45 protein-coding genes (1 of these 45 cut by a window edge) are annotated in these 57,671 nt (G+C 41.9%); 23 read left to right on the top strand and 22 right to left on the bottom strand.

Translation table 11 applies throughout. From position 1 onward, the window contains the following. Positions 1–88 precede the first annotated feature (88 nt). Positions 89–3,376: a S41 family peptidase gene (locus tag CXF81_RS08770; RefSeq protein ID WP_101180989.1), complete on the top strand. Its 3,288-nt coding sequence runs from the start codon at positions 89–91 to the stop codon at positions 3,374–3,376. Positions 3,377–3,611: 235 nt separating this feature from the next. Here CXF81_RS08770 and iaaH read toward each other — a convergent pair whose 3' ends face one another. The 6 genes from iaaH to paaK form a co-directional block, all read right to left on the bottom strand. Further along, entirely contained in the window at positions 3,612–5,072 is a 1,461-nt protein-coding gene (gene iaaH / locus CXF81_RS08765) for an indoleacetamide hydrolase (RefSeq protein WP_157825532.1), read from the bottom strand. Between the two features lie 53 nt (positions 5,073–5,125). After that, a complete protein-coding gene (locus tag CXF81_RS08760) occupies positions 5,126–7,540 on the bottom strand; it encodes a penicillin acylase family protein (protein ID WP_101180987.1) in 2,415 nt (804 codons plus the stop codon). Between the two features lie 84 nt (positions 7,541–7,624). Then, complete coding sequence (locus CXF81_RS08755; protein WP_101180986.1) at positions 7,625–9,907, bottom strand: TonB-dependent receptor; 2,283 nt, start codon at positions 9,905–9,907, stop codon at positions 7,625–7,627. Between the two features lie 60 nt (positions 9,908–9,967). Further along, positions 9,968–11,593, bottom strand: coding sequence for a sodium/solute symporter (locus CXF81_RS08750; RefSeq protein WP_101180985.1), 1,626 nt, complete (start codon positions 11,591–11,593; stop codon positions 9,968–9,970). Beyond that, a complete protein-coding gene (locus CXF81_RS08745; protein WP_101180984.1) occupies positions 11,590–11,898 on the bottom strand; it encodes a DUF485 domain-containing protein in 309 nt (102 codons plus the stop codon). The genes CXF81_RS08750 and CXF81_RS08745 overlap by 4 nt, the downstream gene beginning before the upstream one ends. A 1-nt stretch (position 11,899) precedes the next feature. After that, a complete protein-coding gene (paaK, locus tag CXF81_RS08740; protein WP_101180983.1) occupies positions 11,900–13,201 on the bottom strand; it encodes a phenylacetate--CoA ligase PaaK in 1,302 nt (433 codons plus the stop codon). A 203-nt stretch (positions 13,202–13,404) separates the two neighbouring features. Here paaK and paaZ point away from each other — a divergent pair, with 203 nt between their 5' ends. Then, positions 13,405–15,453, top strand: coding sequence for a phenylacetic acid degradation bifunctional protein PaaZ (gene paaZ, locus CXF81_RS08735; protein WP_101180982.1), 2,049 nt, complete (start codon positions 13,405–13,407; stop codon positions 15,451–15,453). 3 nt (positions 15,454–15,456) lie between these two features. On the opposite strand, the gene CXF81_RS08730 is transcribed toward paaZ, so the two are convergent. Then, positions 15,457–16,050 (bottom strand): transferase hexapeptide repeat family protein, encoded by a 594-nt coding sequence (locus CXF81_RS08730; RefSeq protein WP_101180981.1) that lies wholly within the window; start codon positions 16,048–16,050, stop codon positions 15,457–15,459. Between the two features lie 61 nt (positions 16,051–16,111). Here CXF81_RS08730 and paaG point away from each other — a divergent pair, with 61 nt between their 5' ends. The 11 genes from paaG (at position 16,112) to CXF81_RS08680 (ending at position 25,542) form a co-directional block, all read left to right on the top strand. Next, positions 16,112–16,903, top strand: coding sequence for a 2-(1,2-epoxy-1,2-dihydrophenyl)acetyl-CoA isomerase PaaG (gene paaG / locus CXF81_RS08725; protein ID WP_101180980.1), 792 nt, complete (start codon positions 16,112–16,114; stop codon positions 16,901–16,903). Beyond that, entirely contained in the window at positions 16,904–17,350 is a 447-nt protein-coding gene (gene paaI, locus CXF81_RS08720; protein WP_198556360.1) for a hydroxyphenylacetyl-CoA thioesterase PaaI, read from the top strand. It abuts the gene before it with no gap. Further along, positions 17,347–18,549 (top strand): 3-oxoadipyl-CoA thiolase, encoded by a 1,203-nt coding sequence (gene pcaF, locus CXF81_RS08715; protein ID WP_101180979.1) that lies wholly within the window; start codon positions 17,347–17,349, stop codon positions 18,547–18,549. The genes paaI and pcaF overlap by 4 nt, the downstream gene beginning before the upstream one ends. A 139-nt stretch (positions 18,550–18,688) precedes the next feature. Continuing rightward, on the top strand, positions 18,689–19,639 hold the full coding sequence (gene paaA / locus CXF81_RS08710; RefSeq protein WP_101180978.1) for a 1,2-phenylacetyl-CoA epoxidase subunit PaaA: 951 nt from the start codon (positions 18,689–18,691) through the stop codon (positions 19,637–19,639). Between the two features lie 9 nt (positions 19,640–19,648). Continuing rightward, positions 19,649–19,936 carry a 1,2-phenylacetyl-CoA epoxidase subunit PaaB gene (gene paaB, locus CXF81_RS08705; protein ID WP_101180977.1) on the top strand — a complete coding sequence of 96 codons (288 nt, stop codon included), beginning with the start codon at positions 19,649–19,651 and terminating at the stop codon, positions 19,934–19,936. Positions 19,937–19,951: 15 nt separating this feature from the next. After that, complete coding sequence (gene paaC / locus CXF81_RS08700; RefSeq protein ID WP_101180976.1) at positions 19,952–20,713, top strand: 1,2-phenylacetyl-CoA epoxidase subunit PaaC; 762 nt, start codon at positions 19,952–19,954, stop codon at positions 20,711–20,713. Between the two features lie 2 nt (positions 20,714–20,715). Continuing rightward, positions 20,716–21,258, top strand: a complete 543-nt coding sequence (paaD, locus tag CXF81_RS08695; RefSeq protein ID WP_101180975.1) for a 1,2-phenylacetyl-CoA epoxidase subunit PaaD — start codon at positions 20,716–20,718, stop codon at positions 21,256–21,258. Between the two features lie 19 nt (positions 21,259–21,277). After that, the gene (locus CXF81_RS08690; protein WP_101180974.1) at positions 21,278–22,375 is read left to right on the top strand and encodes a 2Fe-2S iron-sulfur cluster-binding protein; all 1,098 of its coding nucleotides are present in this window, start codon (positions 21,278–21,280) and stop codon (positions 22,373–22,375) included. 16 nt (positions 22,376–22,391) lie between these two features. Continuing rightward, positions 22,392–23,336 (top strand): PaaX family transcriptional regulator C-terminal domain-containing protein, encoded by a 945-nt coding sequence (locus CXF81_RS08685; RefSeq protein WP_101180973.1) that lies wholly within the window; start codon positions 22,392–22,394, stop codon positions 23,334–23,336. After that, on the top strand, positions 23,333–23,458 hold the full coding sequence (locus tag CXF81_RS20480) for a hypothetical protein (RefSeq protein WP_255409429.1): 126 nt from the start codon (positions 23,333–23,335) through the stop codon (positions 23,456–23,458). The genes CXF81_RS08685 and CXF81_RS20480 overlap by 4 nt, the downstream gene beginning before the upstream one ends. Before the next feature lie 14 nt (positions 23,459–23,472). After that, a complete protein-coding gene (locus CXF81_RS08680) occupies positions 23,473–25,542 on the top strand; it encodes a 3-hydroxyacyl-CoA dehydrogenase NAD-binding domain-containing protein (RefSeq protein ID WP_101180972.1) in 2,070 nt (689 codons plus the stop codon). A 19-nt stretch (positions 25,543–25,561) separates the two neighbouring features. Here CXF81_RS08680 and CXF81_RS08675 read toward each other — a convergent pair whose 3' ends face one another. Together CXF81_RS08675 and CXF81_RS08670 are read right to left on the bottom strand one after the other, a co-directional pair. Then, positions 25,562–26,497 (bottom strand): alpha/beta hydrolase, encoded by a 936-nt coding sequence (locus tag CXF81_RS08675; protein ID WP_101180971.1) that lies wholly within the window; start codon positions 26,495–26,497, stop codon positions 25,562–25,564. 654 nt (positions 26,498–27,151) lie between these two features. Continuing rightward, positions 27,152–29,395 carry a TonB-dependent hemoglobin/transferrin/lactoferrin family receptor gene (locus tag CXF81_RS08670; protein WP_101180970.1) on the bottom strand — a complete coding sequence of 748 codons (2,244 nt, stop codon included), beginning with the start codon at positions 29,393–29,395 and terminating at the stop codon, positions 27,152–27,154. 85 nt (positions 29,396–29,480) lie between these two features. Here CXF81_RS08670 and CXF81_RS08665 point away from each other — a divergent pair, with 85 nt between their 5' ends. The 5 genes from CXF81_RS08665 to CXF81_RS08645 all read left to right on the top strand — a co-directional run bounded on the left by CXF81_RS08665 (position 29,481) and on the right by CXF81_RS08645 (position 33,568). After that, the gene (locus CXF81_RS08665; RefSeq protein WP_101180969.1) at positions 29,481–30,344 is read left to right on the top strand and encodes a hemin ABC transporter substrate-binding protein; all 864 of its coding nucleotides are present in this window, start codon (positions 29,481–29,483) and stop codon (positions 30,342–30,344) included. A 104-nt stretch (positions 30,345–30,448) separates the two neighbouring features. Then, positions 30,449–31,510 carry an iron ABC transporter permease gene (locus CXF81_RS08660; protein WP_101180968.1) on the top strand — a complete coding sequence of 354 codons (1,062 nt, stop codon included), beginning with the start codon at positions 30,449–30,451 and terminating at the stop codon, positions 31,508–31,510. Beyond that, the gene (locus CXF81_RS08655; protein WP_101180967.1) at positions 31,503–32,282 is read left to right on the top strand and encodes an ABC transporter ATP-binding protein; all 780 of its coding nucleotides are present in this window, start codon (positions 31,503–31,505) and stop codon (positions 32,280–32,282) included. Before CXF81_RS08660 ends, CXF81_RS08655 begins: the two co-directional genes overlap by 8 nt. Before the next feature lie 62 nt (positions 32,283–32,344). Further along, positions 32,345–33,136 (top strand): HugZ family protein, encoded by a 792-nt coding sequence (locus CXF81_RS08650; protein WP_101180966.1) that lies wholly within the window; start codon positions 32,345–32,347, stop codon positions 33,134–33,136. 36 nt (positions 33,137–33,172) lie between these two features. Then, the gene (locus tag CXF81_RS08645; protein ID WP_101180965.1) at positions 33,173–33,568 is read left to right on the top strand and encodes a hypothetical protein; all 396 of its coding nucleotides are present in this window, start codon (positions 33,173–33,175) and stop codon (positions 33,566–33,568) included. A 45-nt stretch (positions 33,569–33,613) separates the two neighbouring features. On the opposite strand, the gene CXF81_RS08640 is transcribed toward CXF81_RS08645, so the two are convergent. The 3 genes from CXF81_RS08640 to azu form a co-directional block, all read right to left on the bottom strand. Continuing rightward, on the bottom strand, positions 33,614–33,868 hold the full coding sequence (locus tag CXF81_RS08640; RefSeq protein WP_232771855.1) for a superoxide dismutase [Ni]: 255 nt from the start codon (positions 33,866–33,868) through the stop codon (positions 33,614–33,616). Further along, the gene (locus CXF81_RS08635) at positions 33,865–34,368 is read right to left on the bottom strand and encodes a hypothetical protein (protein ID WP_101180964.1); all 504 of its coding nucleotides are present in this window, start codon (positions 34,366–34,368) and stop codon (positions 33,865–33,867) included. Before CXF81_RS08635 ends, CXF81_RS08640 begins: the two co-directional genes overlap by 4 nt. Before the next feature lie 351 nt (positions 34,369–34,719). Further along, a complete protein-coding gene (azu, locus tag CXF81_RS08630; protein ID WP_101180963.1) occupies positions 34,720–35,172 on the bottom strand; it encodes an azurin in 453 nt (150 codons plus the stop codon). Between the two features lie 250 nt (positions 35,173–35,422). On the opposite strand from azu, the gene CXF81_RS08625 reads away from it, so the two are divergent. The 4 genes from CXF81_RS08625 to CXF81_RS08610 all read left to right on the top strand — a co-directional run bounded on the left by CXF81_RS08625 (position 35,423) and on the right by CXF81_RS08610 (position 41,430). Further along, positions 35,423–36,112: an RNA polymerase sigma factor gene (locus CXF81_RS08625; protein ID WP_101180962.1), complete on the top strand. Its 690-nt coding sequence runs from the start codon at positions 35,423–35,425 to the stop codon at positions 36,110–36,112. Further along, on the top strand, positions 36,109–37,188 hold the full coding sequence (locus CXF81_RS08620; protein ID WP_101180961.1) for a FecR family protein: 1,080 nt from the start codon (positions 36,109–36,111) through the stop codon (positions 37,186–37,188). Before CXF81_RS08625 ends, CXF81_RS08620 begins: the two co-directional genes overlap by 4 nt. A gap of 143 nt (positions 37,189–37,331) precedes the next feature. After that, entirely contained in the window at positions 37,332–39,818 is a 2,487-nt protein-coding gene (locus CXF81_RS08615) for a TonB-dependent receptor (protein ID WP_101180960.1), read from the top strand. Positions 39,819–39,936: 118 nt separating this feature from the next. After that, positions 39,937–41,430, top strand: coding sequence for a metallophosphoesterase family protein (locus CXF81_RS08610; protein WP_101180959.1), 1,494 nt, complete (start codon positions 39,937–39,939; stop codon positions 41,428–41,430). 136 nt (positions 41,431–41,566) lie between these two features. Here the strand turns inward: CXF81_RS08610 and CXF81_RS08605 are convergent, their stop codons facing one another. The 4 genes from CXF81_RS08605 to CXF81_RS08585 all read right to left on the bottom strand — a co-directional run bounded on the left by CXF81_RS08605 (position 41,567) and on the right by CXF81_RS08585 (position 48,905). Further along, complete coding sequence (locus CXF81_RS08605) at positions 41,567–42,730, bottom strand: cytochrome-c peroxidase (protein WP_101180958.1); 1,164 nt, start codon at positions 42,728–42,730, stop codon at positions 41,567–41,569. Next, complete coding sequence (locus CXF81_RS08600) at positions 42,720–45,422, bottom strand: Plug domain-containing protein (RefSeq protein ID WP_101180957.1); 2,703 nt, start codon at positions 45,420–45,422, stop codon at positions 42,720–42,722. The genes CXF81_RS08605 and CXF81_RS08600 overlap by 11 nt, the downstream gene beginning before the upstream one ends. Then, the gene (locus tag CXF81_RS08595; protein ID WP_101180956.1) at positions 45,422–48,154 is read right to left on the bottom strand and encodes an Ig-like domain-containing protein; all 2,733 of its coding nucleotides are present in this window, start codon (positions 48,152–48,154) and stop codon (positions 45,422–45,424) included. The genes CXF81_RS08600 and CXF81_RS08595 overlap by 1 nt, the downstream gene beginning before the upstream one ends. Positions 48,155–48,551: 397 nt before the next feature. Next, complete coding sequence (locus CXF81_RS08585) at positions 48,552–48,905, bottom strand: hypothetical protein (protein ID WP_101180954.1); 354 nt, start codon at positions 48,903–48,905, stop codon at positions 48,552–48,554. 203 nt (positions 48,906–49,108) lie between these two features. Here CXF81_RS08585 and CXF81_RS08580 point away from each other — a divergent pair, with 203 nt between their 5' ends. Further along, positions 49,109–49,726, top strand: coding sequence for a 3'-5' exonuclease (locus CXF81_RS08580; RefSeq protein ID WP_101180953.1), 618 nt, complete (start codon positions 49,109–49,111; stop codon positions 49,724–49,726). Between the two features lie 303 nt (positions 49,727–50,029). Here CXF81_RS08580 and CXF81_RS08575 read toward each other — a convergent pair whose 3' ends face one another. The 6 genes from CXF81_RS08575 to CXF81_RS08550 all read right to left on the bottom strand — a co-directional run. Further along, complete coding sequence (locus tag CXF81_RS08575) at positions 50,030–51,361, bottom strand: sugar MFS transporter (RefSeq protein WP_101180952.1); 1,332 nt, start codon at positions 51,359–51,361, stop codon at positions 50,030–50,032. A 35-nt stretch (positions 51,362–51,396) separates the two neighbouring features. Next, positions 51,397–52,554 (bottom strand): N-acetylglucosamine-6-phosphate deacetylase, encoded by a 1,158-nt coding sequence (nagA, locus tag CXF81_RS08570; RefSeq protein WP_101180951.1) that lies wholly within the window; start codon positions 52,552–52,554, stop codon positions 51,397–51,399. Then, positions 52,551–53,549 (bottom strand): glucosamine-6-phosphate deaminase NagB-II, encoded by a 999-nt coding sequence (gene nagB-II / locus CXF81_RS08565; protein WP_101180950.1) that lies wholly within the window; start codon positions 53,547–53,549, stop codon positions 52,551–52,553. The genes nagA and nagB-II overlap by 4 nt, the downstream gene beginning before the upstream one ends. Positions 53,550–53,582: 33 nt before the next feature. Continuing rightward, positions 53,583–54,530, bottom strand: coding sequence for an N-acetylglucosamine kinase (nagK, locus tag CXF81_RS08560; protein WP_232771854.1), 948 nt, complete (start codon positions 54,528–54,530; stop codon positions 53,583–53,585). Between the two features lie 2 nt (positions 54,531–54,532). Beyond that, the gene (locus CXF81_RS08555) at positions 54,533–55,858 is read right to left on the bottom strand and encodes a phosphodiester glycosidase family protein (RefSeq protein WP_157825531.1); all 1,326 of its coding nucleotides are present in this window, start codon (positions 55,856–55,858) and stop codon (positions 54,533–54,535) included. A gap of 142 nt (positions 55,859–56,000) precedes the next feature. Next, a protein-coding gene (locus CXF81_RS08550; protein WP_101180948.1) for a TonB-dependent receptor crosses the window boundary here: on the bottom strand, positions 56,001–57,671 show its 3' portion. The gene runs 1,050 nt beyond the window's last position; the window shows 1,671 of its 2,721 coding nt (coding positions 1,051–2,721); its start codon lies beyond the right edge, outside the window; its stop codon occupies positions 56,001–56,003.

The raw sequence follows: 57,671 nt of genomic DNA, 5'->3' as shown, positions 1-57,671 counted from the left end.
CACGTTAATGTTGCGCATTGCAGGCGTTCAAATAATGCCTATTCGAATAATCGCTATTTAAAAACACGTAAATCAAAAGGATGTTGAGATGAAGCTGCTAACGATCTTACTACTGGGAATGATTGCTCAATCTGTCCTCGCGCAATCCCTCATTTTACAACCTAATATTAGTCCGGATGGCGACAAAATTGCCTTCTCGTATCAAGGAGATATTTGGACCGTTGCTACGTCTGGTGGACGTGCTGACAGAATAACTATCCATGAAGGTTATGAAAAAAATCCTGTTTGGAACGATAACAGTGAACTGATTGCGTTTAGCAGCGACCGATTTGGCAACGACGATGTGTTTGTTATTCCTGCTTCTGGTGGTTCTGCTCTGCGCTTAACTTATCATTCGGCGAACGATAGTGTGATTGGGTTTACAGCTAATAATGAGGTGTTATTTAATAGCCGACGCTTGTATGCCCAAGTTGAGAGAGAACCTGAAGTGCTTACTGTGAGCGCAGAAGGTAAGGGCACTGAATCGCGCTTTATGGATGCATTGGGGTTTGACGCGAGCATATCGCCAGACGGTAATAAAGTGGCTTTCGTGCGCGGAACTGCGCGTACTTCAAGAGAAGATTATCGTGGACCTGCCAATCGCAATATTTGGATTTACGACATAAAAGCCAATTCATATGAGCAGCTCACTGACCATGCTGGCGCTGATTTTATGCCGAAATGGATTGATAATGAAACGATTTATTTCGTGTCACCTCGCAGCGGCAAATACAATGTGCACAGCAGCACCCTAAAAGGGCGTATACAGCAAATAACATCCGAAACTGAATTTGGTATAAACACATTTAGCAGCACTGTAAAGGGTGATGTTATCGTTTATCAAGCCGGCGATAAGGTTGTTAGCTTAAATGTACAAACAGGCAACGCCACTACCATTAATATTGATGTGAAAAGCGATGTTCGATTTGATCCAGTAGTTGCTAAAAAAGTCAGTAACGACATTGATCAATACGCGGTGTCTCCTAACGCAAAATTATCCGCCTATGTGGTGCGCGGTGATATTTATGTGACTCGCAACGATAAAGAGGATAGTCGAAGTGTTCGCCTAAGTCAGGGCGCTGCGCGCGATGAAGACGTTATTTGGTTAAACGACAACGCATTGATATTTGTATCAGATCGCGCTGGCAACAAAGATCTGTATCTGCTTAGTTCAGATGATCCTGAGCAACCGAGCCTATTTGAAAGCTTAAAACACAACATCAGTCAAATTAGCCTGTCGACAGAAGATGAACTTGGCCCTAAAATTTCACACAACGGCAAACGCATTACATACCAACAAGGACGCGGAAAATTAATTAGCGCTGACATCGACAAGCATGGCCAACTGAGTAATAGCAAGGTGCTGTTAGATGGCTGGGATTCGCCCTCCGGCGTTTCTTGGTCACCTGACGATCGTTGGTTAGCTTACTCGTTATCCGATCTTAACTTCAATCAAGAAATATACATCCACGCCGCTGACAATAGTCAAGCGCCGGTGAATGTCAGCATGCATCCGCGCGGCGATATTAGCCCAGTATGGAGTCCTGATGGCAGTAAGTTAGGCTTTAGCTCAATGCGCAATAACGGTGATTACGATATTTGGTTTGCATGGTTAACTAAAAAGGATTGGCAGCGTTCAAAAGAAGAATGGCGACGCAGCGAAAAACGCGATAACAAGAAAGACCCTCTAAAAAAGAAGGGTAAAAAGGACAACGACAAAGAAGAGTCGGATGGCAAAGTAGAGTCTGACGACAACGACAATGAAAAAGAGGCTGAAGCCGAAGTAGCGATTATGAAAATCGACTTTGATGGCATGTATAAACGACTCCAACAGGTTACTCGATATACTGGCAACGAAGTTGGTCTGGTGTTTAATCAAGAAGGCGATCATGTTTATTACAGCATTGGTGGTTCGGGTAGGCAGAATTTTGAAATTGAGCGCAATCTCTACAAAATAAAGTGGAACGGCGAGGACAAAAAAACGGTGCTTAAGGGTGACGTTGAGCCAAGCAATCTATTATTGGCTGATAAAGGTAAGTCTATTTTTGCGCTTACTAAAGGCGGCAAGATGGTAAGAATTTCTACTAAGGATGACAAATCGGAAAATTTAAGCGTGTCGGCACTGACTATTATCGATCATATTGGTGAACGTGAACAGATATTTGATGACGCTTGGCGGGCCCTTGATGCTGGCTTTTACGATCCCCAATTTCACGGTAATGATTGGACTGCCTTACGTCAAAAATACAGACCGATAGCACTTAAGGCCTCAACCAAAGAAGATTTTCAATACATATTTAATTTGATGCTGGGTCAGCTTAATGCCAGTCACATGGGACTGTCGAGAGGAGAGGATCAGAAGCAAACACAATCTCAGCGCACCGGTTTGCTTGGCGTTGAAGGAATTCACACGAAAAATGGTTTTGAAATAACCTCGGTCCTACAAGGCAGCCCTGCAAGCAGAGAAGAAAGCACACTCAATGTGGGAGACGTCATCACGCAGGTAAATCAGCAAGCGATTGGGGAGCATAATTTTTATTCTCTTTTGATTGATCAAGCCGACAGTCCAGTGTTGTTAAGCGTACAAGCTTCTGCAGCAGGCAGACAGGATGGCGGGTTGTCAACGTCAAGTGAGGTGGTCATATGGCCCACCTCAAGCCTCAGTGCAGAACTCTACGATGATTGGGTTGAAACACGACGTAGTCTAACGGATAAATACGCTAAGGGTCGCTTGGGGTATTTGCATATTCGCGGTATGAATTGGAGCAGTTTTGAACGCTTCGAGCGTGAGTTAATGGCAGCGGGTCATGGTAAAGAAGGCATTGTTATTGACGTTCGATACAACGGCGGTGGCTGGACAACGGACTATTTAATTGCGGTGCTTAGCGTCAAACAACATTCCTATACTATTCCGCGTGGTGCGGCAGATGATCTCGACAAAGAGCATAGTAAGTTCAAAAACAGCTACCCTTTTGCTGAACGTTTGCCCTTATCGGCATGGACAAAACCCTCTATTGCCATCAGTAACGAAAACAGTTACTCCAACGCAGAAATATTTTCCCATGCTTACAAGGCACTCAACTTAGGCAAATTGGTTGGTCGCCCAACGTTTGGTGCGGTTATTAGTACCGGCTCTTATCGTCTGGTGGACGGCTCAACAGTGCGCATGCCGTTTAGAGGTTGGTGGGAAAAAGAGTCGGGTGAAAACATGGAGTTGGTGCCGGCTAAACCCGACATTGAAGTATTCAATCCGCCTGCTTATAAAGCAAGTGGTATTGATCCCCAATTGAAAAGATCGGTGGAAGAACTGCTCAAGCAAGTTAAGCGGAAAGGATAAATACTGACATGTAAATAGTGGGTGTTATATTCACACTCGCTATTGATAAACGCTGCATACTTAAAATTATAAGCACATTGGCCCGCGCGGTTGCCCATGATGCAAGATCACGAATTCAAGAGGAAGGTATATGAGACCTACTTACTGATCAAAAGTATCATAATGTGAGCGTCGAAATGAGCTCACATCAATTGATACACAAATTCAAATTATTGAGAAAGTGTAGCGTTTTATTTCATTCTCCTTTTGTTTCAATAGATCTGCGCATAGCCTTTTGGATTATGTTTTCTATTTGTAAACCGATTGCCAAGAGTCGTCTATCACTGTTGATTGGACCATTAATCTCAACGCCGAATGGAAGGCCCTCTGCTGTAGAACTTAGTGGAATACTCAAACCGGGAATACCGACATTGCTTGCCGGATCTGTGTTGTGAATATATGTTGGAAAAGTGGGGGTTTGAATACCATTTAGCTCAACTGTTTCTTCACTGCCTTTGATCGGTCTGGCGGAAAGTAGGGTGGTTGGAAAAATTATCGCATCGACCTTGTTTGTAGTAAAATACGTACTATACAATTGCTGCATGTCAGGCCTAATTCGTTCAATTACATCATCATATACTTGCTTTGTGATGTTTCCATTTATTGCCATCTGCATAATGCCTTTCACATTAGGATCTGCGATTTTCTCTAATAAACTGTCTAAAGTCTCAGTAGGCAAATTAAGTTTAAGATAAGCACTTAGTAGTTTTTTCGTTTCGCATAGAACGATAGGAAAACCTACCTGTGCATTGAGTTCACCAATGTTCTCCAGATCCGTATAAACAAGTTCGACACCCGCGTCTTGCAGTTGTGCTAATAGTAATTCAGTTTTCTGCGCTATTATCGGTTCTATATTATCGTAAAAATATTCGCGAGGAACCCCAAGTCGAAGACCCCTTAGCGATATTTCTTCGGTTTTGTCAGGTTCACCACTTAATACGGTGTCGAGTAATTGTGCGTCTCTTACACAAGATACAATCGGACCCACTGTATCTCGAGTATGCGAAATACTAGTCAACCCTTCTGAGGGATAACGACCTACAGAAGGTCGAAAGCCAACTAAGCCATTGAGGGAGGCTGGGATCCGCACTGAACCACCAGTATCAGTTCCTAATCCCGCCACAGCCATACCTAATGCCACGGCTGTAGCCGTGCCGCCGCTACTCCCACCAGCAATGTAATTACCCAAAATAGCATTACCAACTGAACCAAATGCCTTGTTATCACTGGTAATGCCGTAAGCCAATTCATGCATGTTTGTTTTCCCAATGATGATGGCTCCGGCTTTTTTTAGGCGACCTATTACAGGCGAATCTTCACTGGGAATAAAATTAGAAAACGCTGGGGTACCCGCAGTATTTGGAAGTCCAGCCACATGAATATTATCTTTTATGGCAATAATGATGCCGTGCAGTGGACCTATATACTCGCTTTTAGTCCGCAAACTATCGCAATGTGTTGCTTGCTTTAAAGCACCTTCACGATCCACAGTGATAAAAGCATGGCGATCACTATTTTGGTCGATGCGAATTAATGCTTGTTTGAGCATTTTCTCGCTCGTGAGACTACCAATCGACATCTGCGTTAATGCTTCATTAATAGACAATTTATTCATAGATATTTCAGTGTTTTTAGTTTTCTCACTATCTATTTTCATTTTTATATAATCCTCATTGGCGGACAATTTATTAGTAACCATATATTTTCTTATTAAAACTGCACCGGTTTTACAACCTTCAGTGACTCTGAAGACTGTGCTTGGCGCTCGACATCCTCAGGATAAAACCACATTCGCTTCTTCCCAAAGCTCTGATATAAATCAACTTGGTCATACATATGCGGCGACTTTGTCCCATCGGGCGCAATAAAACCACTTTGCCCGGGGGGGGCAACCTCGAAAGCTTCAATCCGCTCTGAATAGAAAACCGTCATATTGTTCTCTGTCCCTCGATTTTGTTCAATCGGCAATAAAGGCCCTGTATCGACATAGTTTTGTGGAATACCCATAAAGTTAGTATGTGCAAAAGCACGTGGATAGAGTGCTAGCTGCCATTGCGTATAATCTTCCCCATACTCTTGGGTTAGCTCGGCTAATGTTTCATTGAGCGTACGCTGAATGATCACATTACTGGTCTCACCATTTAGCAAATCTACTTGTGTTTTGCCCCGTAATGCTTCATAGCTCACTTTTAACCCGCTTGATAAATTCATTCCCGCAGAAGTTGGCTTAGCAGCTGTTGGATAACCGCTTTCTTTAAAGAAAACGAAACTGTCACCTAAATCATCACTGAGTACTGCTTCAATAATATTTACAGCAAACTGGTGCATAAACAAATACTGGGCTTGATCATAATAACCATCATCATTGATGTCTGTCGCCCGTCTTTCCCATGACTGCAACCAATTATTGAGCTGTTGGATTGGGGCAGTTCGGTTTTGCTTTGCCGCTTCATCAATTAGAGGTAATAAAAATTTAGCAACCACGTCACCATAAGCGCTTTTTTCTATTAAGTCCCAAGCTTCTTGTGGTGTGAATTTAGTTTTTTTAGTCAAGGTGTCGTTTAAAATATCGACACGATCAGCGCCAGACCATGAGTACCAAAAGAGGTCTGGGTTTAAAACACCATGTGCTGGTTTGTTATTCCAGTTAGCGATAAAGTCAGCTTCCGGATTCAATGCTGTTGGATTCTGCGAAAAATCTTGAATACCTAACCAATCCATTGAGCCATCTCCTTTTGCTGGGAACCTATTATCGTGCCCAGCTTGACGCATGGGGTAATGTCCTGTGTATGTATAGGCGATGTTTCCTTTTCTATCAGCGTAATACCAGTTTATATTCAAGGCCTGATCATCTGCATAATCTATCCACTCATTATAAGTTGTCGCTGTCCCCTGGTATAGCCACGATAAAAGCGATTTGATTTCACTACCGTCCCAACTGCGCTTTTTACTAACAGCAACTAAATTTTCTTTATCATAAGCGACAACCTGACCATGCACAGAACGGTAAATTACTTGTTTGTAAGACTCTCCATCTTTTACTTTTATATTTTCTACACGTTTTTCAAGTGAGCGTAATTCCCCTTTGTATTGATACATACTGGGATCTTTTTTATCTAGCTCTAATGTGTACAGATCAACAATATCTCCTGCTCCCCAAGTTGCTCCCCAGCCGATATCTGCGTTATGACCAAATAAAATAACGGGATAAGCGAATGGAGTGTTACCTACAATATTAAATCCAGCACCATGCAAACCCACTGAATAAGTATAAGCAGGATCGAACCACCCAAACTGTGGGCCATTTACTAAAATTGCGTTAGCCCCCTCCGTTTTATCTTTACCAATGACATAACAATTACTAAACCCTGAGATTGGTTTTGATTCTGCACTGCTTTCAACAATAGAAGCCGGCAGGCGAGAAGCGAACTCTGTGTATTTTTTAATAACTATAGGCGAGGCCTGCCAGTCATTTTGACTTATTGACGTTGAGGTATTAAAAGTAAATCTCGGATTTATGTCATCAAAGATAGCCTTACCTTTTGCTTCTCCAACTTGTTTAATGAGCTGCTGGAGAATTTTTGTATTGTCGATTTCTGAATTGAAATCGCCAAAACGATTAGCCATAGTACCCACAAATATCATCACCACATCATAGGAATCCCATTGACTTGGCAAAAATTCCAAATCAATAAATTGCTTCGGCATATATCGTTTAGGCTGTTGATTTATCTTGGCTATCCAAGCATTTATGCCACTTGCATAACCTTCAAAAATTTCTCGGTCTTTTTGTTCGAGCTTTTCTAACTGAGCAATTATCGACGCGGGGGAATATAGGGTTCGTGCATTTATATCAAAGTCTAAGTACTCAGCACCTAATACTTCGGCAACTGAACCTTGAGTACTGCGTTTTGCCATTTCCATTTGAAACAATCTGTCTTGCGCCACCGCATAGCCATATCCATAAAAAAGATCGTAAACTTCATCAGCATAAATATGTGGCGTACCATATTCATCACGTAATATTTCGACTTGAGAGATTCTATTCTCTTGTTGCTCAGATTGCGTGGAAGGGCAGCCCTGTAATAATATCGCGGATCCCATGAGTAGAAAAATTCGATTCATAACATTCTCTTTAAATTAAAAAGAGGTTCCCTCTCTCTAATTTAAAGAGAGGTTTTCACCTCTTTTGAATTACCTAAGTATCACCTACCATAAAGACCATGTCGCCGTCACGCCCGCCGTGCGAGGCGCGCCCCAAATTCCGATAACGCCCGGACCAATTACATAAGAATGTGAAATATAATCTTCATCGGTTACGTTTTTCACCCAAAATGCGATATCTAAGTTTTCATCTGCTGAGACCCAACCTATGCGTAGGTCAACCAAAGCATGTTGATCAATGATGACTCTGTCATCTAAGTAATCGCGAGTTTGCTCTCCAACATGAGCATATTGAACTCTGAAATCAAACTCGCCGACAGAGGAAGGATAAATATAATTAGCGACTAAGTTGTAAGAATTCTCAGGAGCTGAGGTTAAAGATTTTCCAGAAATATCAACGGGCCCGCTTGTAGCTTCTATTATTAGGTCATTTACTTCAGTATCAAGATAAGCATAACTGCCGCTAAAGTTGAAATTATCAGTCAACACCCACATAAAATCGAGTTCCAGTCCTTGAATATCCGCTGTACCCAAATTAGCCGTAATAAAAGTGCCAAATTCAGAACCAGCAACTGGGCCAAAGCGCGTTACCTGTAAGTCTTTATAATCAGTTTTAAATACCGTGGTGTTTATTCGTAATGTGTTGTCAAGTAAATCGCCTTTAAAACCGAGTTCAAAATTGGTCGCCTCTTCTGGATTTACCGGCACTGATGCTGCAGATTCAACTCCTTGAGAACCGCCAAACCCGCCGCTTTTAAAACCCCGAGAAATAGTGGCAAAAACCATACGGTCGCTGTCAACCTTGTATTGCAGCGAAGCCATTGGCGAAAAGTCACTCCAAGATGCCTCAGGCGTAACCGTAAACGATTCAGAAACAATATTAACACTTCCCCCTATACCGCCTGCACAGGCAAAGAAATTTTCAAATTCTGTACCAACGCGATCACCGCCGCAGTCTACCGCTGTGGCTAAGTAGTCTTTTTTGTCTTTAGTGTAACGCGCTCCAACGGTAATGGTTGTGCTGTCACTAATTGTATAATTACCTTGTCCATAAACCGCATAACTAGTGGTCGAGTTATCTGACAATGTGTATTCATTGCCAATCCTATCTTGTGGACCCACATCGATTATTTTGAAGCCGTCATAAGTTCCTGCGCGGGTAATCCAAAACTCTTCTGAACGAGTTGTGTCTTCAGTAAAATAGAAGGCGCCTAGTGTATAATTAAAGTTACTGCCAAGGTTTGAAACCCAACGTAGTTCCTGCGAAAAGCTGTCAATATCTTCATGAATTTCATCAACCAGTTCATCCCATGGAAAACCGATTGCACCTAACCCTGTGCCAATTGCAGCCATAGCCCAATCAGTTTCGGCCTGTCGTGAAGCGGTTATAGTAGTGAAATTACCGGTATCGAAACGGAACGCACCTGTTAAGCTTATTCCTGACGCCTCGCGGCTTGAAAATCCATCGATGGTCGCTGCACTTTGCCGCGGCCCTGTAACGCCATTAGCAGCGGCAATATCAATCACCGGTGCATTATTGGCTATCGGTGTCCTGCCCATATCTGCACGCTCGTCTTCCATCCAATCAGCTGATAAGGTCCAGTCACCTCTATCTGTATAATAGACCAGCTGCCCGCGGACAGAAGAGGTATCCTCATCCTGTAATTTGGTTCCAAGTACGACGTTATCAACAAAACCATCATTTTCGCGATGAGTATACGAAAGCTTACCTGAAAGGTTATCAGTAAGAGGGCCACTAACAAATCCTGCATAACGCAGGATCCCTTCAGTGCCCACGGTTGCGCTAACTTTCGCTGTTACATCGTCAGTGGGTTTTTTAGTAATAACACTAATGACACCGCCAATTGAGTTACGACCAAATAATGTGCCTTGAGGACCTTTAAGTACTTCGATTCTTTCTAAGTCGAACATATCGAAATTTATAGAGGCGCCGCGACCAATATAAACACCATCTAAAAACAGTCCGACTGAATTGTCAATTCCGGCTCCATCGTCAGCAGAATTGATGCCGCGCATAGACATAATTGCTTGGCCGGGGGCAAATTCTGAATATGCCAAACCTGGTACCGCAAGCGCTATTTCAGATGCATCATTAATATCTGCTTTTTCAAGCTCTTTGCCGCTGATGGCGGTCACTGTTAAAGGCACTTCTTGAATACTTTGTGTTCTATGTTGTGCGGTTATTTGAATAACTTCAAGTTTACCGTCTTTTCGTTCTTTTACCTCCTCTTCCTGACCTAAAACCATTGAAGAGTTAAAGAATACCGGCGAGAGCAAGCATGCATAGGCGATTTTGTTTAATTTCATTTGTGTTACCTTTCATTATTATTGTATTACATTATAAAAACGCAGTTGAGCGATGCTCAGTTAATGGCCTACAGAACCACTTACATCGGTTGCAAGCTCAGAGGCAATAAGTTGTTTATCGAATTTAGTTCGGTCTTCTTTTGCACCATCACTATGATCGAGCATCGATACCAAATACATGGTTATAAAGGCTGCAGTCATCGTGAATAAAGCGGGGTAGTCGTATGGAAAAATAGCTGATTCGGCGCCTACAATACTGATCCACACTTTAGGGCCTAAAACAATTAGAGTGACTGAGCTGATGAATCCCACAATTCCTCCAGCGACAGCACCCTTGGTAGTAAAGTTACGCCAAAACATGGCCAGGATAAGAATAGGAAAGTTGACGGATGCCGCAATGACTAGCGGCATGACGGCTATAAATGCGACATTTTGTTTTTGAAATAAAATACTTATGCCCATACCAATAAAGCAAAAGGCTACCGCAGCAATGCGGGTCAACTTAAGCTCTTTCTTGGGATCTGGGCTTCCTTTACAGATTAGTTCTGCATATATGTCATGCGATACTGCAGCAGAGCCAGCCACAATTAGACCCGCAACCACAGCCAATATAGTTGCAAAGGCGACAGCAGACATAAAGCCCATTAGGATGTCACCACCTAGTACTTTTGATAGGTGAATGGCCACCATATTGGTGCCACCAACAAGCTCACCATCAACAAAGAAATCAGGGTTAGTTGAAACAAAAATAATTGATGCAAAACCAATTAGTATCGTCATTACATAGAAGTAGCCCATGATGCCTGAGGCGTAAAATACTGACTTCCTAGCAGTCGCCATATCAGGCACTGTAAAAATACGCATAAGAATATGGGGAAGCCCGAGTAACCCACACATCATCGTGATTGCTATCGTAATCGCTTGTATTGGGTCGGTGAACAAACTACCCGGTTGTAAAACTAGTGCTCCCTTTGGATGAACCAGCGCCGCGTCACCAAACAATCTGTTAAAATCAAACTCCAAAGCAGCCATTAACAAAATACACATTAAGGTGGCACCTAAAATTAGTAATATGGCTTTCACGATCTGGACCCAGGTTGTCGCTAACATGCCGCCAACAGTGACATACACCATTACAAGAAGACTTATAATTAGCACCGCTAATTCATAAGATAGGCCAAACAGCAACTCAATTAATTTGCCAGCTCCGACTAGTTGAGCGACCAAGTAAAAAATAATGACAGTAATAGACCCAAGGGTTGCGATACCTTTAATAGGGCGTTGCTGGAGTCGATATGAAACAACATCCGTAAAAGTGAAGCGTCCTAAGTTTCTAACGCGCTCAGAAATAACAAACAACATTAAAGGCCAGCCTGCTAGTGCGCCAACAGCCAAAATGAGGCCGTCAAAACCAGCGCTGTAGATGAGTCCGGTAATTCCTAAGAAAGAAGCTGCTGACATAAAGTCCCCAGCAATCGCGGTTCCATTTTGTGCTGCCGTAATTTGGCCGCCGGCCGTATAAAATGCAGTACTTGAGGTTGTGCGTTTTGATGCCCAATAGCTGATGCCTAAGGTAAATAGTACAAATAACAAAAATGTTGTTACCGATGCTGGATTAAGTCTATCGCTTGCTGCAAGCACATCATTTGAGTAAAGCAAAGCAAGTAATATAATTAGATATTTCATAGAGAGAGCTCCTTCTTTACCTTAGCTTGCAGGACATCTAAATAGTCGTCGCTAATCTTGGTATATATATATTGCAGTGTGACCATAAAAATAATTACTAAGATAGTTGCTGGAATGCCTACCGGTATTGAACTTCCATCGACAATAGGCGATGCAAACCAATCTTTATACAACACGATCCCTCCAACAAAAAAGGCATAGCTCGAGAGTGACAAGAGCGTCATCGTAATGCGTACATTTCTTCTTGCTTTCAGTAAAGCCAAAAAACTGGGCGACTGTAAAATTTCTTGCGTTGAATAAGACATATCAGCCCTGCCTATCTCGGTTGTCTAGAACTCGCTTTGCTTTGCCTTCTGAGCGGTCAATGCTGCACGGAGGCGTGATTACTGCAGCGCATGAAATACCTACATACGTTTTTATCTTTCCTAAAAGGGTTTTTTCCAGCGCTTGTTGTGCGTCATGGGAAATCGGCTTAACACTTTCGACATAAACAGTGACACTGTCCAAATTACCTCGTTTAGTTAGCTCAATTTGATAGTGAGGTGCGAGTCCCTCGGTCTGACAAATTAGCTCCTCTATCTGACTTGGGAATACGTTAACGCCACGAATGATCATCATGTCGTCGCTACGGCCGGTAATTCTGTCCATCCGACGCATAGTCCGAGCTGAGCTAGGTAACAATCTAGTCAAGTCACGAGTGCGATATCTGATTACCGGCATAGCTTCCTTTGTTAAGCTGGTAAATACCAATTCACCCTCTTCACCATCTTCAAGTACTTCACCTGTCACTGGGTTAATAATTTCTGGATAAAAGTGGTCTTCCCAAATAGTTAGTCCGTCTTTGGTTTCAATGCATTCTTGTGCTACGCCGGGACCCATTACTTCAGATAAACCATAAATATCAATGGCATCGATACCTAACGAAGTTTCCATTTCGTTGCGCATTGCTTCCGTCCAAGGTTCCGCGCCAAATATTCCGGTGCGCAGATTTAACTTGCTCAGATCAACATTTTGACGTTTGAATTCGTCTGCAATATTCAGCATGTAAGAGGGCGTAACCATGATGATGTCAGGATTGAAATCTTGAATTAGCTGCACCTGTTTGGCAGTTTGCCCACCACTCATAGGTATAACTGTGCAGCCTAATCGTTCTGCACCATAATGCGCGCCCATGCCACCAGTGAATAACCCATAACCGTACGAAATATGGACAATATCTTTAGGGCGACCACCCGCTGCGTATATCGAACGAGCAACAACGTCCGCCCATACATTAATATCATTTTGCGAATAACCTACAACAGTTGGCTTGCCCGTCGTGCCACTTGAGGCATGAACACGAACAACGTCATCCATTGGCATTGAAAACATACCAAAAGGGTAGTTATCTCTTAAATCATCTTTAGTCGTGAATGGAAATTTGCTGATATCTGATAACGTTTTTAAATCGTCAGGATGTACACCTGCGTCATCAAATTTACGCTTATATACGGGAGAATTATTGTAAACATGATGTAAAGTTGTAGCGAGTCGAGATAATTGTAAAGCAACCAATTCGTCTTTACTCGCACTCTCTATTGGATGTAAACCGATTTGACTTGCTGTCATCAATTAAAACTCCGTGTTTATGTATCATTTAAAATTAAATTAAAACTATATATTTCAATCACTAGGAAATATCGCCTGGTTAATATAATACAGTTTGTTGATATATATCAACAATTGTGTATTATATTTATAACGATTATTTAACAACAGGTTGAATTTACAAGATATTTACATTGTAAATTTATTATCACGAAGGTGAATTCATGAAAACAAACAGTTATGTATATGGTCAGTGGATTGATGGAGTGGGCACTCCTGCTCAAGTAAAGCATGCTTTGAGTGGCGAAGTCATTAGTCACGTCGACAGCACCGGTATTGACTTTGCAAAAGTAGTAGAGCACAGCAAGCAAGTTGCTGGACCGATACTACGGAATATGACATTGCATGAGAGAGCTGATGCACTTAAAGCATTGGGTCTTTATCTGCTTGAAAGAAAGGCGCATTATTATGAAATTTCACACAAGTCAGGCGCAACAAAAGTAGACGGCTGGGTAGATATAGAGGGAGGGATTGGTACCATGTTGAGTTATTCAAGCATGGTGCGCCGAGAGTTACCAAATGAAACTTTCATCGTAGAAGGTGATGTTGAAGCCTTATCAAAAAATGGGACGTTTGTTGGTCAACATATTCTTACTGCAAAACCGGGCCTATCTTTACACATTAATGCGTTTAATTTTCCTTGCTGGGGGATGCTTGAGAAAATCGCGCCCAGTATACTCGCTGGAGTACCTGTCATTGTTAAGCCAGCCACAGTTACAGCCTATCTTACTCATGCGATGGTTCAAGATATAATCGCATCAGGTCTTCTGCCGGAAGGTTCGCTACAACTAATATGTGGTGCCACGGGGAACCTATTAGAACAGCTAGATGAACAAGATGTAGTTACATTTACAGGTTCCGCAGTAACTGGAAAAATGCTCAAGCAGCACCCTAATATTGTCGAAAAAAATATCCCATTTAATATGGAGGCCGATTCTCTTAACTGCTCTATTTTAGGCGAAACGGTTACTGAAGACTCTCCGGAGTTTGATTTATTTATCAAAGAAGTAGCTAGAGAAATGACCATGAAAGCAGGTCAAAAATGCACGGCTATTCGACGTACTATTGTTCCATCAAGTAAAATTGAAGCGGTGCAGGCTGCACTCATAGCGCGATTACAAAAAGTTACCATTGGAGACCCAAGTGCAGAGGGAGTGAAAATGGGCGCTTTAGTTGGCTTAAAGCAACGAGACGATGTTAGGAGTCAGGTAGCAAAACTGGCTCAAACATGCGACGTGGTCTTTGGCGGTAATGATGCTAAATTCGACGTTATTGGCGCTGATGCCAGCGTTGGTGCATTTTATCCACCAACGCTGTTGAGGTGTAACTCACCGCTTACCCAGGCCGGACCTCATGAAATTGAAGCCTTTGGTCCGGTAACAACATTAATGCCTTATGCGTCAATAGACGAGGCTATTACGATTGCAAAGTTAGGTAAGGGAAGCTTAGTTGCTTCCGTCGTGAGTTTTGACCCCGTTGAAATAAAAAATCTCGTGCTCAATGCAGCTGCATTTCATGGGCGTGTGCTGGTACTAAACAGGGATTGTGCAAAAGAATCGACGGGACATGGTTCTCCGCTTGCTTCGCTAGTTCACGGTGGTCCAGGTAGAGCAGGAGGGGGAGAGGAACTAGGGGGCTTGCGTGCAATTAAACATTATATGCAACGAACTGCAATTCAAGGTTCTCCGTCTACTCTAATGGCAATTACAAATGAATATGTCAAGGGCGCCAAGACCGTTTCCTACGATAAACATCCGTTTAGAAAGTATTTTGAAGATCTATCCATCGGCGAGAGTTTAACGACTCATAAACGCACTGTGACTGAGGCCGACATCGTTAACTTTGGCTGCTTATCTGGAGACCACTTCTACGCTCATTTTGATGAAACAGCAGTTAAAGATTCTTTCTTTGGTAAGCGCGTAGCGCATGGATATTTTATTATTTCAGCGGCGGCAGGCATGTTTGTTGATCCTGCAAAAGGACCTGTCATTGCTAATTATGGCTTGGAAAACCTGCGTTTTATTGAACCCGTTGGGATTGGTGACACAATTCAAGTAACCATCACCGTTAAACGCAAAATCAAAAAAGCGAAACGTCCGGACGATATAAAAGCAACAGGTGTCGTTGTTTGGAATGTAGAAGTCTGTAATCAACACGAAGAATTGGTTGCATTATACGATATCTTGACGCTCGTTGAGCGCCAAGAACCATAGTCGCTAGTCTTGAGATTTTGGCTGATGCGTACTTTGATTAAAACGCGGGCGCTGGTCTTGCTCTCTTTGCAAGGCCTTTACCTCCCGAAAACTTGCGTGGCAACGGGTAACCAAGAGTTGATACTCTGCCGTTCCTTTACTTTTCCACGCAATTTCTTTATCGCTCAACGTGCGCATTATACTGGCGGGTACGCCTGCTACAAGGCTCTTGGGTGGGCAATTAAAGCCTCCTTTTACAAACGAGCAAGCTGCCACCAAACTATCTGCTTCGATTATAGCTTTGTCCATGATGACACTGTTCATGCCAATCAGTGTATTGCGCCCTATTGTGCAACCATGCAAAACCGCACCATGACCGATATGCCCATCTTCTTCAACGATGCAATCTTGGTTAGGAAAGCTATGAGCAACGCAGTTATCTTGTATATTCGAGCCTTTTTTCAAAATAATGCGGCCAAAGTCGCCTCGCAAAGAAGCACCAGGCCCGACATAGCAGTTAGCACCAATAATTACGTCGCCTATCAAGGTTGCCGTTGGATGAACAAATGCAGTGGGATCGACCACTGGATGAAGGTCTTCGATAGCATATATGGGCATACATTCCTCTATTTAACGAGATTACCTGCTTATTAATCGGCAGCTGAGCTTAAGGATTCCTATGAATTATTCAACTATTCAATTTAATAAGCAAGACGGATATGCTGTTTTAACACTAAGCCGTCCTGAATCTTTAAATAGTTTTAATCAACAAATGCATCAAGAAGTTAAAGATGTTTTTAGGCTAGTACGCAACGATGAGGAAATACGTTGCCTCCTAATAACAGGGGCCGGCCGAGCCTTTTGCGCAGGGCAAGATTTGGGTGACCGAACTGTTACAAGCTCTGAGCAGGCACCGGATCTTGGTGAGTCTGTTGAAAATAACTATAACCCATTAATACGTGCCATTATGACTTTAGAAAAGCCAATAGTATGCGCCGTTAACGGCGTTGCCGCCGGTGCAGGTGCCAGCATAGCTTTGGCTTGCGATATCGTATTAGCCGCGAAATCAGCGAGTTTTGTTCAAGCTTTTAGTAAAATTGGCTTAGTACCTGATTCAGGCGGTACTTTCAACTTACCCAGAGCACTTGGGCTGCCGCGCGCTAAGGCATTGGCCTTACTAGGCAGTAAAATTTCTGCTGAACAGGCTGAAAATTGGGGGCTAATTTGGCAATCGGTTAAAGACGAAGAGTTACAAACAGAAGCGCTTGCATTGGTCACTCATTTAGCCTGTCAGCCAACATTGGCGCTGGGGAAAATAAAGGTCTTACTTAATCAATCTTTCAACAACCCGCTGCACCATCAACTCGAGCTAGAAAAAGACGCTATGCGATTACTTGGTCAGACACAAGATTACAAGGAAGGAGTCAGTGCGTTTATGGAAAAGCGCTTGCCCTCATTTAGGGGTAAGTAAATGATGAAATCATCAGAGCTAGCAAGCGCTTGCGCGCAGCATATGTTCAGCACAGATTCTTTGTCACAGTCTTTAGGAATGCAGATTCAAACGGTTGATGAAGGTAAAGCGGTTGTCTCCATGCAGGTTAAACAAGATATGTTAAACGGACATCAAACGTGTCACGGAGGCATCATTTTCAGTCTTGCTGATTCGGCGTTTGCGTTTGCATGTAATTCACAGGACCAGGTGGCTGTAGCCTCAAATTGTAGCATCGATTTTTTACGACCCGCACTAATTGGTGACAAACTTACTGCGATTTCAGAAGTTCAGTATCAAGGTAATAAAACCGGTGTTTATCAGACAATGGTGACTAACCAAAACAAGCAGCTCATCGCAATATTCAAAGGTAAATCAGCACGTCTAGGAATGAATGTACTAAATAGAACCTCAGGGGAATCGATATGAAAGATGCATTTATTTGTGATGCGATTAGAACACCTTTTGGCAAATATGCGGGCGCTTTAGCCTCGTTACGTGCAGACGATCTTGGTGCAATTCCGATGCGTGAGCTAATGCAGCGCAATCCTAATGTTAAATGGGACGCCGTTGACGATGTATATTACGGATGTGCCAATCAAGCAGGTGAGGACAATAGAAATGTCGCGCGCATGAGCGCGCTACTAGCTGGTTTACCAGTGAGTGTTCCAGGAACGACTATTAATAGATTATGTGGTTCAGGGATGGATGCGATAGGCAGTGCGGCCAGAGCCATAATAAGCGGACAAAATGATCTCGCCATAGCTGGTGGCGTTGAATCTATGTCAAGAGCTCCATTTGTAATGGGCAAAGCAGAATCTGCCTTTTCAAGACAGGCGGAGATTTATGACACCACGATGGGGTGGAGATTTGTAAATAAACTGATGAAATCTCAGTTTGGTATTGAATCAATGCCTGAAACCGCTGAAAACGTCGCTGAGGATTTTAATATTAGCCGTGAAGATCAGGATCTATTTGCGCTGCGTAGTCAGCAAAAAGCGCAGCTTGCGCAAGAAAGCGGGCGTTTTAGCCGAGAGATTGTTGCGGTAACGATTAAACAACGCAAAAAAGAAGATATTACTTTTTCCCATGATGAACATCCTCGCAGCACAACAATTGATGCTCTTGCAAAATTATCGACCCCGTTTCGAGAAAACGGATCTGTGACTGCGGGCAATGCCTCCGGCTTAAATGATGGTGCTGTAGCGCTATTGTTAGCGAGTGAAACGGCAGCTGTAAATAATAAGCTAATACCAAAAGCACGAATTGTTGGAATGGCCTGTGTTGGTTTATCTCCAAGGATTATGGGTTTTGGCCCAGCACCAGCTGTAAGAAAAGTATTAGCACAGACGGGTTTGAGTCTCGCACAGATGGATGTAATTGAGCTTAATGAGGCTTTCGCCTCTCAAAGCCTAGCTGTACTGAGAGACTTGGGACTGCATGATGATGCAAAGCATGTTAATCCAAATGGTGGTGCCATTGCTCTGGGTCATCCGTTGGGCGCCAGCGGCGCTCGATTAGTTATGAGTGCTATGCATGAATTGCATATTAAAAAAGGACGATTTGCGCTTTGCACAATGTGTATTGGAGTGGGTCAAGGCATCGCAATGATTATTGAACGAGTCTAATTCGTCAACGAGACATTACATGCTTAGTTAATTAAACAACAAATATGTAACATTTTAATTGATTTATCTAAAGTGATACATTATATTAAATCTAGATTAATAAAGCGTAACATTTAATGAAAGACAAACGAGGTTCCTTATGAATAGTTTACCAAGTGACTTAGAACGAGCATTTCAGGCCAAAATCGATAATGAATACAAGATAGAACCCAAAGATTGGATGCCAGCAGGATATCGTAAAAATCTGATACGCCAAATATCACAGCATGCACACTCTGAAGTTATTGGAATGCAGCCGGAAGGTCATTGGATAACACGAGCGCCAAGCCTTCGCAGAAAAGCAGTACTGCTGGCAAAAGTTCAAGATGAGGCTGGGCATGGTCTTTACTTATATTCAGCAACTGAAACGATGGGTATTACTCGTGCTGAATTAATTGACGCATTGCAAACCGGTCAAGCTAAGTATGCATCTATTTTTAATTACCCTACTCAGACTTGGGGTGACATCGGCACTGTAGGTTGGCTGGTGGATGGCGCGGCTATTTGCAACCAAGTCTCCTTACAGAGAACGTCTTACGGTCCATATGCACGAAGCATGATCAGAATTTGTAAAGAAGAGAGTTTTCACCAGCGTCAAGGTTATCAAATTATGATGGAGCTTGCTAAAGGTACCCCTGAGCAAAAAAGCATGGCTCAGGATTCACTTAATCGATTTTATTGGCCGTCATTGATGATGTTTGGACCTCATGATTCAGAGTCTGCACATTCAGCAAAGTCTATGAAGTGGAAAATAAAACGTGAAACAAATGATGATTTACGTCAAAAGTTTATTGATCAAACGGTGCCGCAGATCGAATTTTTAGGACTAGAGCATCCAGATAAAGACCTAAAGTGGAATGAAGAGCGAGGTCACTACGATGCCGGCGAAATTGATTGGGAAGAGTTCCATAATGTTATTAATGGAAATGGTCATTGTAACCGCCAACGCATTAGCCACCACGTTGCCGCGCATGAAGAAGGCGCATGGGTAAGAGATGCTCAAAATGCCTACAACGCTAAAATGAAAGCGCGTCGTGCAGAAGCAGCGTAGGATAATAAAATGAGTCTTGAAAATTTAGAATTATTCGAAGTATTTGTCCGTTCCAGTCGTGGTTTAGACCATAAGCATGTGGGTAGTTTACATGCAGAAGATGCCGAGCATGCGTTAGATTATGCTCGGGATTGCTACACACGCCGGAGTGAAGGTATCAGTATATGGGTCGTAAAATCAGCTGATATCTGTTCTTCACAAGAAGATGATGCGCCAGAGTTTTTTGACCCATCGGATGACAAGCCCTATCGGCACGCAACTTATTATCCGCTTCCTAAAGAAGTCGGTAATATGTAAATAATGAGTGTACATATGTTAGATTTAAAAGAGAAAACTAAACAATATTCAACCCGTTTAGGTGATGACAGCTTAATTTTGGGGCATCGAATTTCAGAGTGGACTAGTAATGGACCATTTCTCGAGGAAGATATCGCATTAGGCAATGTTGCTCTGGATTATATTGGTCGAGCTAGAATGTTCTATACATATGCTGCTGATTTAGCCGGTAACGGTAAAACTGAAGATGACTTAGCTTACTTGCGAAGCGAACGAGAGTTTCAAAATTATCTAATTAACGAACTGCCTCGCGGTGATTTTGCTTTTACTATGGTAAGGCAATTATTCGTTGATGTATTCTTTAGTTACTATCTCAAAGCGCTCACAAATTCTAATGATACTGAACTTGCCGCTATTGCAACTAAGTCTTTGAAAGAAACCCGCTACCATCTTCGTAGAAGCCGTGACTGGACTCTCCGTTTAGGTCTAGGCACCGACGAAAGTAAGGCTCGAATGACGAAGGCACTTGCAGAAATTTGGGGATATGTTCATGAGTTGTTTGAGCCGGACGAGCTCGAACTTGAGCTCATCGCATGTGGAATTGCAGTAGATACCCGCGAGATCAAAGACAATTGGTTTGCTGATATCGGCGCAATATTAAGTGAGGCCGATCTGGCAATACCAGATGCTGAATGGGCGGTTCGAGGTGGGCGAAAGGGCTATCATACCGAGCACCTAAGTATGTTGCTATCGGTCATGCAAAGCGTACACAGAGCTCACCCGGGAGCAAATTGGTAATCATGACAATTATCCCAACTATATCAACCGTACTATACGACAAAATACAGCTTCGTGAACGCTCGGAATATACAAATATTTGGTCATTATTAGATAATGTATATGACCCTGAAATACCGGTCTTATCGGTTTGGGACATTGGGATTTTGCAGAATATTGAATTCGATGGTGATGATTACCTCATTATTATTACACCAACATATTCAGGCTGCCCTGCGGTAGATGCAATAAAAGAGGATATTGCGAAAGAACTGCAAGATAACCAAATTTTTAATTATCAAATTAAAACGCGCCTATCTCCAGCTTGGACGACCGACAGTATGACATTGGAGGGGATCAATAAATTGCGCGCTTATGGGATTGCGCCACCTACCGATGTACTTGACGGTTGTGCGTTACATATTACGCCCACAGAAAATATACTCTGTCCACAATGCAATTCAAGAAACACCCATATTATTAGTGAATTTGGTTCCACTGCTTGCAAGGCATTATTTAAGTGCCACGACTGTCAAGAACCCTTCGACTTCTTCAAGTGTATATAAATTATCACCAGGAATCCTTATGTCAGAAAACCATTTCTATCCATTGACGATCAAGCATGTTAAACCTGAAACTGATAATGCTATATGTGTGAGTTTTGATATTCCAGAGAGCCTTACCGATACATTTGCTTTTAAACAAGGTCAGTTTTTAACCTTAAGTACTAAAATTGACGGCGAAGAGGTACGTCGCTCATATTCAATTTGCTCAGGCGTAGACGACGGTTCGTTAAGAGTAGGAATAAAACGTGTAGAGGGTGGTGTATTTTCTAATCACGCAAATGATTATTTTAAACCCGGTGTTGTAGTCAATATATTGCCTCCACAAGGTTCGTTTTTTACCGAGCTGAATGCCGACAATCAGAAGCGTTATATGTGTTTAGCTGTTGGTAGCGGGATCACGCCTGTTTTATCAATTACTAAGTCAATCCTTTCTCGCGAACCAGGTAGTTTTGTAACAATCCTTTATGGTAATCGACAGACATCACAAATGATGTTCAAAGAAGAATTATGCTTTCTGAAAAATCGATATTTGGAACGTCTTCAAATCGTACATATTATGAGTGCAGAAGACCAAGGATCGGATTTACTGGATGGTCGGATAGATAACAATAGAGGCTACGCTTTACAAAAATCGGGTTTAATTGATATTAAAAATACGGACGATGTCTTTATTTGTGGACCAGAATCGATGATGTCAGAGGTATCTCACGGTTTTCGCGCAGAGGGATTATCAGAAGAAAAGATACACTATGAATTGTTTGGCAGTTCAGCGAACTATGCACAAACCAGTCTTAAAAAAGCTAAAGCTCGGTTAGATAAATTTGGCGATGACAAAGACAGTAAAGTGGTACTTCGAGCTGACGGTCGAACTATTAACTTCGTACTTTCAACTGTTGGTGAGAACATCTTAGATGCAGGACTGCGAAATGGGATGGAGCTGCCATATTCGTGTAAAGCGGGTGTTTGCTCCACATGCAAAGCTAAATTAGTCAAAGGTACAGTAGAGATGGACATTAACCATGGGCTTGCACCCAGTGAAGTAGAGGCAGGATATATTTTAACGTGTCAATCACATCCTACCTCTGATGAAGTCACGGTAGATTTCGACCAAAGATAGGGAATTGGAAATAACCATGAATATTAACGCTCCATCGATTTTGCAAGAGGAACTGACGGCGATGCTGTTGCAGCAAAATGTCAGTTGTACCTCTATAATTGTCACCTTATTTGGTGATGTAGTCTCTCAACATGGCGAATGGATTTGGCTTGGGAGCATTATTGATGCGCTTAGTCCTTTAGGTTTTAATGAACGTTCAGTGCGTACATCAGTATTTAGGCTTGTGCAGAATGATTGGTTAGTGACCAAAAAAATCGGTCGAAAAAGTTATTATTGTTTTACTGAACGGGCCCGTAGTCATTATGAGCGCGCAGAAAGGCGGATTTATCACACGTCTCACTCTGACTGGGACACCCACTGGATTTTGGTATTAAATATTTCGATACCAGAGGAGAAGTTGGAAGATTTTCGAAAAAGTATACGATGGTTGGGCTTCAATATTCTATCACCTGGGCTTTTTGCTCATCCGTCGCCCGATCGTCGTTCACTTGATGAAATGCTGATTGAAAACAAGTTGACGTCGAGCGTTGCTGTATTCAAGGCGCAATCTAACGATGTTTGTTCTAAAGCCGTTCTCAAAGAGTTGATTACTGACAAGTGGCAAGTGGATACTCTTGCAGATTTATATCAAAACTTTCTAGATACTTTCAGAGAAGTTGCAAAATACACCGATATTGCTGAACTGAATGACACAGATAGTTTTGCCTTCAGATTGACTGTTTTACATGAATTTAGGCGGATACAATTGAAAGATCCTGATCTGCCACCCGAATTGCTGCCTATTGGATGGGTTGGGTTTGAATCACAAGATTTGCTCCAAAGAGTTTATAAAAATTTGACCCCTGGGTCATTGTTCTTTATTCAAAATAAACTATTTAATGCTCATGGTGAGCTTCCCTCACCGTCATTGAGTTTTTATAATCGATTTAGTGACCCTATAAATTCAATGGATACTGTATGATTCGAATAGCAGTTATGTACGCTAATATGCCTGAAAAATATTTCGAGGAAGTGTCTGATGATATTAACAACGTCACTAATATAAAGCCCACTATACAAGTCAGCCCTTCTATTACCTGCTAAAATCGGAGTTTATTATGCCATCATTGGTCTCGGTTGCACTGCAACAACAAGTTGCCATCATCACAGTCAATAACCCGCCAGTAAATGCGCTTTCAACCGAAGTACGTGCTGGCTTGTTAAATGCGATTAACGATGCTCAGCTTAATCAGCAAGTAGCGTCTATTATCATTATCTGTGAGGGGCGTACTTTTATTGCTGGGGCTGATATTAAAGAGTTCGGGCATCCGCCAAAAGCACCTCACCTGCCAGATTTAGTGCTAGCTATTGCGTACTCGGTAAAGCCGATTATTGCCGCATTACATGGCACTGTGTTGGGTGGTGGATGTGAAATAGCGTTAGCTTGTCACTACCGAGTGGCTCTAGAGGGCACAAAAATAGGGCTGCCAGAGGTTAATTTGGGCTTAATTCCAGGAGCCGGAGGTACACAATTACTGCCACGGCTAGTTGGGGTAGCTAAAGCGATTGAAATGATTGTTAGTGCGAAACCGATCATACTTCCTAGCACACCAGACAACATATTAGTCCACGAAGTTACAGATATTGACTTATTACACAGTACCCTGAAATTTGCAAAAAACATCAAGCCAGCCGCTGTGCTGGTAAAACGAATTTTTACGCCAGTTTTAGAGGATGATTTAACTGCTATAGAAGAATATGCGCACCAGCATCTCATCGCGAAACGTAAAGGGGAGATTGCGCCCTTAAAAGCACTATCTGCTATTTTACTTTGTACCCAACTATCATTAGATGAAGGTATGCGTAAGGAACGAGAAATATTTATTGAATGTCGAAATTCAGCTCAATCCGCAGCATTGCGGTACGCTTTTTTTGCTGAAAAAAAAGCAGAAAAGCCCATGATAAAAAATCATTCAGAGTCACTAAAGTCTATTAATAAGGTTGCAATTATAGGCGCTGGAACCATGGGGGCTAGTATCGCTATGTGTCTAATTGCTTCTGGATTAAATGTGTATTTAGTAGAAATTAATGCTGAAAATTTAGAAAGAGGAACTGCTTACATAAGCAATGCACTATCATCATCAGTAAAAAAAGGGCGGATTAGCGAGCAGGAAAAAACAGCTCAATTATCTCGTTTAACGCCGACAACAGAATTTAATGACATTGCAGACGCCGACTTAGTTGTCGAGGCCGCATTTGAAAGTATGTCAGTTAAAAAAGAAATTTTCGCCAAACTAGATCGCACTGTCACAGTCGACTGCATTCTAGCAAGTAACACGTCATATCTCGATATTAATGAAATCGCATCTGTGGTTAATCGTAAGGACCGCGTTATCGGTCTGCACTTTTTTAGCCCAGCACATATTATGAAGTTACTAGAAATTGTGGAAACGAAATATACAGCTCCTTATGTTATTGCCAGCGCAATGGCTTTTGCTAAAAAAATCAATAAGCAGGCAGCACTGGTTGGTGTGTGCTATGGATTTGTAGGTAATCGAATGTATGCTAGCTATGGTCGCGAGGCCAACATGTTATTACTTGAAGGTTGCTCACCTGAACAAATAGATAGAGCAATGACAACTTTTGGCATGGCTATGGGACCCTTAGCGGTGAATGACATGTCTGGAATAGATATTGGTTATAAAGCGCGCAAAGAGAATCCCCAATTAACAACTGACCCCACCTATTTCTTACCCGCAAATTTAATGGTTGAATCTGATCGACTGGGTCAGAAAACAGGGGCAGGATTTTACTTATATGATGATAAAAAACGTCGAATTACGGATGATCATGTACTCAAAATATTTAAAACGGCAGCTCAGAGCCTAAAAATAAAACAGCGAACTTATACTGATCAACAAATCAGTGAAAGGTTGATTTTAGCGATAATCAATGAAGGAGTCACTATTCTATTAGAAGGAATTGTTGATAGCGCAGAAACTATCGATACCATCTGGCTAAATGGCTACGGCTTTCCTAGATATAAAGGAGGCCCAATGTTCTATGCCAAGAAATTAGGTTGGGATCAGGTAAGGGAACGCCTTATTGCACTGCATAAAGAAACTGAAAAAGACTGGTGGTTACCTCCTTATTATATCGACAGCTTTATGGAGCGTAAGGGATTTTAAAATGTTAACAATGGCCCCATTAACCCCTTCTACCAATAAACTCACCTATTAGTTGATACGTTTTTTCACATTCTTCAATTATTAAGTTATGTAGCAACAAATAGGCGTGGATCATACCGTCAAATGAGTGCTGCTCTACTTTTACCCCAAACTTACTCAATGCTTGACCATAGGCAAAACCTTCATCTCTTAGTGGATCACAGCCTGCTGTAAATATGATGGTTTCTGGCATATTCGTATCCATTGGCATAAACAACGGTGAAACCAGTTGATAAGGCTCGTTACGTTGAAAGTAATTATCGAAATACCAAACTATTTTCTCTTTTTCTAATAAAAAGCCACTGCCATTTTCTTCAATAGAATTACTGCTCATCGAATAATCAACACTGGGATAAATAAGTACTTGTTTATCAATTTTGATATTGACGTTACCTATATTTTTACTTGCTAACGTAGCACAAATAGCGCCGCCACAACTATCACCAGCAATAACCAGATGATCTGTAAATTTTACGTCGGTTAACAACTTTTTGTAATGAGCTAGCACATACTGACAATCATCAATAGCGCTAGGGTAAGGAAATTCGGGTGCTAAACGATACTCCACTGCAATCACAATACAATGACCAGACTTGGCAATTCTGCGACTAACGGGGTCATATAGAGCAATATTTCCACACATATGGCCGCCACCATGGTAGTAAAGCACAACAGGTAATGCTTGCTCTGGATTTGGGCTGTAAATTCTAAGCCCAATACGGTGAGTTAAGGTCTCAAAGGCACTATCTTTTGCATAAGGGAGTGGTGGCCCTTCACCAATAAAAACAGATAATTTTGCAATGTTTTTACGCACTAGTGATGGTGTCAATCGCACACCGTCAGCTTTCGCTAGTTGACCCGCTATATTTGCTTGCTTAATGAAGTCATGAAGTTTCTCTGAAATTATGCCTCGCATTTTTTCTCCATTTTCCAAAATTCATTAGTTTATGATGATAAGCCGCAGCGGTAGCTCCAGCTCGTAATGAGTCAACACCCGCTGCCATATGTTTTTATTAATCATGCTACGACAGCATAAAGGCCGGCAACTTGAAAAACATTTCTTGGTTTCAATTCAGCTAAAATATTGATCGGTATATTCTTTTCCGTCCTGGGCATAACGAGAATAAACCACAACCCTGGTCTATTCAATAAGCCCATTTTTGTTGCGTTCCAGAGTGACAGTGTAGTAGTTGACATTGGCTTAGTTAACGTAAAATAATGTTTTTAGTTTTAAATATGACGAAATTTTGGATTTTTTTGTGCTCACAATAGAACGGACATAGAGCCACATAGCGTTTCAAACGTTAATTCAAACGTTAATTCAAACGTTAATTCAAACGTTAATTACAACGCTAATTCAAACGCACTCGTCTACACTAACTGTATTGTTTAGGTAGAAAAGAATTGGAACCTTGTCTTAAAGTCGATGTAATAATGCGGTCATAATCCGATGTACGTTTGAAAAGAATCCGAAGTAGCGCTCAGCAATTGGTGCTTGTTCATCGCGCTAGTTACCAATACTTAAACACCAGCGAATTTATACACACTGTGTCGCACAGAGTTTATTACCCTAAAACTGCACCACCACATTGACCGAGTAATTACGCTCAGGTGAAGTAAATGGCAGTAAATTATCCTCAGCAGATTGTCCTCTCACTTCTGACGCTAGCCAATATTGCTTGTTTGTAACATTGAATATACCCGCGTTAATTTTTATGTGAGGCGTTATTTTAAGATGGCCAAGTATATCAATAGTGGTGTAACTGGGTGCTACAAAAAACGGGGTTTCACCAGCGCTGGTTAATGCTTGCGCTTCTTCTGTGTAGCTAGCAGCGACTTCGATGCGCCATGGGTCACTATAGTCTTTATACTGCACCCCAAATACGGCTTGATTTGGTGGAATAGACTCAATATCGTTGCCGGTGGCTTTGTTTTCAGAGCCTTGAATACTGTAACTGGCCCTTATTTGCCAATCTAGGGCGCGGTTAAAAGTGTCGCCTAATGACCACACAACTTGTCCCTCAATACCTTTAATTTCAACCTCGTCTACATTAACGGCTTGAAATTGAATAAAGCCGTCATTCGGGTTAATTCCGACAAAAGTCAATGATTCAATAAAGTCCGTATATTTGTTTTGATAGGTACTTATGCTCCAGGTCAAGGCGTCGGTAAAGCCTCTAATGCCAAATTCTAAACTGGTCACCGATTCAGGCTTTAAGTCGGGGTTTGAGAGTGAGGTGTAGCGTCCTGCAAAGTTGGTAAAGCCAACGTTAACATCATCCATAGGCGGTATTCTAAAACCCTCAGCATATTGCAGCCAAATATTGTAGTTTTCGCTTAATGAATAAATGGCCCCTAGTTTCTTGGATAATTGACTGTCCTTAAAGCTCGATACTATTACCCCAGGATTAGCCGTCTCAAATAATCGATCTGACTTAGGTGAAAGCGTAAAACGGTCGTAACGTAGGCCTGGGCTTAATAATAAACGGCCATCTAAGAACTGGATCTCGTCTTGTATAAAGATGGATTGTTCAGCCAATGTTGACAGGGGGAAATCACGTGCTGGAAATACGCTAAATTCAGGGATGGGGGCACTTGTCGCTTGGTCTTGAGTTTTACCTTCTCTTAATCCTTCTGACTCGGTGGTTTCGGTGCTGAGGCCATAGATTAAATAATGCTGACCTCCCCATTCAAACTGATGATCAAACTGAGCATGTAAACCAACTGTGCTTTGTTCAAACATGCTGTCGCGAGTTCTAAAAAAGGGGGATGGGTTAGGTCCCAATGATTGCCTAACAAGTTCAGATGCTTGCTCAGTAGAGGAGTTTTGATAAAAGGCGAACATATTGACACGCTTTAGATGATGAGCACCAGCAGGTTGATACACATACTGGGCTGAAAAACGTGAACGCTCCTGCTGGTCAAAGCCAAGACTCGATAAGGTGATTGTGCCGCGTACCTGTGTGCCAATCTCCGACAACAGTTGTGTGTCATTGTTTTGTTCAAAGCTTTCGGCAATAAACTTAAGCCGATGGGCATCATTTTTTTGGTAAATAAGTTTAGTTAATACGCTTAAAGAATCGTTATTTTGAGGATCGGCACTACTACGCGTATTGCCTATGCTTGCATCATTATAAAACGATTGGGTTTCATTTCCATTGCGGTAGGTGCTGTTGACCAACCATTGCCAATCGCCGCCTACGCCTGCCAGCATGGCATTAACATACGACTCGCTCGACTGACTAACATAGCCTATTTTTGTTCTACCCGCGAATGATCCACCATCGGTAATAATGTCGATGGGATCCTTAGTGGTAAATGCAACAACGCCGCCAATAGCATCGCTGCCATAAAGTGTTGAGGCTGGACCGCGCACAATATCCACAGATCTTATCAAATCAACATCAACGAAATCCCGGCGGGCAGACAAATTCGGACCAAAACTAAATTCATCAGCTATGGGAATGTTGTCGACCAGAATTAATACCCGATCACCGGTAATGCCGCGAATATTAAAGCTTGATAGTCCATAACGCCCGCTGCCTTCGACAGATATACCTGGCTCGTAACGCAGCAAGTCGCGGATGTTAGTTGCCCCTAAAGCATCTATTTGTTGGCTGTTAATAGTGGTTACAGTAGCTGCTATTTCATTGATTTTACGCGCTGTTTTGGTGCCGGTCACTGTAATTGTTTCTATCTCAGATTCGGTACTGGCTTCTATCGCGTTGGCGCTTACATTGCCTGCAAGTGCAACACAAAAAGTGACTAGACAGACAGATTGAGTGAAAAAAGAAATACCTGCTTTATGTTTCATAAAAATTTTCTTATCTAATAGTTGACTGTAACCTTAATGATAATTATTATCATTAAGGTTAGCAATAGAGGAATGAGAAATTATTATGAAAAGTGTCAAATTAGTTTTTTTAAGGCGAGTGCTATTCGCAAGTTTACTCGTTTTAGTTAGCGCAATTGCGCCTGCAAAAACTCCTTACAGTCACGCTAGCGACCGAATAGTAAGTGTGGGTGGAAGCGTAACTGAAATCTTATATGCCTTGGGCGCGCAACAACAAATAGTTGCTGCCGACACAAGCAGTTTGTATCCGGAACAAGTAAGCCAATTACCAAAAGTGGGTTATTACCGTCAACTAAGTGTTGAGGGTATATTAGCGATGCAGCCCACGCATTTATTTGCTGCGATGGGGGTCGGGCCAAGCGAAGTGCTGACGCAACTGAGCAATGCAGGCGTCCAGGTGCATGTATTTGAGCAGGCGCGGACCGTTGCCGGATTACTCAACATGATCCATGAAATAGGCCAGCGGGCTGGTTTGCAAGCACAAGCCGAACAACTCGAGAAGCACGTCAAGGATCAGCTTAACGCGATCAAAAAAATAAATATTAAGCCTGAGCAAAGAGCGGTGTTTCTAATGTCGGCGGGCGAGCGGGGCATTATGGCGGCTGGCAAAAATACCGTGCCTAACCTTATTATGAAGATAGCGGGTTTGCGTAACCCTTACGACAATATTGACGGTTTTAAGCCGGTGTCAATCGAGTCATTTTTGGCAATAGCGCCCACTCAGGTGCTGATAGCTGAGCATCGTACCGGTGGTTTGTCGGCGAGTGACCTATGCAAACAACCGGCCTTGGAAAAGTGGGCACAAGCGCAAGGTTGTAATTTATATATTGTGGACGCTTTATTGTTTTTAGGCTTAACTCCCCGTTTGCCTGACGCGGTTGCGCAGTTTGCTCATATTCTTGAACAGTAATTAGATACCTTGAGCACGTCGTTTTTTGTTTTTTGCGAAACAATGGCCACTTATAAAGCATGACCTAAGTGCTAATTGATTAATAAGGACAGCAACACATATTTATGAAGACACCCACGACCATAGTAAAAGTACAACAAGAGATTGCGCAAAGGAAGTGTGACTTTCAACCCAAAGTCACCGCATTAATTATCGCTTTGTTTATTGTTGCTGTTATCGCCTTAAATGCAGGTGCGGTAGATGTAAATTTATGGCGGTGGTTAAGTGCAGACTCTAGCAGTCCACTGCAGCATACTATTTTGTGGGATATTAGATTTCCGCGTATTGTGATGACCATGATCACTGGCGCAGGCTTGGCTTTATGCGGTACAGTATTGCAGTCAATATGTCGCAATCCGCTGGCTGACCCGGGCCTTATTGGTGTCTCGTCAAGCGCTGCTCTGTTTGCGGGTGCAGCTTTTGCGGTATTAAGTACGGTGCATCTTCCTCTTTTTTTAATGTCTTACTTTGTGCCGCTCAGTGCGTTTTTAGGTGCCACTCTGTCTTTAATTTTACTCCTTAAAATAGCCGACTCTGAGCAAGGTATGAATACGCTAGTGCTTATTTTAGCAGGCGTTGCCATCAATGCTGGCGCAATGACGCTTCTAGGCCTTATTCAGTTCGTTGTTGATGATGCAACTTTGCGTCAAATTACGTTTTGGAGCATGGGCAGTTATGCCGGTATTAATTACACGAGTCTCAGCATTACCATCGTTCCAGTTATCCTTGGTACTTATTATTTTTGGCAGATACGTCATCAACTCATGTTAATGAGTTGCTCAGAAAAGCAAGCAAAATATCAGGGCGTAGATACCCGCAAAATTAAATTAGTCAGTTTGTGGACAGTTGCTGCAATAGTCGCTGTTTGCGTCAGTTTTACTGGCATCGTTGGTTTTGTTGGCTTAGTGGTTCCGCATTTATGTCGAATGGTGTTTGGCGCACATTTAAACATATTGCTGCCCACAAGTTTACTGTCCGGTGCGTTGTTGGTAGCTCTAGCCGACACGCTTGCCCGCATCATTATTATTCCTGCTGAAATACCGATTGGTTTAATTACTTCTATGGTGGGCGTACCGTTTTTCTTGTATTTGATTGTGCGCGAAAAAAGGAAATTTGACTATGTTTAGTGTTGAAGGGATAACCATTGTAGCGGCCAGGCAGCAGCTACTTAGTGAGGTAACACTGCAGTTTGAAAGCAACAGTATTACGGCTATTTTGGGCGCAAATGGCGCAGGTAAGTCAACCCTTTTTAAGAGTTTGTTAGGTGAGTATCCATTAAAAAAGGGCCATGTTAGATTTAACGGCAAGGCGATAAGTCAGTATTCGCTTAGTCAACTGAGTAAAATGCGTGCCTATATTGCACAGGTAAAAACGGGCTTTTTTAGTATGCTTGTATATGAGTATTTGCAACTCGCTAGGCTACAGTACCCTGAGTCCGAAAAATACTCAGAAAACTTGATATTGACTCTTGCTGAGCAATTTCAAATTGCGCATTTGTTGATGCGCGATGTAACATACTTGTCAGGGGGAGAACTCCAACTAATTGAATTTGTTAGGGCTTACTTACAACTTTATCAAAGTGCTAACATGCAAGGTAAATGCTTATTGTTAGACGAACCGGCAAGCGCACTAGACATAAAACAAACACGTTTGTTGTATGGTCATTTAAAAACGTTTCAGCGACAGGGTGGCACAGTTATTATTATTGACCATAATATAAACGCAGTCGCTAATATAGCCACAAATTTAGTATTGATCAAAGACGGTAAATTATTGGCAGAGGGCAGCAGCAAAGCCGTATTTAATAAAACAATATTAGATACGTGCTTTGAAACCGACGGTCAAATTATTTTAAATAAGGCCAATGATGCAGTAGAAAATAGTATTTATCAGGTATAAGCGTCAATACAAAACTATGTTAGGACTTGAACGTAACAAGTGGTCTATAAAGAGGAAATCACATGAGTAATAAAAGTAAGCACATTCATCAAGCCGCTGTACTGATGCGAAGCCAGCATACAGGCGTTTTATCGACGTATAGTGTGTCTATGCAGGGCTATCCTTTTGGCTCGGTTATGCCATTCTTAATGACGGAAGAAGGCAACTTAGTTGTTTTTGCGTCTGATATTGCGCAACACTCTCGTAATATGCAAAAACACAATAAGGTGAGTTTATGTGTTTATGATGGCAGGCAAAGTGATAGCCAAGCAAGCGCTAGGGTCACCGTTTTAGGTACGGCCCAAGCGGATGCTGTTGACGCTCAATTGCAAGCGCAGTATATGGCGGTGTTTCCGCAAGCGAAATCATATATGCAAGCGCATGATTTTAGGTTTTACTTAATTAGTACTGATCGGCTGCGTTATATCGGCGGGTTTGGCGAAATTTATTGGTTTAGCCTAGACGATTGGCAAAGTCATATGTTTAACTTAGCTGCAAGCGCGCAGGGTGCCATAGAGCATATGCATGAAGATCATAGCGATGCTTTAGCGTTAATTGTTGCGCACCAGTTGCAGCGGTCCGTAGTACAAGGTCAAGTAACGATGCTTTCATGTTATCAACACGGCTTTCATTATTCGTGCACAACAGATTCAGTCACTGACAAAGACGCTACACACATTGGATTTATTTGTTTTAAGCAGCCGATTACCAAGGATCATGGCCTACGTCAGGCAATGGTTATGTTGACTCAAGAAGCGAGAAAAAAACCTGAGTGCAGCAACGATAAAGCCGAAACCATGAGTAGTACAACTTAACATTCGCAAACGACTGACCGCTATGAGGGAATTAGCATGCACAAATATCCACAGAATCGACAGAACCTACTAAGTCCGAGGCGCTCACTAGATATTATTGAAACCCGTATCCGTGGTGGTATAGAGCACAATAATCCACCATTAGTTAATATTTATCTTTTACAAATTGCAGACTTAGCAGCAGCAAAAACAGCCTCAAGCGCGAGATTTGTCATTGCAAGCAGGGCGTTTCAGCTTCTTTACGACACAATTGCCGATGAGTCGGTTGAAGTTAATTGGCGCATGCTATGTCTAGATAAAATTAATTTACCCCTGCAGTTGATGAAAAAAAGCTGCGACAGCACTCGACTGCAGCAGCAGCATCGTCATCTGCAATACAAATTGACATTGCTCGTCATCAAAAACTACTTTTTACTCAATAACCCTGACTAACGCTATCCCGCTTTACCTGCGGAATCTGAAAATAGGCTATCAAAATCACCCAAATTTCTTTTTTAACATTAGTTGCAGAGTATCTTTTTCTCGGGTTAACCTACTTAGCTGAGAATTGTCAGCGGCCGTAAGCTGCGGTTTATCATTTAGTTCTTTTATTAAATCTATAAAGCTCTGCAAACTTAAGCCGGCTACCTGCGCTACAATGGGGTCATTAATGTTACACGGAATATCGCACTTGGCTGTAGGGGTGGGGATTGCAAATGTATGGTTGAGTGCCTTGAATAAGCCCGTAATCATAATGGTTCCTTATTGTTGTTAAATGAACTGTAAAGTCTTTGCAGTAGAGATTGATTTGACTGTTTAGTGCTTGAACTGTTGAGCTGACCCTGACTGTTTTGTGAGATGGTATTGTGGTGCAGTTGTCTAAATCTTAGTAAGGCAACCTTGGCTCTGCACTTACCCCATCTTAATGCCTCTTCTTGCGTGTCAGATTGCTCGTTGAGCAATAGCGCATTAATAATATTGTGCGCTTTAGCTAACTCGTTTTCACTTAAGTTATGTTCGTCTTGTTGGGCATATAATTCAGCTAAATTATGAAAACTAGCGAGCAGTGCAGCAACAGCTGCTCTTCCTGAATTGAGCATATTGATAAGTATAATCGCTTCGCAAATCGCTATTTCATAATGCTCAATAGAACGCGTAATTTGTTTTTTTTCGAAATATAAATTACCTGCTAAAGTATGGCGCTTCCAAGTGGTAAAACGTGGATCTTGATTAATATTTTTATCCTGTTCCATGTAATCTCTCCAATAACTGTATAGCAAAAATGAGCTACTAACATAGTAACGTAAAACCATATAAATGCAAATGATAATCATTTGTATTTATATGGTTTTACACTAGTCTATTATTATGGTTATTTATTGAACTACGCGCCCTGTAAAATAACGTAAATTATTTTGCCTATACGCGCCTACATATGGAAATAGAGACTGTCCTGCAGAGCTCACGACTGCCAGTCAAAGGTTTGCTTTAAAGGTCTTTTCCATCGCCGACAGATACTAATTTAAGTCAGACCTAGCTGGATGTGTAGAGGTAATATTATGATACTCGACCGGCAGACCTTGTCGTTCTGCCGTCTCATCTGCCTACTCAATTATTGTGAATTTTCCCTGCATCATTGCAAAATGTCCTACAAAGGAACAGAAAAAGGTATAGTCGCCTCCTACTTTCAGATCACTAAGATTGAATGAAACACTGTCACCTTCGCCTCCTCCAATAATTTTTGTACTAGCAATTACTCTGGGGTCACCTGATTTCAAATATTGATTTTCAAGTCCAGCACTCCAGCCATCTTGTGCTGTGGCTTGAGCATTTTCGGTAGTAGAAAGCACCCAGTTATGGCCCATCGCATTGCGAGGAAATGTGCCTGTGTGGGTTAAATTAATCGTAACTGTTTTGCAGGCCGTCGCTGACACTTCAAGTGCTGTAGGAACAAAATTCATATTGTCACCTACTTTAACTTCAATGTTGCAGGAGTCTGCATATACGTTTGAGGGAATGAGTATTAGCAGCAAACAACCACAGTATAAAAATTTCATTGTTCTAACCTTTATTCAAAAAACGAAGTGTGACATTAAAATCACTTAAATACAAATAGTAACAATTATCATTACGGTTAATTTAATAGCCTGATCACACATAGACTTTAAAAAATAATATAAAAATAGGTTGAGCGGGAAATATGAATTTTTTATTATGTTTGTAATTGATGGCATAACCGTCATATTTCTGATTAGAAAGAGTAGTAAGGTTAAGAATTGAGTTTCAATTTTCGCCGAGTCAATATTAATGAATAAACCGTTGCACCAAGATCAGCTATCTTTTGTTGCACCTTACATTAAGAAAAGTGCTACTGAGTCATTTCACACACAAGCAAGCAAGAATAAACTTTCTGATAGTCAATCAATTGATACCCTATTCCGTGACCATTGGCTTGATGTGTGTCGTTTGCTACACAAAAGTTATGGCTCGGGTCCTCCAGAGCCTGAAGATGTGGCTCAAGAGGCCTTTAGTCAATTTGCCCAAATGAAAAACACGACAGAGGTTAAAAATCCCAAAGCATACATAATAAAGATAGCCATAAATATCACCCTAAAGTCGATCGGCAAACTGTGTAAAGTTCGAGAATTTATTACAGAACAAATAGACCCCGAAGATGGTCAATTAAACGAGATATGCCCCGAAACCATCTTACAAGGCGAGCAACGTCTTACCGCCATGCAAAAAGCAATTGACAAACTTAGCAGCAAACAACGTGATGTTTTGATGTACGTCCGAATTAAAGGACAAACTTACGCGCAAATATCTGCCCAAACAGGATGGAGCATTGCTGATATATGCCGTCAACTGAATGAAGCAATGGCGATTTTAGAAAGCATCGACAAACAAGTCCAAGGCACAAGTGTCAGCGCTGAAGACTCCGTCAACGAACCTGACCTTTCACTCCCTGAAAACAACACAAACGAGTGGAAATTATGACCCACAAAATGAATGAATTTACGATTGATGAGGCTAGGAAAAATAAAGAGTGCCAAGAGGCTCAAGACACTCCTCAAGCTCAAGCAAGAAAATGGTTAACTGAGTTATATGCCGGCAACAGCGACGCTAAAAAGCGCAAGAAATTTATTTTATGGCTCAATAGCAATGAGGCAAATGTACACGCATTTAGGTATAGCCTGCAGGTTTGGAAAGCGATTGGCATGACGGATTCTGCGGTGGACTGGTTAGAACAACAAGTGGATCGAGATCCGGTCATTGTGCTGACACCAAAGCCTAAACCCAAATTCAAACACCGCTTAGCAACATCGCCAATGTGGTTAAGCAGTATGGCGGCTAGTGTTATCTTAATAGCGGTCACTGCTATTTACCACAGCCCAAGGACACTTGAAATAACGCCTCCCGCAATCGCGTTTAATTCACCCATTGGCCAAAATCGTAGTATTACTTTGAGTGACGGCTCGGATGTAATACTAGCAGGAAATTCAAGTATTTTAGTCGATATAAGTCAAGATACTCGGCGCATTATTCTGCAAAAAGGTGGTGCCTATTTTGACGTTAGTCATGACCCTAGTCGCTTATTCTTAGTTACCGCTGAACATCTGCAAGTGCGTGTGCGCGGCACCGCGTTTGCGGTAAAGCATAGCGCAGACAATGCAATCAAAGTGTCGGTGCAACGAGGTTTAGTTGAGGTAGTAGATTTACCTGAACAGGGCACAACAGATGAACAGATGTTGCAGTTGCGCGCCAACGAACAAGTCCGTGCGGCCTTCAACGGAACGTTTATCACAGAGGTCACTCAATTTAACAATGAAACAGAGTTCTCTTGGCTCAGTGGGCGCCTCATTTACGATGATATCCCCTTAAAGACCGTGGTTATTGATATAAACCGCTACGCTAAAAAGCCGGTTGTAATATTAGACGAGAGCATTAACGACTTAGCGATTACGGCCTCTTTTACCTTTGATCAAATAGATCAAGCACTCGATGGATTAGCCGCAGCCTATCCGATTATCTTGATCGAAGAGAACGAGCGCAAGGTGCTGACTAAACAGTGAGCCCTAATGTTGAGGAGTGTGATTTCACTGAATAGAAAAGGGCTGTTGTGTGAAGGTTTTGTGAAACCGTCACACACACTGAAAAAATTGACGCCAATATGACTCTTATGACGAACCCACATTAATCTATTGGAATATACGTTATGAAAAAATTGAGTCGTTCAATCAAATTAGCCCTATTTGCCGGGGTATTTACCTGCCTTACGCCGCTTCACGTTTTCGCACAGCAAGCCGAGGTTAATATCGCTATTCAACCGCTTGGGCAAGCTTTGAATAAACTTTCTGAGCAAACGGGTGTTGTGATCATTGCCCCTAGCCGCCTTGTTGAAGGCAAAATAGCCATGGCCACTACCGGTAAATTGTCAGCTATTGAAGCGGTCGAGCAATTAATTGAAGGCAGCGGATTGAAAGCGCACAAACAGCCTAGTGGCGCCATTATTATTAAAAAAGCCGATATTATTTCGTCAAGCATAAAACGAGCATCAGATTATCAAGCACCTATGGATGAAGTGCTCGTGACTGGACTAAAGCGAGAAAGCAGCTTGCAAGATACGCCTGTTGCAATATCTGTCTTAGGCGGCGATGAATTAAAGGCCCTCGGAGTAAGCGATTTCACAGACTTAATTGGCAGCCTATCGGGCGTTTCAATTAACTCAGCCTTTGGTGGCCCTGAAAATAGTTTTATCACTATTCGCGGCATTGGTGGTGCGGATGACTACAAACCCAATGGTAATCCTTCGGTGGCGTTGCATGTAGATGGTGTTTACCAGACCTCTAATGCTTACTTGAGCATGCCGCTTTTTGATTTAGAGCGCATCGAGGTACTTAAGGGCCCTCAAGGTACCCTATATGGCCGCAACACAACTGCCGGCACAATTAATGCCATTACACGTGCCCCCGGTGACAGTTTAAACGGCTATGCAGATATTGAATATGGGTCTTACGACTTTGTTTCTGGTAGCGCTGCGGTTGGCGGTCCTGTCTCAGATAGCCTAGGTATTCGCGTTGCAGTATTAATAAAACAAGGTGGCGGCTTTATGGATGGTGCCGGAGCAGGTAGTTTTGCCGGATTTGTACCCGAAGGTGCTGAAGGTATTGTGCCGCCTGTAGCTGACCCAGGTAAGCGCGATGGTTTTGGTGACGCAAACTTATTTGCTTTTCGTGGCACTGGCGTTTACGACTTTACTGATGTGACGTCACTGACATTGCGTTATTTCGTCAGCCAAGATAGGGGGGATACCCGCCAATATGATCGCGTGGCTTTTGCAGATGACAACCCCTCACGTAACGCAGGTGAAAACAGCGACCCTTATGAATTTTATGCGAGTGAATATTACTCCCATGAAATTGATGTAAGTGGATTTTCAGGTGATTTTAACCATCAGGTAAATCTCAACTTGAACTTAGATATTCTGTTCGCATTACAAAATAGTGAGCGCAATGTTAGCGGTAATGGCGACGGTACTTCATTCCCACGTTTTCAATACAACTTTGACGATAAGCTTGACCAAACCTCATTAGAAATTCGCTTAAGTGATTCAACAGGTGGTGAGTTTGACTGGATTGCGGGGGCGTTTTTTATTAACGACTCAGTAGATTTTACTAGCAACTGGACGAGCTATGCCGTGTTGTCTCAATACAGTTCGCCTTATAACCAACGCCGAACCAGTGTTGCCACCTTTGGTAACCTTGATTGGAACATCTCAAACGATTTGGTCGTCACGGGTGGCCTGCGTTACACCAAAGATAGCGCTAAGTTTCGCGGTCAAAACATCGATTCCGATCCGTGGGGATTATCTGTATTTGAAACAACCTTTAATACCAAAGCAAATTTTTCGTGGGATCGTGAATTTGAAGACAGTAATATATCAGGAAAGTTAGCTCTTCAATATTTTGTGAATGATAACTTTAACGTATTTACATCGGTGAGCAATGCTTATCGTGGCGGTGGCTTTGACGGTACTTCAATCTTTTCAGAAGAAGAAACATTCCCGTTTGAATCAGAACAAGTGCTTGCGTATGAAGCCGGCGCACGTTTTGTTACCGACCGGCTTAACTTAACGTTTGACCTCTTTTCTTATGATTTTGAGGAACTTCAGGCCACAGCTAGGCTATCAAATGACACCAACGGGAGAACAAACGTGGGCGAGGCAACAGTGCGCGGAGCTGAGGCATCTATCGCACTGACCTTATATGAAACAAGTGGTTATAAAGTGACTTTTAATACTGCGGGCACCTATTTGGATACTGAAATCACCGAATTCTCTTCAAATCGGGTAAATGACGTTATCAATACGATTGGCGATCCACTGCCCGGCTCACCAGAGTGGAGCCAAACCGCGGCGCTAAATTATCAAACATCACTAAGAAACAACATCACGGTGAATGCGCGTATTAATTACAGTTATCACGGTGAGGAATCGAACCGTCTCAACGCTGGTGAAGGCAACACCGCACCATCTTATGAATTACTGGGTGTAAGAGTGGATTTAACCTTGGCTAACGGCTTAAACCTATACGCCTATGGACGCAATATTACCGACGAAGTTTACTTCCTTGAACTTAACGGCGGCTCCCGTCTAGTGGGCGCACCTGCTACTTATGGTGCCGGTGTTAGTTATGCGTTCTAAGTCATAATATTTACTTATACAGGAATAAAAAAGTGGGCTGAATAAACTTACGCAAAACGTCAAAGGTATGCTTTGACGTTTTGCTATTAGCCTTTTATTAAACCTTTTAGGAGTACTCATGAAGCTAATCTGGACCACCTTGTTTTGTTTTACGCTGATACTATGGACTGTGCACACTCATGCTCAGTCAACCCAGGAAAAAATCAGTAAAGCTAAATCACCCTACATAGCAGCATCTTCCTGGCCGGATCGTATAATAGTGACACCTACTGAAGACCCCTCAACCAGCTTTTCGATAACTTGGCGCACTGACCAAACTATTGAAGTTGCGCAGGCACAAATTGTTAAAGCCAGTCCAGATGCACGTTTTGACATACAGGCTAAGTCGTTAACAGCAACCACAGATGGCGTGTCGTTGAGTCATGGCGAAAGTCAACTAGGTGAATTTAGCTACCCTGCAAATACCGGTCTTGCTGGGGTCAATTACCACTGGGTAACCTTGACGGATTTGCAGCCTGACACTCTATATAACTATCGCGTAAGTGGCGGGCAGGGTAACTGGACATCGTGGCGGCAAATAAAAACGGCGCCGCAACAGCGAGATCGCGACGTCGAATTTTTATATTTTGGAGACGCACAAAGCGGTATTTATTCACATTGGCCAATGATATTACGCAGCGCTTGGCAACACGCTCCTAAAGCCGAATTTGCTATATACGCAGGAGACTTAGTTAACGAAGGGGCTAGTGATCGCCAGTGGTCAAATTGGCTTAACGCAGATCCTTTTATTCTAAGTATGATCCCAGCGGTACTGGTGGTCGGTAATCACGAATACGACTGGAAAATGCAGGCTAATAATCAAAAAGATTGGGCGCTTTCAACACTTTGGCAAGACCAGTTTACTCTGCCTCTTTCTCCCACGTTACCAGTTGAACTTCAAGAGACAGTATATGTGACTCGTTACCCAGACTTAGATATTTTTGTGCTTAATTCTGGCGCATTAGGTGATGTAGCGTTGTTAGATGCGCAAGCTCAGTGGCTGGACAAAAAACTGCAGAGCAGCTCAGCAAAATGGCGCATTGTGACCATGCATCATCCCGTGTTTTCTTCATGCGGAATGCCACTCAATACAGCAGGTCAGGACGAGCCTGATGTTCGTGCCGCTTTTTTACCTGTATTTTTAAAGCATAATGTCGACTTAGTGCTGCAGGGGCACGATCATACTTACTCCCGAGGCAGCATAGGAACGCCAGAAGACATAGGAAAAATAGCCAGTCCACTGGAGCCTAAAAAGGTAAGGTCGGTATTTTTGACCACAGTAGCCAGTCCTAAAACGTATCCTCAAAAGCTCGATCGCTGGCAAGAGTATAGTCATTATGGTGTGGTCTTAGAGCGCATAGGCGAAAACACACCCACCTACCAAATCATTAAAAAAACAGATAATAAATTGAAGTATCAATCGTTTACCACAGATGGCAAATTATATGATGGCTTTATTTTAGAAAAAAATCTGAAAGGCCAAAACACCTTAAGAATTCAAGCGGACCTGCCTTTACAGCGGACTTTTGCCAACACCGGCCCTTACAAGAGTCATCATGATTTAGCAGAGTAAACAACTAATATAACAGACTAAAATAGCGATTCATCGGGGGGGGGAGCATTCGAGCTAAGAGAAGAGCGGTAATTTCAGCCAATATGAATATGAGCCAACTTATAAGGGCAAGCTTATTGCTGAATGTCTATTATTACTACAGTATTTTTAAAAATTCCAGAAGAGCCGATTCTTCTTCCTTACTCAGCTTAAAAGGAACTAAAATATCTGATGTGATTGGAAAGGCAAGCATCGAATCCAAGTCTTTTGGTCTTCTGGGGCGCGCGCCACCATGCGAATACATTCGAACAATACCTGTCAAATCATCGAATAAGCCGTTATGCATCCAAGGCGATGTTTGTGTTAAATGACGTAACATCGGGGTTCTGAATTTCCCCATATCAGCGGGGTTGTTAGTCAGTTCGTAAGTACCTAGGTCTTCAAAACGTCGTCCAAAATAATGCAGTCCGGTATTGTGGAACTCTTGGTCTGAAAAAAGCTCCCCATGGTGACAATTTACGCAGCCCGCTTTAGTTCTATACACATGCATACCCAGCAATTGCGCGTCATTTAGTGTCGTTTTTGCTTTTGCATAATCTTGGTTTTCGATATACCGATAAAATAGATCAAAAACAGTGTCTGGACCACGCAAGGTTTTTTGAAATTCAGCTAGGGCTAATGCCATATCAGGCCAGTTTACTTTTTTGTTGGGGTAGGCCTTTTGCCATGCTTGGCTCAATGCGAATAGCTTGTGTACTTGTTCCACTGCATGTTTCGGTGTCGCTCCCATTTCTAATGGATGAGTCAGGGGATCAGTCGCTTGAATATGTAATTCTGTTGCTCTACCGTCCCAAAATAAGACATCCCATAGGTCGACGTTAAGCAAAGACGGCGAGTTTCGGTGACCTTTTCGGCCGTTGATCCCAACTGATACTTGAATTGGATCAGAAAATCCAACGCTGGGGCGATGGCAAGAAGCGCAACTGATGTCGCCGGTTTTTGATAACGATGGCGCGTGAAACAGTCGTCGTCCTAATTCGGCAAGACCGTTGTCCACCTTAATTGCATTGGGCAAAGGTAAAATATCTTGTTTGGCCAACGCTGGTTTCTGCGGCCATTTTTCAGGCGGGGTTAAATATGATAACCAAAGCGCTGAGTCTGCCTGAACATTGCTGGTGCTCAATAAACTGCTGGTGCTTAATAAACTGCTGGTGCTTAATAAACTGCTGGTGCTTAATAAACTGCTGGTGCTTAATAAACTGCTGGTGTTTAATAAAATAAAGCACAGCATTGAAGCGCGGGTTGATTTTTTAAAGCTCATAGCTTACTTCTAACCAAAATGAGCGACCAACTTCAAGACCTGTTTGACCTGATGTAACAGAAAAGGTGCGTGCATCTAACAAATTATTGATTTCTAGTCCAATGCCAACGTTATGCTTACCCAATGCTAAGTTGTATTGCGCAGCCAAATTAAGCAAGGTGATTGCGGGCCTTTGCACTTCTATATAAAGCGGGTACAAGAATGAGTCAATTTCACATTTACCGCAGATCCTTATGTCACGATCAATTTCTTGCAAGAGACCGGTGTAAACAGCTGCATCATAGTTGCCGACATAGCTGATATTCAAATTTGTACTAAAATGCTCGCTCCAGTCACTTTGCACGCTTAAGTTAGCGTTAATAGGGCGACTGTAATCTAAATTTCGCAGACTCAGGTCTTGTTGGCTGATCAGTCTAGAGATATTGCTTTGCGCATTACCGGCCCTTAAGATTACTAACTCATCTTCTGGAATATTCTGCACGCTTTCATCATAAGAGCTTGCTGAACTTTTATTATCAGTATGACTGACATGAAACCAGACAGCATGGTTTTTAAAAGCAATATTATACGAGGCGGTGTAACGTTCATATTCACCATAACCAAGGTTATCTTGAGAGATAATGGTTATACCATCAACAAGCTTGGTTTCGCCCCGGGTAACCTGATCCTTTTGCTTGCGGTGTACTGTTTTTAAGGAAAAAATACCGCCAAATGCACTTTGCTGCCAACCCAAGGAAATTTCATCGTTGTAGGGCGTGGCCAAATCGTTATAGTCGTAGCTAAAGCGCTGTGCTTGAGTTGACACTAACCAATCACCAACATCACCTTTGGATAACGCGCGATATTGCGTTAAATAAGGGCGTTGTTGTTCTCTGATTAAATAAGTAAGGGGACCACTTGCATAGTACCGATTAAAGCCCAAAGATAATAAATAATCGTTGTCGGCGAAGGGATCAAAACCAATACTAAACCTAGGTGAAATGTTTATATTCTCAAAAATAGAATCATATTCAATTCGTGCGCCAAGGTTAATTCTAACCCGCTCATACTCCAATCTACCGTCGCTATAAACAGCTATCAACTGTTTACTGACATCGATATCTTCGACCGGGTAAACACGCCGATATCTGAAAAATTGTCCACGCGTAAGTAAATTATCCCTATATGCAGCAATTTGTACGGGATCACTGAAATCAATTTGTCCACCAAATTGCTGCACGAAGATAGCCAACGCAGTGACATAGCTTTGTTCAATGCAGTCAACGAGCTGCTCTCGGCAATTAAGGTTGGCGTCACGAAAAGGGCTGTTATAAATGAGTCCCGTCTGAGTACGGTTTCTAGATAGCTCAGCTTGTTCCAAGGATACGCCTAAATCTAGCAATAAATTGCCGCGTAAAAATGACATTGGATCAAGATTGAAATCGTTATCAAACCTTATAATATTCTGGTTTTTCTCAATGTTGCCATAGCCACCCTCGATTGAAAAAGGAACGTCATTCACATCAATTCCCCAGCTTTTACCAGCTGCACGATACCAAGGGCGATATATATTCGGCGCTGACCGCGAATTTTCGCTGAAAGAGTAAGAAAATCGACTGCGCCAATCAAAACTTTCAAAGGCTTCTTTGGTGTTTACCACAAAACTAGCGCCACCACCTTCATTGGTTAATTCAGAATTCAAGACATCGGTAATAATGTGCTGGCCTGTATAGGGAGAATAACTCGCATGAAATCTAATTTCGTCAAATAATGTGTTTTTAATCTGATATTGAATAGATGAACTGATTGATTCTCGCTCGGTTTCGATGAGTTTTTGTAAGCTGATTTGGTCAATGAGCGAGGTGGTGCGAGAAAGCGACATGATTAATTCGTGATTTTCAAAAGGGGTGACCTTGCCCATTAGTGACAAGGTTTCTTTGGCAAATGAGGGCGCACGAGGAAGCTCAATGTTACTCTCATCTTGAGAACCATCATTGGCATCGTTATAGTTGCGCTCATCTATGAGCGTATACTTGTTAAATTCACTTCTGCTGGTGCGGTAATTGAGACGAAAGATGGGAGATTGAAAATAACTGCGAGGTTTGACATCCACAACACCGCCACTAAATTGTCCAAACTTAGCTGGCACATTGCTTTCGTAAAGAGTCACTTCACCAACCAAAGCTTGGTTAATAAAAAAGCTTTGTGGGTGACCCTGTACATCATTTATGGCGGCAACGCTGAGGTTGGATGCGTCAGGGTCGAGTAATGAATTATTACTAGCACCATCAAAAAAGAACCCAGTTTGCCAAGGCTCAGCCCCCGACACAGATATCAATTGACTGCGTATCTCTGCTTGCTGTGATACGTTTAGCGCACTTTCGCTAGTTTGGACTCCAGGTAAATTGGACAACATATCCGTGATATTGCCGTTACCTTTAGCGCTATCACTTATGAAATCACGATCCAATACATACTTTCCTGTCAGGCCAATACTAACGGGGAGGGCACGCTTACCGATAACCGTAATTATTTCAAAGCGTTGTTCTAAGCACTGCTTAAATTTTTGCTTGTCATCACCTGATTGCGCTAAACACTTTTTTGAAATTGATTCTGGGGGGTTGTCAGTTGATGCTTGTGGTGCTGCAAATACAGCACCATTCAGAAGCAGCAGCGCAATAGACTGCGCTGCATAATTTCTTATCACCTTCACTAATTTCCATCCCCAAGCGGCGAAACATCGTTGCCATCCTCAACGTCATCGCCATCCGCATCACTGTCAGCGATAACGTCGGAGGCGTTAATCTCTTCGGCAGTTGCTTGAACTGAATAAAAGTTTGCCAAACCATCGCCATCAGTATCGACCGAAGCAATATTGGTTGATGGGTAATCATTTTGTAACGCTTGAACTTGAGCCAGCATCGCGCTACTGATGACGAGTTCCTCGCCACTGAGGCTCAAGGAGGTAATAATGTCGGCCACCGCAGTGTACGCTCTTGCAGAGGCAAGTGCCTCAATGGCATCTTCGTATTGCTCTTCAAATTCTGCTACCGCGAGTAGCTTAACCGAAGCCGCTAGCGCATCAGATAGTGTTGCTATATGTGTATTCATTGCCAGAAGATGTGCTGCATAATTACTGTTGTTGTAACGATTGCGCAGTTGAATAATAGCGGCAGAGCGATCAAGTGAAGAGTCGTCCTGATAGTTAATGCCAGCGATAGCGTCAAGTAATCCAATTAGGGCTTCAGTCTTTTCTTCTTCTGTTTTATAAGTTGCATTTAGTACCTTTTCTGCAGTGCTTGAAATAGATTCATTTGCCGCGGTGAAATTACTGTTGCTACTAAACAATACTGCAACTTGCGCTAAACGCGAGTAGATATCAGAGCGTGAATAGTCTTGTAAACGAAGGTTCATCGCGTTAATGACAGCAATCGTTGCTGCACTATTGCCTACCATTTCTAATGCACTAGTCGCATCTACATGTGCTCGCATTACGTCGAGTTCATCTTGATTTTCTGCACCAAAGTATGCTGTTCTAATGCGATCACATGTACTTGCCGCATTTTCTGCTTTAGCTGTTTCACCAACACGTTGATAAAAAAGAACATATTTTAAGCAACCTCGGACACCGGTTGAATATGATGTTGTTGATGTGTTTTCAATTAGATAGGCGTCACTCGATAGTATTGCTAATCCTCTGTCATAGGCTGCTATAGCTGCTTCTGGATTACCAAAATCGAGCAATGTTTCACCCAAATGTCTATTAGAAAGGTTAGACGTTAATCTTGTTTGAATATCTCTTAAGTCGCCAGCATATAGTCTTTCGATTTCAGCTATTGCTTCTGCAGCAGTGCCTCCGTTTTGAACTATTTTTGCTGCTTTTGCATCTTTGACACCAGTCTCTATATCATCCAGAAAGAAGCTGTCTGACGTTGCAACACTGAGGGCAATATTGTCTTCAAAATCGTAAATTAACTCACTGGTAAAGGCAACATCAATAAGTGGAAAGGTGTACTCAAGCGCGGTTATTGCCGCATAGTTTTGAGCCGGCAAGCTGTAATCGCTATCATAATCAGCAGTCCCATAGTAGGAGAATGTATATGCCAGTTGATCTTTTGCTTTCTCTGTCTCTCCTAACGCAAGGAAGTAAGCTATTGCATCCGCATTATAGAGAGGCGCCAATCGGTAATATTTTTTGCCTTCATTATCACCCCGTCTAACTGTTTGATAACCTGTTTCACGTACGGTTAAGGTAAATCTCTGTATTGCATCCAATGCAGTTTTCTTATTTTCATCGCTTCTATCGTTTAGAAAAACATCAATAGTGTCTTCTACCTGAAAGCGGTACGACGTAATTAGCCGCCCGAAAGCGGTCGAGTATTCTTTGGTTTTACCACCCAATACGTTCGTGTAAGTATTCAGTTGGTCTATAATTTTTTGTAAAAGTGCAGGGTTGTTTAATGCGCGTGCATCGCTAAATAGACCTTGCACAAAAGACGCATCAGAAGACGTTATATTCTCAAGCCCATTATCAACTAAGTATTGTGCGTATATTTGCAACGCAAGCTCAAAGTATTCAACCGCTTTTTCGTCACTACCAATTTCAGCATTAACGACGCCTAAGCGTCTATATAAGGTCGACTTAGCCTGCTGGGTGGTAATGTTATTTTCAATTATGGTATTCAGTTGTTTGGATAGGCCAGCACTGGCATAGCCCATAGCAAGGGCTATGTAAGCATCTTCTGTGGCAATGTCATCGTTTATCGGCACAAGCGTTTCGCTTGCTTGCTTTAAATGTGATAAGCCTGAACGATAGTAATATGCAGCTTTGTCTGCATTTGTAGTGTAGGAGGGCGACAATGCAACCGTAAAGTCAGCACTGCTTTGCGCATCACTTAATGTCACGTTAAAACTAGTATTGGGTAGTTCCAGCTCACTAGGTAGATACGTAAAACTGCCATCTGACGTTAATGTTAATGCGCCATTTTCTGGTGCCTCAGTTAGCGCAAACGTTACGGTATCTCCATCTATATCATCCGCGATAAGTTGGCCTGAAATTTCATCTGCTGCAGTCACTTTTAGTGAGGTTTGTTGTAATGTTGGTGAGTCATTTACGGCAGAAATGCTAAAACTGAATGCATAACGTGTGGTACCTGCTTCAACAGTTGCTGAATCGTTGCCATTGAAGTTAGCGTTTGGTGTATAGGTGATGCCCAGAGCAGAAACGGCTAAGTTCCCGTTGCTGACGGCTGTTAATACTATGGGTGTATCGCTAAAATTAATGCTTTGTTGAATGCTCGTGTCTTCTTGCAGTTGCAAAGAAATTTGTTCATTGGTGATGTTATCACTGCCGCTTCCGCAGCCAGTTAATGCAATAAGGAATACTGCAGTGATAAAATTACGATAAAAGGGACGTTGCGAATTATACTCTTTTTGGCCTATCATTTTTGTATGCTCTTGTTAATTTTCGAGCATACTACAATTCTAATAATGTAAATGCAAATAATAATCATTATCATTACTATCAATTGGATTTGGTGGTATCTAGACGATCAACTATTGCGCTGTATTACTATTTCGTTGGTGAAACTTTTATTACCTTAGAATGATATTGAGAGTAATTCTTTGGGTTTTTACTCAATACTTTAAAAATTAACTTAACAATGACATAAATTACGGTGATGAAACTAATAATCGCTACATCAAACAAAAGGTAATATAAAAATGTGTCAATCGAACTGGTGTTTGCTGTCGCTTCATTCACCTTAAATATCCTTTATTGAGGGTTAATTAACTGGTTTTTCTAATACTGGCATTAAGTGTCGTGTCCGAGTGTGACAATTTATCTCGATTGTTGTGAACGTTTTGTGGGTAAAAAGTACTCAGCAAGCGAACTTATTTTTGCAATGAGCTTACGGTATTCATTCTCATTAAGTATTTCAAAAATAAGCGGTGTCAGTCTTTTTATAACGCGAAAGCAATGTTGTCGCCAATGCGCAGAGAGTAAATGATCACACATCGCTTCTTCGAGAGTCGAAATCACTCTAAAATAGACACGCCTAGTGTCAGCCCCTGTTTGACATTGTTGTGCTCTTTGCAATCCTAAATGTACATAACAATCGATAATATCTACGTCATGACCGCAATTTTGTGCTCTTACAGCTCTTTCATAACTATCAAGTTGGTATTGATACATAAAGCAGTGGCCTTTTAATCTAAATAGTAATCATTCGTATTTATACTAGTGTGCGATGTAGCATACGTCAAGTTTATTTTCGAAGGTGGACTGAGCTTAAAAATGTACAAACAGGTGAAGTCGTTTATACTCCTGCTACGCTAGCTATTTCAGCTTTTTTTGCAATAATTCAAGCCCGCAGAAATACATAAAAGGAATATGGATTGAGGCGTTTAAGTAAACAGGAAATCTCGACATTACCATTATTTGAAGGACTGCCGACAGACGCAACTTATATAGTAAGCGATATACACAAGGCAAAATTGGCAATCGAGCATATATCAGAATACGCGGTACTTGGATTTGATACGGAATCAAAACCATGTTTTTCTAAGGGCGAAATATCCACTGGTCCGCACCTTATTCAGGTAAGTACACTTGAAAAAGTATTTTTATTTCCAGCTGAAGTCACAGAAGCTGTTAATTTATTACTGCCGATATTAGAAAATGTGCAAATAAAGAAAGTCGGATTTGGATTAAAGGCAGATAGCGTTTTACTATCTCGGAAATTTGGTATAGACCTAGCCGGTATTATTGATCTAGCCAATTCAATACAACGCCGATTAAAATTAGAAAATAGTATCGGCGCTCGCAACAGTGTCGCAATGATCCTTCGTAAAAAGCTGTCCAAGATAGTTCAAATGTCTAATTGGTCGGCAAGGCCGCTAAATCCCAAACAAATTCAATACGCAAGTAATGACGCTTATAGTGCGTTAGTCACATACATGCGGTTTATGGATTTAAGATGCGATGATATTAGGACGCGCATAGTGAAGCGTTAGCCTTCGCTGTTTGATGCATAGTTTAACGTTGGTATGTCATTATCAGTTTTACAACTCGTGAGTGCTGCTTCGATCCTTCCCGCTAAACATGTTCAAGAGCTTTCGCCATCTTCTCAGTACTAGATGCCTTGTTTTATCCATGGTTTGATAAGATGCCAACTGCTACTTTCATATTTGGCGCGTCGATGTCGGTCGCATTCATATTTTCAATGGTCATGCTATATAAGGTGCTGATAGCAGCCATATGATTGACATTCATGTCGAACAAGTATCAGTCACCGCTTTTAGATGGCTAAGTTCTACTTATTTTTTTGGTAATAATTGTTGCCAGTCGCGAATTTTATGCCCCAATAATGCATAAAATAATATAAATAAATAGCATGGAAGCCCAACTAAATAAGCAATCTGCATACTATCCATTGAAAAAGATATCTTGCCAAATATTAACGGTAGGATCGCTCCACCAGATATTCCCATTATTAGTAAAGCTGATCCTTGAGCGGTAAATTTACCTAAACCATTTAAAGCTAATGGCCAAACAGCCGGCCAAACCAATGCGTGAGCCAGTCCCATCAAAGCGACAAACGTTATCGGGTCTGGTAGAACTTGAAAGCCTGACCAACCCCATAGGAAATCGGCAATAGTTGTTGACGTTTCAGATGATGTTACGACCCCTAAAATACATAAACTACCGGCAATAGCCGAGCCTATTAGCGCTTTTTCCTGTGAAAGGAATTTAGGAATACAAACAACACCGATTGAATAGCCGATTACCATAAAAAACATAGTGTAAGAAGTTAAACCTGCAAAATTAGTAACATTTAGGTTTGCGCCATATAGTCCAATCGTATCTCCTGCGATAACCTCTACTCCGACATATGCAAACAGAGTTAAGGCTCCTAAAACTACTTGAGGATATTGTAGAACAGACGATTTTGCAGTCGCTTTCTCTTCTTCACTTTCTTCTATATCAATTTCAGGTAGTGGTGAAAATTTGACTAGCGCTATCATAGCGGCCAAAACAAACGCCATTGCAAGGTACGGCGCAATTAACTTATTCGATAAGTCATTGGTTAACTGACTTAGTTCGTTAGCTCCTAAAGAAGACACATGATCTCGTGAAATGTCACCCATGTCTGATAGTACGATTGCTGTAAATACGATAGGTACAATAACACCTGCACTTTTATTAATGATCCCCATAATACTTATGCGCATTGCCGCGCTTTTGACTGGCCCCAAATAGACTATATATGGGTTTGATGCGGTCTGTAATATGGTGAGACCAGTCGCTAAAACGAACAACGCTATCAGAAAAAATAAGTAGTTTGCTGACATTGCCGCCGGTATGTGCAGCAGCGCTCCTGCAGCCATAATAGCAAGTCCAATAGACATGCCGTTCTTGTAACCCGTTTTTCGTAGAATAATAGACATAGGAAAAGCCATAAATGTATACGCAATATAAAATGCAAAAGTAACGAATAGCGCTTGGAATTCAGTTAACTGGCAAATAACTTGTAAAAATGGAATGAGAGATCCATTTAGCCAAGTAACGAAGCCAAAGATAAAAAACAAAATACCGATAATGGACATGGATAGTAAAGTTTGATATTTGGAACTAGATTGATTTGTCATTTTTGGTATGCCTTTTATTCTTGGGACAAGTTAAGTTAATTGATATTAAAAACACATTGTCCGTTAATCCAAGTGGATCTGACACTGTAGTCTTCATTAAGTTGAACAAAATTGGCTTTCTGATCGGGTGCGAGCAATGCAGAAGGCAAAATTGGTAGCCGTGCGGATGTTAAAAATTTGAGTGGATAAAGACTCGCCATTCGAAGAGCCTCATCTTCCATCACGTTTAAAAGGGCGATGCTATTTTTAACTGCTGTCGCCATATTGAGATTAGACCCAGCTAATTCACCTGTTGATGAGGTTAATTTGCCGTTATTACAAGTCACTTTCCTATCAAAAAAATCAAACTCATGGAGTTGCGTTCCGACAGGTGGCATTGCATCAGTGACTAAAAATATGCCTCCCTGTGGCTTAGCTTTTATTGCAAGTTTACAGCTAGCGACACTGACATGGTGTCCATCGACTATTAGGCCACATTGAGCATTGTCATTAAGCAGCGCGCACCCAGTCACACCTGCTTCTCTGGCGCTGACAGGAGACATAGCGTTAAATAAGTGAGTAAATCCTCTGGCGCCAGCATTAATTGCATTATTTGCGCAATCATACGTGGCATTGCTATGACCGATAGACACTATAATGCCTAACGATACCAGCCGTTGTATATCTTCAATGGGCACTAATTCTGGCGCAAGTGTCACTAATATTTGACCGATATCTTGGCGTTCAAAAACTGTCCACTCAGCCTTTGAAAGTGGCCTAATGAACGCTTCACTGTGCGCCCCTTTCTTAGCTATTGATATATGTGGTCCTTCGAAGTGGATACCTATAATACCCAGCGTTTTCTGCTTTATAGCTGCACTAATTGCATCAGCTGCCATTCGCATGACCTGTATATCATCCGTGATAATCGTTGGTAACATTGCGGTTGTGCCAAACATTGAATGTGTAGACACTATTTTTTGAAGACTATGCAATGTTGGATTTGAATTAAACAAAACAGATCCGCCACCGTTTACCTGAAGATCAACAAAACCAGGCGCAACCAAACCATCAACAAACACATCACAATGCGCACTATCTTTTTGTAGCGAGGAAATTACGCCGTTCTGTATCGTCATAACAATATCATGGTGATATTGTTTACCGTCAAAAAGTCGATTTGCACGCACTCTTTTGCAATTTTTTGAAATCATGTCGTTTGTGTTACTTTTTTTAGCCCCGTCGGTTTATCCGGATTAAGTCCAAGAGCAACTGATATATTGGCTATATCGATGTAGAAGCGTTGTAATATTAATAGTGGAGCCAATCTGGGATGAATTTCCAAGCCCGCTTGACCTATAAAAATAACTCGACCGTTTCTTTTAATAATTTCATGTATTTGTTGGCTATGAGACGCTTCACACTCGTCTTTAACGACACAGTTTAAAATGTGTATGCCTTTATCAACAAGCGTAATCGGGCCATGAAGAAATTCAGCACTACTGAATGCTTCCGCGTGAATGCTACATACTTCTTTGAGCTTTAACGCCATCTCGTTTGCAATTCCAAGGCTGATACCTCGGCTCAGAACGACCATATTCTTAATCTGTTCAAAATCAGCCGGCAGCAGTTGAATATCCTTAGCAATGACCTCTTTCATCACCGCAGGAAGTCGTTTCAAAGATGAATACAGTTCGTTGTTTTTAGACCATACAGAGATTAAGTGAACCATTGCTGATAGGGTCGCTAAATAGCTTTTTGTCGCAGCTACTGATACTTCTTTCCCTGCGCGAATGGGCAGCACTTCATCGACGATATCTTTTAGTGGAGATGTTTCATCATTCACCATTGCAATGCAATATGCACCGCCGGTCTTAGCCATCTTTGCCTGTTCAATTATATCAGGGCTTCTGCCTGACTGAGATATAACGATAACGACAGCTGAATTTAATTTTAATTGTTTTTTATAGATACTGGAAACAGAGGGTGCTGCTGAACATGTTGGAATGTTCAGCTCTATTTCAATTAAATACTTGGCGAAAACACCGGCGTGATCAGATGAACCTCGACCAATAATCATCACCATTTTGGGGTCTAATGATATAAGTTTATGAGCAATTTTTTGCACTATCTTATCATTTAATTCAATCTGTTTTTGAATCACTAACGGTGATTGTCTGGCTTCACTTTCCATTATCGTGTTGGTCATAGAATTGCAGTTCCCTTCTTTACTACTTATTAATTAACATCTATTAGGTATTTTTCTTGCACTTAACGCGTTTTGTTTTATTGCATACAGCACGGCTCCAACCTCAGGAGGAGACAACGAGGGAGCCAAGCGTAGCTGTAATTCTGCATCTAAGTATGGAGTAATGAATGCAGTCAATCCGCCAATAAGTGTTATCCTGGGTGGCGTGGTGTCGTCTAATAATCTTGCCATTGTATTAATATACTCAGCACCTTCTTTTATAATAGCCAAGGCTACCTGGTCATCTTCCTGGGCTGCGAGGAAAACTACATTTGCTACAGAAGCAAATATTGACGAGGGTTTAGATGCAAATTTTGCGACAATATCCTCGGCGTTATTTACTTGCAACTCTTCTAGTAAAAAATTGAGCATGGAGGTTTTAGGTCCGATTTTATCTAGTGAAAGCAGCGATGCCTCAACCGCTTGTAGACCAAACCAAGCACCGCTTCCTTTATCACCTTGGGGGAACCCATGAGCACCAATTATTGTTGACTGGCCTTTAACATATGAATATCCGCATGATCCTGTTCCCGAAATCATCACCGCTCCGTCGCGCCCATTGTGAGCACCTAAACAAGCTATTAATAAATCTGTTGTTATATATTTAGCTTTAAACGGAGACTTCCACTCACTCATTTCTTTATACATTTGGGGAACGTTAGCTCCGGCTAATCCAATCCCTGCGATCACACTACCTAAATGTAAATCACCGAGTGTTAAATATTTTGATTTCGCTTGCTCAAGCGCAATTTTTGCTGACTCTACAATGGAATTTTTGGCTAGTTCAACGCCATAAACTGGGTTACCCGGGCCTGAGATCCCGACACCTAAAATGGTTTGATTATGGTCCATTAACACGGCTTTACATTTGGTTCCGCCGCCGTCGATCCCTAGGAATATAGATCCGTCGAAAAAAGTTGTATCGTTTGTTGGTTTTGACACCGTCACTCCTTAGTATTGGAAATAAAAATTAATGCGTCTGCAACCTTGCGTTCACCATTTGGATCAGATGGTGAGCCGGTTAATTTCCCCTGCACGTACATGGCGCTTGAACCACCACCATCTAAATTGATCGCATCGCTCGCATCCAATGAACGCATAACATCAGCCATTTCATGTATGGAGGCTCCAACACTAATTTTTGGGTTTCGGCCATAAATCACCACAATAAAAAGCACGCCGCTTTCAGTTACCCCTGCAGCTGTTCGGGGGTGACGTTGATTTACCCAATTATCAAAAAACGCTCTGCGATTATTGGGTTCAATTCTTTTCGCTACATTGCTTACGTCTCTAGCGTCTAGTGATTCCAGTGCTGTTCTTTTTGAACAAGGATCCCAGCCTTGGATTGCCCAATATTTTTCCTGATTAGCGCCATCCATTAATAAAGTAGGTCCGCCATTAATGATATATAGGTCATCCCTCATTTCAATGAGTTCACCACTGTCATAAATACTGATTTGTACAGATGCAGTTGTCTGTTCTTTTTTATACTGTTTTAGCAATGCTTGTTTGTGTCCGGATGCGGTAACTAAGTAATGACCCGCTGGGACAGTCACTGGATGGGTATTAACAGAAGTAAAGTAGATACCTCCATTCTCATTTATCCAGAAGGTTGCTTGGTCTTTTAGTATTGCCGGTGGTATCTGTCCAAAATGCTTATCATAGACAATAATTTCATTCTTGTTTTGACAAACAACGTCGTGATTTGCTCTGATGACGTCGTTTTTTTGTGCATAACCACAGTTAAATATAAGACCTGAACGTCGATTGATCCCATCTATCGTTAGGGTCTTTTCCCCAATCGATATGCTTAGTTTGGTAACAACATCTTTCAATATTTTGAATCGATACGGGGATGACTTTTCGATAAGAAGGGCGGGGCGATTAATTACAGCTTCACTGACAAGTTGTCCACCAATAACCGCAACCCCCGCTGGGTCTCCAGGGGTTCCTTGTTCGTGTTTATAGACAAAGAAGCCGCCATTAACCGCGGCATCTGCGTTAGCTTGTTTTGCTATTTTAGACACAGTTTTAGTGCGTTTTATCACATTATGTGCAAGTGCTGATTGTATAATTCCTTGGTATTTTGATGGCTCTACTTTTAAGATGCTAATTTCAAAATTACCAGCTGTGTAGGGCTGTATCGATGCATCTGACGCAGCGAAGTCAAGCTGATAGTAGGTCAGTCCTGGCACAATTGACGTCTTCTCAACTAACTGGACTGACTCTTGCGAACCAATATTTAATCTGGGTAAGGTGTCACTAGCCAAAGCTTTAGACTGAACGACAGATTGACACAATAAAAAAATTATAAACAAAAATTTATTGAATGAGTGAGGCATCGTTTAAACCTTATTGAATAAAAAATTCTGGGAGGTATCCTTACGCCCCCAGAAAGGGACGACACAATCTTTAAAACGCGTAACGAACCCCAGCGATAAATCGTCTATCAATCTGAGTTAAGTCATACGGTGTATTTTGAACTGAACGGTTAATTTCTTGCTCAGATAACAAATTCAAGCCTTGTATTTGAATTTGTAGCGACTCAGTTACGTCATAACTAGCAGAAAAATCCAGTTGTCCATATGCTTCCTGCCACTGAGGAACACCAGCAGTAGAAGCAAAAGCGACTAAGTATTCATCGCGCCATGTGTAAGAGACCCTTGCATTAAAGTTTTCAACGTCGTAATAAACAGCTAAATTAAAGCTACTATCTGACAATCCTGGTAAACCGGAATTTCTAACATCTCCAGAATCAGAATATTGGGCTTCACTGTCAATAAGGGTGTAATTCATGAGTAGACCAAAATCATCCATAGATTCGCTTATAAAACCGAGCCTAGATTGATAAGCCAGCTCTAAACCGGTTATTGTTGCCGAGACACCGTTTGCAGGTTGAGTGAAAATAATCGGACCTGTTACCAATACGCCATCGCTTTGACGAGGGAATATCTTTTCTTCAGTAAAGGAAGATGTATCAATAAAACCATCTAAATCTTTATAAAAAACATTGATAGAAGCAATCGCTTCGTTGGTAAAATACCATTCAAGCCCTAGATCATAATTATCAGCAGTAAACGGCTGTAGATCTGGGTTACCTCTTGTTCCTAAGCCGCCACCTTCGTCAATACCATTGAAACTTTCAAATGCGGCAAGCTCGCCCAAAGCTGGTCTACTTAAACTTTTAAAATAGGCGCTTCGAATAACAATATCATCATTTAATTCGTAACGAATATTGATGTTTGGTAGAACTTCTTGGTAATCGCTTGTCAGCGTTACAGGACTAAATGCGCCGGGGTCACGAGAATCTGTCGTGGATTGTGCACCTATAGATTGGTCTGTTTTGACGAATCTCAAACCGGTACTGATGTTTACTTTCTCCGACACATCAATATTAGCCTGAGCATAAATAGCGATAGTTTCTTCTTTAAGATTATAGGAATTAATAAGCCCAAAGGGGACATTTACGTCTAAGGCTGTTCCTTCGATACCCGAGCCGTCAGCATTAAAGAAAACTGATTTAATTTTATCAGCATTTCCACCAATTAACGTTGAAGGGGCAAAACCTGCACCATCAACTTGAAACCTTTCTAATGAGGTAAACACGTCTTCAAGGGTAGGTAAATCTGTTCGACGATTCAGTGCAGTGGTGCCGTCAGCTAAAAAGTTATTCGCTCGAAGATTCGCTCTGGATTGTTTGCGTTTCAATTCTCTATCAGTGACTCGGATCCCAAAATCAACTGTCAGTAAATCGTTATCGTAATAGGTAAAGTCAAACTTCATTGTTGTATTTGAATCTTCTTGCTCTATTGGCCGACGAATAAATACATTCAATACAAACTCTTCTGGGTTACTAGTAAAGTCTGTGCCTGGGGTAGACCACTCAAGGTAATCATCTTGCATTACATAACTTACATCGGCGACTACAAAATTGCCATCTGTATTCATGCGTCTAAATGAAAACAAGTCATTGCTATTTGTTTTTTCACGACTGAAAAAACCTAGATATGGAGAGAATGTTAGATTATCTGAAATATCCCAATCAGCACTTAACGTAAATTGATTGACATCTTCCTCCACCAA

The organism is Glaciecola sp. 33A (genome assembly GCF_002836745.1).
In the GTDB taxonomy this organism is placed as follows: domain Bacteria; phylum Pseudomonadota; class Gammaproteobacteria; order Enterobacterales; family Alteromonadaceae; genus Glaciecola.
This window is presented reverse-complemented; position numbering and strand designations above follow the sequence as displayed.

Bases quoted from the DNA above. Each gene is read 5' to 3' on its own strand.
- CXF81_RS08770 (WP_101180989.1), top strand. From the start codon at position 89: ATGAAGCTGCTAACGATCTTACTACTGGGAATGATTGCTCAATCTGTC.
- iaaH (WP_157825532.1), bottom strand. From the start codon at position 5,072: ATGAAAATAGATAGTGAGAAAACTAAAAACACTGAAATATCTATGAAT.
- CXF81_RS08760 (WP_101180987.1), bottom strand. From the start codon at position 7,540: ATGAATCGAATTTTTCTACTCATGGGATCCGCGATATTATTACAGGGC.
- CXF81_RS08755 (WP_101180986.1), bottom strand. From the start codon at position 9,907: ATGAAATTAAACAAAATCGCCTATGCATGCTTGCTCTCGCCGGTATTC.
- CXF81_RS08750 (WP_101180985.1), bottom strand. From the start codon at position 11,593: ATGAAATATCTAATTATATTACTTGCTTTGCTTTACTCAAATGATGTG.
- CXF81_RS08745 (WP_101180984.1), bottom strand. From the start codon at position 11,898: ATGTCTTATTCAACGCAAGAAATTTTACAGTCGCCCAGTTTTTTGGCT.
- paaK (WP_101180983.1), bottom strand. From the start codon at position 13,201: ATGACAGCAAGTCAAATCGGTTTACATCCAATAGAGAGTGCGAGTAAA.
- paaZ (WP_101180982.1), top strand. From the start codon at position 13,405: ATGAAAACAAACAGTTATGTATATGGTCAGTGGATTGATGGAGTGGGC.
- CXF81_RS08730 (WP_101180981.1), bottom strand. From the start codon at position 16,050: ATGCCCATATATGCTATCGAAGACCTTCATCCAGTGGTCGATCCCACT.
- paaG (WP_101180980.1), top strand. From the start codon at position 16,112: ATGAATTATTCAACTATTCAATTTAATAAGCAAGACGGATATGCTGTT.
- paaI (WP_198556360.1), top strand. From the start codon at position 16,904: ATGATGAAATCATCAGAGCTAGCAAGCGCTTGCGCGCAGCATATGTTC.
- pcaF (WP_101180979.1), top strand. From the start codon at position 17,347: ATGAAAGATGCATTTATTTGTGATGCGATTAGAACACCTTTTGGCAAA.
- paaA (WP_101180978.1), top strand. From the start codon at position 18,689: ATGAATAGTTTACCAAGTGACTTAGAACGAGCATTTCAGGCCAAAATC.
- paaB (WP_101180977.1), top strand. From the start codon at position 19,649: ATGAGTCTTGAAAATTTAGAATTATTCGAAGTATTTGTCCGTTCCAGT.
- paaC (WP_101180976.1), top strand. From the start codon at position 19,952: ATGTTAGATTTAAAAGAGAAAACTAAACAATATTCAACCCGTTTAGGT.
- paaD (WP_101180975.1), top strand. From the start codon at position 20,716: ATGACAATTATCCCAACTATATCAACCGTACTATACGACAAAATACAG.
- CXF81_RS08690 (WP_101180974.1), top strand. From the start codon at position 21,278: ATGTCAGAAAACCATTTCTATCCATTGACGATCAAGCATGTTAAACCT.
- CXF81_RS08685 (WP_101180973.1), top strand. From the start codon at position 22,392: ATGAATATTAACGCTCCATCGATTTTGCAAGAGGAACTGACGGCGATG.
- CXF81_RS20480 (WP_255409429.1), top strand. From the start codon at position 23,333: ATGATTCGAATAGCAGTTATGTACGCTAATATGCCTGAAAAATATTTC.
- CXF81_RS08680 (WP_101180972.1), top strand. From the start codon at position 23,473: ATGCCATCATTGGTCTCGGTTGCACTGCAACAACAAGTTGCCATCATC.
- CXF81_RS08675 (WP_101180971.1), bottom strand. From the start codon at position 26,497: ATGCGAGGCATAATTTCAGAGAAACTTCATGACTTCATTAAGCAAGCA.
- CXF81_RS08670 (WP_101180970.1), bottom strand. From the start codon at position 29,395: ATGAAACATAAAGCAGGTATTTCTTTTTTCACTCAATCTGTCTGTCTA.
- CXF81_RS08665 (WP_101180969.1), top strand. From the start codon at position 29,481: ATGAAAAGTGTCAAATTAGTTTTTTTAAGGCGAGTGCTATTCGCAAGT.
- CXF81_RS08660 (WP_101180968.1), top strand. From the start codon at position 30,449: ATGAAGACACCCACGACCATAGTAAAAGTACAACAAGAGATTGCGCAA.
- CXF81_RS08655 (WP_101180967.1), top strand. From the start codon at position 31,503: ATGTTTAGTGTTGAAGGGATAACCATTGTAGCGGCCAGGCAGCAGCTA.
- CXF81_RS08650 (WP_101180966.1), top strand. From the start codon at position 32,345: ATGAGTAATAAAAGTAAGCACATTCATCAAGCCGCTGTACTGATGCGA.
- CXF81_RS08645 (WP_101180965.1), top strand. From the start codon at position 33,173: ATGCACAAATATCCACAGAATCGACAGAACCTACTAAGTCCGAGGCGC.
- CXF81_RS08640 (WP_232771855.1), bottom strand. From the start codon at position 33,868: ATGATTACGGGCTTATTCAAGGCACTCAACCATACATTTGCAATCCCC.
- CXF81_RS08635 (WP_101180964.1), bottom strand. From the start codon at position 34,368: ATGGAACAGGATAAAAATATTAATCAAGATCCACGTTTTACCACTTGG.
- azu (WP_101180963.1), bottom strand. From the start codon at position 35,172: ATGAAATTTTTATACTGTGGTTGTTTGCTGCTAATACTCATTCCCTCA.
- CXF81_RS08625 (WP_101180962.1), top strand. From the start codon at position 35,423: ATGAATAAACCGTTGCACCAAGATCAGCTATCTTTTGTTGCACCTTAC.
- CXF81_RS08620 (WP_101180961.1), top strand. From the start codon at position 36,109: ATGACCCACAAAATGAATGAATTTACGATTGATGAGGCTAGGAAAAAT.
- CXF81_RS08615 (WP_101180960.1), top strand. From the start codon at position 37,332: ATGAAAAAATTGAGTCGTTCAATCAAATTAGCCCTATTTGCCGGGGTA.
- CXF81_RS08610 (WP_101180959.1), top strand. From the start codon at position 39,937: ATGAAGCTAATCTGGACCACCTTGTTTTGTTTTACGCTGATACTATGG.
- CXF81_RS08605 (WP_101180958.1), bottom strand. From the start codon at position 42,730: ATGAGCTTTAAAAAATCAACCCGCGCTTCAATGCTGTGCTTTATTTTA.
- CXF81_RS08595 (WP_101180956.1), bottom strand. From the start codon at position 48,154: ATGATAGGCCAAAAAGAGTATAATTCGCAACGTCCCTTTTATCGTAAT.
- CXF81_RS08585 (WP_101180954.1), bottom strand. From the start codon at position 48,905: ATGTATCAATACCAACTTGATAGTTATGAAAGAGCTGTAAGAGCACAA.
- CXF81_RS08575 (WP_101180952.1), bottom strand. From the start codon at position 51,361: ATGACAAATCAATCTAGTTCCAAATATCAAACTTTACTATCCATGTCC.
- nagA (WP_101180951.1), bottom strand. From the start codon at position 52,554: ATGATTTCAAAAAATTGCAAAAGAGTGCGTGCAAATCGACTTTTTGAC.
- nagB-II (WP_101180950.1), bottom strand. From the start codon at position 53,549: ATGACCAACACGATAATGGAAAGTGAAGCCAGACAATCACCGTTAGTG.